The 41,448-nt window shown below is 65.4% G+C and carries 41 protein-coding genes; 23 read left to right on the plus strand and 18 right to left on the minus strand.

Annotated features, from left to right (window positions below; genetic code table 11):
* Positions 1-91 precede the first annotated feature (91 nt).
* The 3 genes from AC5Y21_RS23595 to AC5Y21_RS23605 all read left to right on the plus strand — a co-directional run bounded on the left by AC5Y21_RS23595 (position 92) and on the right by AC5Y21_RS23605 (position 2,013).
* On the plus strand, positions 92-925 hold the full coding sequence (locus AC5Y21_RS23595; RefSeq protein ID WP_499916101.1) for an IclR family transcriptional regulator: 834 nt from the start codon (positions 92-94) through the stop codon (positions 923-925).
* A 121-nt stretch (positions 926-1,046) separates the two neighbouring features.
* Positions 1,047-1,394, plus strand: a complete 348-nt coding sequence (locus AC5Y21_RS23600; RefSeq protein ID WP_499916103.1) for a hypothetical protein — start codon at positions 1,047-1,049, stop codon at positions 1,392-1,394.
* Positions 1,387-2,013: a Dabb family protein gene (locus AC5Y21_RS23605; RefSeq protein ID WP_499916105.1), complete on the plus strand. Its 627-nt coding sequence runs from the start codon at positions 1,387-1,389 to the stop codon at positions 2,011-2,013. Before AC5Y21_RS23600 ends, AC5Y21_RS23605 begins: the two co-directional genes overlap by 8 nt.
* A gap of 38 nt (positions 2,014-2,051) precedes the next feature.
* On the opposite strand, the gene AC5Y21_RS23610 is transcribed toward AC5Y21_RS23605, so the two are convergent.
* Entirely contained in the window at positions 2,052-2,933 is an 882-nt protein-coding gene (locus AC5Y21_RS23610; RefSeq protein WP_499916107.1) for an SDR family NAD(P)-dependent oxidoreductase, read from the minus strand.
* The gene (locus AC5Y21_RS23615) at positions 2,930-4,825 is read right to left on the minus strand and encodes a flavin-containing monooxygenase (protein WP_499916109.1); all 1,896 of its coding nucleotides are present in this window, start codon (positions 4,823-4,825) and stop codon (positions 2,930-2,932) included. Before AC5Y21_RS23615 ends, AC5Y21_RS23610 begins: the two co-directional genes overlap by 4 nt.
* A 104-nt stretch (positions 4,826-4,929) precedes the next feature.
* Between AC5Y21_RS23615 and AC5Y21_RS23620 the strand changes: the two genes are divergently transcribed.
* The 6 genes from AC5Y21_RS23620 (at position 4,930) to AC5Y21_RS23645 (ending at position 10,529) form a co-directional block, all read left to right on the plus strand.
* Positions 4,930-5,727: a crotonase/enoyl-CoA hydratase family protein gene (locus AC5Y21_RS23620; RefSeq protein WP_499916111.1), complete on the plus strand. Its 798-nt coding sequence runs from the start codon at positions 4,930-4,932 to the stop codon at positions 5,725-5,727.
* A complete protein-coding gene (locus tag AC5Y21_RS23625) occupies positions 5,727-6,863 on the plus strand; it encodes an acyl-CoA dehydrogenase family protein (RefSeq protein ID WP_499916113.1) in 1,137 nt (378 codons plus the stop codon). Before AC5Y21_RS23620 ends, AC5Y21_RS23625 begins: the two co-directional genes overlap by 1 nt.
* Before the next feature lie 26 nt (positions 6,864-6,889).
* Positions 6,890-7,891, plus strand: coding sequence for an acyl-CoA dehydrogenase family protein (locus tag AC5Y21_RS23630; protein WP_499916177.1), 1,002 nt, complete (start codon positions 6,890-6,892; stop codon positions 7,889-7,891).
* A gap of 72 nt (positions 7,892-7,963) precedes the next feature.
* The gene (locus AC5Y21_RS23635; protein ID WP_499916115.1) at positions 7,964-8,473 is read left to right on the plus strand and encodes a nuclear transport factor 2 family protein; all 510 of its coding nucleotides are present in this window, start codon (positions 7,964-7,966) and stop codon (positions 8,471-8,473) included.
* Positions 8,470-9,453 (plus strand): alpha/beta hydrolase, encoded by a 984-nt coding sequence (locus AC5Y21_RS23640; RefSeq protein WP_499916117.1) that lies wholly within the window; start codon positions 8,470-8,472, stop codon positions 9,451-9,453. The genes AC5Y21_RS23635 and AC5Y21_RS23640 overlap by 4 nt, the downstream gene beginning before the upstream one ends.
* The gene (locus AC5Y21_RS23645) at positions 9,453-10,529 is read left to right on the plus strand and encodes a hypothetical protein (protein ID WP_499916119.1); all 1,077 of its coding nucleotides are present in this window, start codon (positions 9,453-9,455) and stop codon (positions 10,527-10,529) included. Before AC5Y21_RS23640 ends, AC5Y21_RS23645 begins: the two co-directional genes overlap by 1 nt.
* A 69-nt stretch (positions 10,530-10,598) precedes the next feature.
* Here AC5Y21_RS23645 and AC5Y21_RS23650 read toward each other — a convergent pair whose 3' ends face one another.
* From AC5Y21_RS23650 to AC5Y21_RS23660, 3 genes are all read right to left on the minus strand, one after another.
* Positions 10,599-10,895 carry a ferredoxin gene (locus tag AC5Y21_RS23650; protein WP_499916123.1) on the minus strand — a complete coding sequence of 99 codons (297 nt, stop codon included), beginning with the start codon at positions 10,893-10,895 and terminating at the stop codon, positions 10,599-10,601.
* Entirely contained in the window at positions 10,895-12,028 is a 1,134-nt protein-coding gene (locus AC5Y21_RS23655) for a 3-ketosteroid-9-alpha-monooxygenase, oxygenase component (RefSeq protein WP_499916125.1), read from the minus strand. Before AC5Y21_RS23655 ends, AC5Y21_RS23650 begins: the two co-directional genes overlap by 1 nt.
* 99 nt (positions 12,029-12,127) lie before the next feature.
* Positions 12,128-12,706: a TetR/AcrR family transcriptional regulator gene (locus AC5Y21_RS23660; protein ID WP_499916127.1), complete on the minus strand. Its 579-nt coding sequence runs from the start codon at positions 12,704-12,706 to the stop codon at positions 12,128-12,130.
* Between the two features lie 197 nt (positions 12,707-12,903).
* On the opposite strand from AC5Y21_RS23660, the gene AC5Y21_RS23665 reads away from it, so the two are divergent.
* The gene (locus tag AC5Y21_RS23665; RefSeq protein ID WP_499916129.1) at positions 12,904-13,932 is read left to right on the plus strand and encodes an alpha/beta fold hydrolase; all 1,029 of its coding nucleotides are present in this window, start codon (positions 12,904-12,906) and stop codon (positions 13,930-13,932) included.
* A 68-nt stretch (positions 13,933-14,000) separates the two neighbouring features.
* On the opposite strand, the gene AC5Y21_RS23670 is transcribed toward AC5Y21_RS23665, so the two are convergent.
* Positions 14,001-14,690 carry a PadR family transcriptional regulator gene (locus AC5Y21_RS23670; protein ID WP_499916131.1) on the minus strand — a complete coding sequence of 230 codons (690 nt, stop codon included), beginning with the start codon at positions 14,688-14,690 and terminating at the stop codon, positions 14,001-14,003.
* Positions 14,691-14,753: 63 nt separating this feature from the next.
* Here AC5Y21_RS23670 and AC5Y21_RS23675 point away from each other — a divergent pair, with 63 nt between their 5' ends.
* Positions 14,754-15,353, plus strand: a complete 600-nt coding sequence (locus AC5Y21_RS23675; protein ID WP_499916133.1) for a PaaI family thioesterase — start codon at positions 14,754-14,756, stop codon at positions 15,351-15,353.
* Here the strand turns inward: AC5Y21_RS23675 and AC5Y21_RS23680 are convergent.
* The gene (locus AC5Y21_RS23680) at positions 15,338-15,796 is read right to left on the minus strand and encodes a cupin domain-containing protein (RefSeq protein ID WP_499916135.1); all 459 of its coding nucleotides are present in this window, start codon (positions 15,794-15,796) and stop codon (positions 15,338-15,340) included. The genes AC5Y21_RS23675 and AC5Y21_RS23680 overlap by 16 nt on opposite strands.
* 315 nt (positions 15,797-16,111) lie before the next feature.
* Here AC5Y21_RS23680 and AC5Y21_RS23685 point away from each other — a divergent pair, with 315 nt between their 5' ends.
* Together AC5Y21_RS23685 and AC5Y21_RS23690 are read left to right on the plus strand one after the other, a co-directional pair.
* Positions 16,112-16,294 carry a hypothetical protein gene (locus AC5Y21_RS23685; RefSeq protein ID WP_499916137.1) on the plus strand — a complete coding sequence of 61 codons (183 nt, stop codon included), beginning with the start codon at positions 16,112-16,114 and terminating at the stop codon, positions 16,292-16,294.
* A gap of 251 nt (positions 16,295-16,545) precedes the next feature.
* Positions 16,546-16,992 carry a nuclear transport factor 2 family protein gene (locus AC5Y21_RS23690; protein WP_499916179.1) on the plus strand — a complete coding sequence of 149 codons (447 nt, stop codon included), beginning with the start codon at positions 16,546-16,548 and terminating at the stop codon, positions 16,990-16,992.
* Between the two features lie 3 nt (positions 16,993-16,995).
* Here AC5Y21_RS23690 and AC5Y21_RS23695 read toward each other — a convergent pair whose 3' ends face one another.
* On the minus strand, positions 16,996-17,877 hold the full coding sequence (locus AC5Y21_RS23695; protein WP_499916139.1) for a hypothetical protein: 882 nt from the start codon (positions 17,875-17,877) through the stop codon (positions 16,996-16,998).
* A gap of 97 nt (positions 17,878-17,974) precedes the next feature.
* Between AC5Y21_RS23695 and AC5Y21_RS23700 the strand changes: the two genes are divergently transcribed.
* Positions 17,975-19,099, plus strand: a complete 1,125-nt coding sequence (locus AC5Y21_RS23700; RefSeq protein WP_499916141.1) for an FAD-dependent oxidoreductase — start codon at positions 17,975-17,977, stop codon at positions 19,097-19,099.
* A 22-nt stretch (positions 19,100-19,121) separates the two neighbouring features.
* Here AC5Y21_RS23700 and AC5Y21_RS23705 read toward each other — a convergent pair whose 3' ends face one another.
* Both AC5Y21_RS23705 and AC5Y21_RS23710 read right to left on the minus strand, forming a co-directional pair.
* The gene (locus tag AC5Y21_RS23705; RefSeq protein ID WP_499916143.1) at positions 19,122-19,601 is read right to left on the minus strand and encodes a hemerythrin domain-containing protein; all 480 of its coding nucleotides are present in this window, start codon (positions 19,599-19,601) and stop codon (positions 19,122-19,124) included.
* Complete coding sequence (locus AC5Y21_RS23710; protein WP_499916182.1) at positions 19,598-20,458, minus strand: Rieske (2Fe-2S) protein; 861 nt, start codon at positions 20,456-20,458, stop codon at positions 19,598-19,600. Before AC5Y21_RS23710 ends, AC5Y21_RS23705 begins: the two co-directional genes overlap by 4 nt.
* Positions 20,459-20,768: 310 nt before the next feature.
* On the opposite strand from AC5Y21_RS23710, the gene AC5Y21_RS23715 reads away from it, so the two are divergent.
* A complete protein-coding gene (locus tag AC5Y21_RS23715) occupies positions 20,769-21,587 on the plus strand; it encodes a hypothetical protein (protein ID WP_499916145.1) in 819 nt (272 codons plus the stop codon).
* Positions 21,588-21,763: 176 nt separating this feature from the next.
* On the plus strand, positions 21,764-22,249 hold the full coding sequence (locus tag AC5Y21_RS23720) for an SRPBCC family protein (protein WP_499916147.1): 486 nt from the start codon (positions 21,764-21,766) through the stop codon (positions 22,247-22,249).
* 13 nt (positions 22,250-22,262) lie between these two features.
* Here AC5Y21_RS23720 and AC5Y21_RS23725 read toward each other — a convergent pair whose 3' ends face one another.
* The 4 genes from AC5Y21_RS23725 to AC5Y21_RS23740 all read right to left on the minus strand — a co-directional run bounded on the left by AC5Y21_RS23725 (position 22,263) and on the right by AC5Y21_RS23740 (position 26,403).
* Positions 22,263-22,853: a TetR-like C-terminal domain-containing protein gene (locus tag AC5Y21_RS23725; protein ID WP_499916149.1), complete on the minus strand. Its 591-nt coding sequence runs from the start codon at positions 22,851-22,853 to the stop codon at positions 22,263-22,265.
* Between the two features lie 107 nt (positions 22,854-22,960).
* A complete protein-coding gene (locus tag AC5Y21_RS23730; RefSeq protein WP_499916151.1) occupies positions 22,961-24,520 on the minus strand; it encodes an AMP-binding protein in 1,560 nt (519 codons plus the stop codon).
* Positions 24,517-25,365 (minus strand): thioesterase family protein, encoded by an 849-nt coding sequence (locus AC5Y21_RS23735; protein WP_499916184.1) that lies wholly within the window; start codon positions 25,363-25,365, stop codon positions 24,517-24,519. Before AC5Y21_RS23735 ends, AC5Y21_RS23730 begins: the two co-directional genes overlap by 4 nt.
* Positions 25,366-25,470: 105 nt before the next feature.
* Positions 25,471-26,403: a TIGR03619 family F420-dependent LLM class oxidoreductase gene (locus AC5Y21_RS23740; protein WP_499916153.1), complete on the minus strand. Its 933-nt coding sequence runs from the start codon at positions 26,401-26,403 to the stop codon at positions 25,471-25,473.
* A gap of 589 nt (positions 26,404-26,992) precedes the next feature.
* Here AC5Y21_RS23740 and AC5Y21_RS23745 point away from each other — a divergent pair.
* Entirely contained in the window at positions 26,993-27,940 is a 948-nt protein-coding gene (locus AC5Y21_RS23745) for a phosphatidate cytidylyltransferase (protein WP_499916154.1), read from the plus strand.
* A 7-nt stretch (positions 27,941-27,947) separates the two neighbouring features.
* Positions 27,948-28,550: a hypothetical protein gene (locus AC5Y21_RS23750; protein ID WP_499916158.1), complete on the plus strand. Its 603-nt coding sequence runs from the start codon at positions 27,948-27,950 to the stop codon at positions 28,548-28,550.
* A gap of 6 nt (positions 28,551-28,556) precedes the next feature.
* Here the strand turns inward: AC5Y21_RS23750 and AC5Y21_RS23755 are convergent, their stop codons facing one another.
* The 4 genes from AC5Y21_RS23755 to AC5Y21_RS23770 all read right to left on the minus strand — a co-directional run bounded on the left by AC5Y21_RS23755 (position 28,557) and on the right by AC5Y21_RS23770 (position 32,344).
* Entirely contained in the window at positions 28,557-29,195 is a 639-nt protein-coding gene (locus AC5Y21_RS23755; RefSeq protein WP_499916160.1) for a lysophospholipid acyltransferase family protein, read from the minus strand.
* Positions 29,192-29,758 (minus strand): CDP-alcohol phosphatidyltransferase family protein, encoded by a 567-nt coding sequence (locus AC5Y21_RS23760; protein WP_499916162.1) that lies wholly within the window; start codon positions 29,756-29,758, stop codon positions 29,192-29,194. Before AC5Y21_RS23760 ends, AC5Y21_RS23755 begins: the two co-directional genes overlap by 4 nt.
* A gap of 613 nt (positions 29,759-30,371) precedes the next feature.
* Positions 30,372-31,346 (minus strand): DMT family transporter, encoded by a 975-nt coding sequence (locus AC5Y21_RS23765; RefSeq protein ID WP_499916163.1) that lies wholly within the window; start codon positions 31,344-31,346, stop codon positions 30,372-30,374.
* Positions 31,347-31,474: 128 nt separating this feature from the next.
* Complete coding sequence (locus AC5Y21_RS23770; RefSeq protein ID WP_499916165.1) at positions 31,475-32,344, minus strand: oxidoreductase; 870 nt, start codon at positions 32,342-32,344, stop codon at positions 31,475-31,477.
* Between the two features lie 273 nt (positions 32,345-32,617).
* Here AC5Y21_RS23770 and AC5Y21_RS23775 point away from each other — a divergent pair, with 273 nt between their 5' ends.
* From AC5Y21_RS23775 to AC5Y21_RS23795, 5 genes are all read left to right on the plus strand, one after another.
* Positions 32,618-33,631: a diacylglycerol/lipid kinase family protein gene (locus AC5Y21_RS23775; RefSeq protein ID WP_499916167.1), complete on the plus strand. Its 1,014-nt coding sequence runs from the start codon at positions 32,618-32,620 to the stop codon at positions 33,629-33,631.
* Between the two features lie 702 nt (positions 33,632-34,333).
* The gene (locus AC5Y21_RS23780) at positions 34,334-37,579 is read left to right on the plus strand and encodes a thioester reductase domain-containing protein (RefSeq protein ID WP_499916169.1); all 3,246 of its coding nucleotides are present in this window, start codon (positions 34,334-34,336) and stop codon (positions 37,577-37,579) included.
* 45 nt (positions 37,580-37,624) lie between these two features.
* Positions 37,625-38,533, plus strand: a complete 909-nt coding sequence (locus AC5Y21_RS23785; RefSeq protein WP_499916171.1) for a metal-dependent hydrolase — start codon at positions 37,625-37,627, stop codon at positions 38,531-38,533.
* 17 nt (positions 38,534-38,550) lie between these two features.
* Positions 38,551-40,329, plus strand: coding sequence for an SDR family oxidoreductase (locus AC5Y21_RS23790; protein WP_499916173.1), 1,779 nt, complete (start codon positions 38,551-38,553; stop codon positions 40,327-40,329).
* An 11-nt stretch (positions 40,330-40,340) separates the two neighbouring features.
* Positions 40,341-41,417: a PDR/VanB family oxidoreductase gene (locus AC5Y21_RS23795; protein ID WP_499916175.1), complete on the plus strand. Its 1,077-nt coding sequence runs from the start codon at positions 40,341-40,343 to the stop codon at positions 41,415-41,417.
* Positions 41,418-41,448: the final 31 nt, after the last annotated feature.

Here is a 41,448-nt window from a genome sequence, read left to right on the forward strand (position 1 = left end):
TGCGTGACAAGGGGCGGGCCAGTGTGATACAAACTGCTATATTCCTGTTAGGAATATAGCAGCCAGATACACCCCAGCCCTTGGAGGACCCATGTCAGTGAACGCCGCCGCGGCCGTCGAACCAGCCACCCCCAGCGCCGTCATCGACCGCATCTCGCTCGTCCTCGACGCGTTCGACGGACCCGGACGGCTGACGCTGGCCCAGATCGTCCGCCGCACGGGCCTGCCGCGTTCGTCGGCGCACCGGATGCTCGAACGTCTGGTCCAGCTGCGCTGGCTGCGTCGCAGCGGCCGCGACTATGAGCTCGGCATGCGCTTGGTGGAACTGGGCTCGCTGGCTGTACACCAGGACCGCCTGGTGCGGGCGGCCCGACCGCTGCTGGGCGAATTGCACCGTGCCACTGGACTTGTCGTACATCTCGCGGTTCTGGACGGACCCGACGTCGTCTACCTCGACAAGATCGGCGACCGGCTGATTGGCGCGCTCCCCACCCGCGTCGGCGGTCGTCAGCCGGCGCACTGCACAGCCGTCGGCAAAGCGATTTTGGCCTACAGCGACGAGGAAGTCGACGTGGACCTGCGGGCGCGCAAGACCAAGTACTCGATCTCTACCGGCTCCCAGCTGGCGGTCGAATTGGCCAAGGTGCGGGCCCACGGAGTGGCGTTCGAGCGCGAGGAGTCGCTTCCTGGATTCGGCTGCGTTGCAGCCCCTATCGGCAGCCCGGGCGAGGCAGTCGCCGCTGTCTCGGTGTGTGGTCCGATGAATCGGATGAAGTTCGATCAGCGTCTGACCGCTCCGGTTCGCATGACCGCGATGGCCATCTGGCGCCATGTCGAGGACGGCCCGCAGCGGGTTGCGCCGACCCTGCAGCCGCTGCGGCCACTGCTCCCCCACCGCCCTCGCCCAGCCCTGCAATACGCGTGAATCTTGCCCGACCGGCACGTTTGGTGATCCGCGAACGTAACCCTGCTGTGAACTCGGCGCTTTTCCCGGTGACCGGGAGCGCAGCGCGTCGCCAGCCGTAGCCGGCCATACGGTCGACCGCATGGCTGACGGCGAGGTGTTCGTGATCGACCGGGTGGTGACCCGCCCCGGCTGCGCCCGGCGCTTCGTCGACGCCTACCTCGCCGAGTACGCGCCGGGGGCTCAGCACCGAGGCATGACGCTGCGCGACGTCCTGGTCAGTCCGCCGATCTGGTTCGACGACCGGGTCAACACCGTGACCATCACCTGGACGCTGCCCAACCCCCAGGCATGGTGGGCGATGACCCACATAGGCCGACCGGATCCGACGCTGGGCGAATGGTGGTCGCAGGTTGGCGAATTGGTGCAGGAACGGTCCCGGTCCTTCGCCGCGGCCGCCAAGGACGTGGACGGTCTCTGCGATGTATAGCGTCACCAGGTTGCTCGACGTCGTCGAGGCAGATCGTTGCCGGGTTCTCACTGAGTTACGTTCCGCCGCCGTAGAAACCGGTGCGCTGCGCTGGGTCGTGCAGCCGACGCTGCCCGGCACGCGGAATGGCGGCGACATCCTGCTGCACCTGCGCTTCAGCGACGAGGGCGGTTGGCGTTGCGCGGCAGAAAAATTCGACGCGCTGCTGGCAGGCCCCACCGTGACTCGCATCAACGGCGCGGCCTATTCGGGTGAACCCCGACACTGTGGCGAGACCCCGGGCACGGTGTACCGGACGTTGCTGCTGCGCGTACAGCCTGACACCGACGAAGACACCGTCGCCCGCTTCGAACGAGAGCTGTCGTCAATGCCGCAGTACGTGCGGACGATCCGGGCCTGGCAATTGAGCCGGGTATCCGCGGCCATTGGTGCGGCGGCCTGGACTCATGTGTTCGAGCAGGAGTTCTCCGACGTCGAGGGATTGATGGGGCCCTACCTGATGCATCCCATCCATTGGGCCGTCGTCGATCGGTGGTTCGACCCCGAGACCACCGACGTGATCATCCGAGACCGCGTCTGTCACAGCTTCTGCACGATCACCGACCAAGTTCTGAGTTAACCCGCCGAGCAGACGCAAAAGCCCCAAAACCACTGGTTTTAGGGGGATTTTGCGTCTGCTCGCGCATCGAACGGCGGTTCAAGCGGAGGCAACAATCGGGTGCCGTCCAGACTGCGCACCGGCAACTGCTGCGACCATGGATAGTGCAGGCTGAACGCGACCAGCCCGGTACGGTCGGCGGCAGGCAAGTGACACATCGCCAGCACGGTCTCGGCCAGGTACTCCACCGGCTCGGTCGGAAAGCCTGCTGGAATCAGTTCTGCCGCACCGGGTGTGCGAACCGCCGTCGACGGTCCCACGCAATTGACGGCGATGTTGGCGTCCAGCAGTTCGGCGGCCACACCTTGCGTGAACCGGTGTAGCGCGGCCTTCATCGACGCATAGATCACGTCGCCCGAGATCTTGTTGTACTCCCGGTACGGCCGCACCGGCGGCAGTCCGGTGATCGAGCCGATATTCACGATCCAGCCTGCTCCCTGCTTGCGCATGTGTGGCACAACGGCTTTCGTCAGGACGAACGGCGTACGAAGATAGTGCTGCACCGTACGGTCGAACGTTTCCAGGCTCATGGTCTCGATCACCGCGTAGTCGGCGAAACCCGCGTTGTTGACCAGGATGTCGATGCGGCCCGTACGGTCCAGCACCGCATCGACCAGTCCGTCGCGCTGGTCAGGAACCTCGAGGTCGGCCGTGATGCCGAACGCCCGGCCACCCGCGGCTTCGATCAACTCGATCGTTTCGCCGATGGTGCCCGGCAGGGTGGAAGTGGCACCGCGACGTGCCGAGGCGGACGGTACCTGCGACCGAGCAGTGACCACCACCGTAGCGCCCTCGGCGGCCAACCGCTGCGCGATGGCGCGGCCTATGCCCCGGCTGCTCCCCGTGACCAAAGCCGTTTTCCCACAAAGTATCCGGGTCATTGCAACTCAAAATCTGCTTCAACAGGAGCACGATGGCCGTGCCATACGTCGACCAACCGGTACGGGAACGCGATCACGATCCGTCCCCCAGATCGGTAGTAGGTATGCGCCGACGGCGTATGGCACCAGACGGTGCCGGCCATCGTCGCGTCGATGTCGGCGACGTAATCGTCGCAGGCACGCCGTGTCACCTCCATTACGGATGCCTTGCGCAGCGCCATCAACTGCAGGCATTCCATCACGTAGTGGATCATCACCTCGACGCCGAAGTTGTGGCCCGCGCCGTGTCCAGGGCTGTAGTTGGGCGCCGACGAGATGAACAGGTTCGGGAAGCCGGGCACGGTTCCGCCGCGGTAGGCCCGCGGACTGTCGCCCCATTCATCGGCCAACTTCCTGCCGCCACGACCCCGAATATCGATGGTGGATAGGAAATCCAGGTGGTAACCGGTTGCGTAGATGATGACGTCGAGGTCGAGCTGGCGGCCGTCGCCGGTCACGATGCCCGCTTCGTTGACCCGGGCGGGCTCGCTGGCCTCGACGTCCACGTGGTCGCGTGCCAGCGCTGCGTAATACCCGCCGGGGTCGCGGATGATCCGCTTGCCGTAGGGCGCGAAATCCGGCGTGACCTTGCGGGCCAGCTCACTTTCCGCCCCGAAGACCCGGTCGATGTAGGCCAGGCAAATCCGCAACAGCACGTCGTTGGCCGGCGATATCGACAGGTGGTCGCCCGCCCAGTCGGCGTCACGCAGGATTACCGGGTAGTTGTTGTCGGCAGTGCCCCAAAACGACTTGAGCCGAAGCCAATTGGCATAGTACGGCAGCCGGGTGCCCAGCCAGCGCTGATAGTCGGGAACGTCATCGGAGAGGCGTCGCCGCGGGGCCACCCAGTGCGGCTGACGCTGGAAGACCGTCATGTGCGCCACCCGGTCCACGCTTGCGTCGACGATCTGAACCGCGGTGCAACCCGCGCCGATAATGCCAACTTGCTTACCACTCAGGTCCAGCCCGGGATCCCATTGCGCCGAATGGATCTCGACTCCCGAGAATGTTCCCCGCCCGGGCAGTTCCGGCCACCGCGGCCGGTTCAGGTACCCGGCGGCCGGAATGACCACGTTGGCCTGGGTGACGTCACGGGTGCCGTCGGGGCCCACCGCGTGGATCTGCCACTGGCGGAGCACGTCGTCCCACCACAGGGCTTCGACCTCGGTACCGAAGCGGGTGTGGGCCCGCAGGTTGTTCTTATCGGCCACCGACATCAGGTACGCCTGATATTCCGCGCCCTGCGGATAGTAGCTCGACCAATCGCCGTTGATGTCGCGGGACAGCGAGTAGTACGCCGACGGGGTGTCCACGCCGATGCCGGGATAGGTGGTGGTGTACCAGGTACCGCCGACTTCGTCGTTGCGGTCGAAGATCTGGTAGTCGATACCCGCGTTCGCCAACTCCAGCGCGGCGGTCAGCCCGGCGATGCCCGCGCCGATGATCGCGACCCGGAAACCGTCTGGAAGCTTCGCGGTGCGCGGCAGCACCGGCTGTGGCGGCTGGAACCCACCCTGCTCCAACAGCAGCGGGAGGTACTCGGCGCCGACGGTTCCGCCGAGCGCTATCGGTGCGATGCGGGCGAACAGCTCGGGGTCGTCGGCCGAGGTCGCGCCGGACCGACATGACTGTGCCGCGACGACCACCGCCTCGACCAGCGCTTCAGCTGTTTCAGGATCGGTGACACCGGCCTGTTCGGGCGGATCGGGCACGTGAGCGATCTTCGGCGCGAACCGGTCGACGACGGCATGGTCGCCGGTCAGCTGCGCCAGAACGGCTACCAGTACCCCGGGGTCGGCTCGACGCAGATTGGCCCGGAGTTCGTCGGCATTCAATGTCGCGCCGGTGCTCATGACTGCGAGTATCGAGCCCGTTGGCCACCGGCGGCATGGGTCTTGTCTACTCAGTGGGACACCGGCGACAGGCTACCGCGTCGCGCCGCCTACCGTGGAAAGGAATGAAGCCCGTGCACTCAAGTCCCCAGGATTCCCTACTCATCACCACGAACGGGCCGACCCAGGTCTGGACGATCAACATGCCGCACGTCGGCAATGCGATCACCGGGAAAGACTTCATCGCTGCCTTTGAAGCCGCGGTCGACGCCGGCAACGGCGACAACGCGGTCCGCGCCGTGATCCTCACCGGGGAGGGCAAGATCTTCTCGGCTGGCGGCAACGTCAAGGAGATGGCCGACCAGGACGGGATATTCGCGCTGGACGCGATCGAACAGCGCCACGCGTACATCGATGGAATTCAACGGATTCCGCGGGCCCTCGCCCGCCTTGAAGTGCCGCTGATCGCGGCGGTCAATGGCCCGGCCATCGGCGCGGGCTGCGACCTGGCGATGATGTGTGACATCCGGATCGCCTCCGAGCGCGCATCGTTCGCGGAGAGCTTCGTGCAGCTCGGCCTGATTCCAGGAGACGGCGGCACCTGGTTTCTGCCCCGGGCGATCGGGTACGAACGTGCCGCCGAGATGACCTTCACCGGTGATCGCATCGACGCGCCGACCGCGCTGCAATGGGGCTTGGTCAGCCGCGTAGTGCCGCACGACGAATTGCTGCCGCAGGCCCAAGCGTTGGCCGACCGCATCGTCAAGAATCCAGCGCACGGGCTGCGGATGGCCAAGCGTCTGCTGCAGGAGTCGCGTGCCGGATCGCTCGAGTCGACGCTGGGCATGGCCGCGGCCATGCAACCGCTCGCCCACCACGACCCCGAACATCAGCAGCGCATCGCCAAATGGCGCCGTAAATAATGCCCGTGCCCAGGTTGGTGCCGCCCGCCCACGTTGACGCCGCGACCGCCGGCCTGCGAACCGAGGTCCGTCAGTTCCTTGCCGAGCATTTGGACGCGGGCTCGTTCACCCCGTCCGTTGATGCCTGGCTCTCGGGATGGGACGAGGACTTCACCGCCGCGCTGGCGGCCCGCGGCTGGCTGGGCATGACGATTCCGGTCGAGTACGGAGGGCATGGCCGCTCGTTTTTGGAACGGTTCGTCGTCACCGAGGAACTGCTGGCGGCCGGTGCACCCGTCGCCGCGCATTGGATCGCCGACCGGCAGATCGTGCCGTCGCTGCTCAAATACGGCACGGAGCTGCAGAAGTCGGAGTTCTTGCCGCGGATCGTGCGCGGGACATGCTTTTTCGCCATCGGTATGAGCGAGCCGGACTCCGGTTCCGACCTGGCCAGCGTGCGCACCCGGGCCGTGCGTGTCGACGGCGGCTGGTCGCTGTCCGGCACGAAAGTCTGGACGTCGGGGGCCCATCTGGCCGAGGCGTTCATCGTGCTGGCGCGCACCGCACCGGTAGACCCGGAGCATCGGCATGCCGGCCTGAGCCAGTTCATCGTCAACCTGCGCGGGCCGGGCGTCGAGATCCGGCCCATCGTGTCGATGAACGGCGCGCACCACTTCAACGAGGTGATGCTCGAGCAGGCATTCGTGCCCGACGACATGGTGTTCGGTGCAATCGGCGAAGGCTGGCGTCAGGTGACGTCGGAGCTGAGCTTCGAACGCAGTGGCCCGGAACGGTTTCTGTCCACCTTCGCACTACTGGCCGCCTGCGCCGAGCGGATGGCGTCGGATCGCCTGCCCCACAACCCCGAATTGGGCCGCCTGGTGGCGCGAGTGGCGGGCCTGCACCAGATGTCGTTCGCGGTGGCCGGTGCGCTGGAGCGCGGCGACGCGGCCGACCTGCCCGCCGCGGTGGTCAAGGTGCTCGGCACCACCACCGAAGGCGACATCGCCGACTTCGCCGATGCGCATGGTCATGTCGATTCCGCGTTCGACGGCCTGGTGACGGCTGGGATAGACCAGCGCCCCGGTTTCACGCTGCGGGGCGGGACCAACGAGGTGCTGCGAGGTGTCATCGCGCGCGGCTTGGGGCTGCGGTGACGGCGATTGACCAGGCCTTGGCCGACATGATGGACGCCGTCTTCGCGGAGTATCGCGCGACACATCAGCCTGCCGCGCCGCCGACCGAAAAGCCAGTTCGCCGGGACACCGGATTGTGGGGACGTCTAGCCGATCTCGGGCTGGTGCGGCTGACCGGCGCGGAGCAATCCGGCGGCAGCGGGGCCGGTTGGTATGAGGCGGCCGAACTGCTCGGCTCCGCCGTCCGGCACGGTGTGCGAATTCCGTTGGCCGAGCACGATCTGTTGGCGTGCTGGCTGCTGGATGCGGCCGGGATACGTTGCGACGACGCGGTGCGGACGGTGTGTCTACTCGACCGCCAAGGCGTCGCGCGGGGGGTGCCGTGGGCGGCCGGCGCCGATCGGCTCGTGGTCGTATGGCCAATGGCCGGCGAATACCACGCGGCTGACGTCGATGCCGACCGGGCCGAGATCACCAAGGGCTCCAACGTGATCGGCGAACCGCGCGACACCGTCGCCGTCGATCTTGCGGCCCTAACAGGCGCTTTGATCCCCGCGACGCTGGTCGATCAGCTACGCCTCAAGTCGGCGCTGGTGCGGTCGATCCAGGTGTGCGCCGCGCTGGATCGAATACTGCAGCTTTCGATCGGGCATGTGACCTCACGAATCCAGTTCGGCCGGCCGCTGTCCCGGTTCCAGGCGGTGCAGCATCAGATTTCGGACATCGCCGCGGAAGCGGCGCTCGCCAGGGCGGCGACTGAAGCCGCGATTAGTGCCGCCGTCGCCAGTCAGTGGTCGGCGCCGAACCTCGATTTCGTTGTCGCCGCGGCACGTTCGTGCACGGCCCACGCCGCGTCGGTCGTGGTGCGAAACGCCCACCAGGTGCACGGTGCCATCGGTACCACGCGCGAGCACCGGTTGCACGAGTTCACGCGGGCCGCCCTCGCGTGGCGCTCGGAGTTCGGTTCGGTTCAGTATTGGGACGACCAGGTCACCGCCGCGGCGCTGGCAGCACGAGCGGATGGGCTCTGGGGCCTGATAACCGGCTGACGGCAACACAGTGTCCCACTGACCGGGCACTCCCCGGTGTCACCCGCGCCATAGCGAGGTTGACTCGTCGCCATGAGCAACGACATCACGCTGTCGGAACTTCAGGAGTTCATCGCAGGCTACTGGTACCACTACGACGAGGCGCACTACGACGACCTGGCGGCTCGCTACGCGGAGGACGTCCGCTATGTGACCCGAAGCGACACCGGTGCAAGCCCTTTCGAAAGCCTGATGTCGCCGGAACTTCGTGGCCGTGACGCCGTTATGGAGTGGCTGTGCGGTCACCGCAAGCAGAGTCCGTACCCGCTGCGCCATCACGCCACCAACGTGCACCGAACGGGCACCGAGGGTGACGTCACCCACGCCAGGTTCTATATCCTGGTCAACCAGATCGCCAACTATGTGCCGTTCGCCGTGTCCAGCGGGGTTGTCGACGTCGCTGTGCGGCGCGGTACACGCGGGCTCGAATTCACCAAAATGGACGTCGTTCTCGACACTGCTGACTCCGTACCGCTGTCGCAGCTGCTGCGCACCGACGCCGCCACTGTCCCGGGCGCGCAGCAGCCTCCGACGCTGCGATGACGGTGGCGATGCTGGATCCCGACGCTGCCCTGCGGGTCGCCTCCTTCGGCGACATGCCACCGATGCGGCGACGCGGCTTGGCCGCGGTGCGTGCCGCGCTCGAGTCCGCGCCGCTGCCCGACGAGATGCCCGACATGGCCAGCGTCACCGACGCCGCGATCCCGGGAACGGCCGGATCGATTACCGCGCGAATTTACCGTCCAACAGACGATTCCGTGTCGCCCGCGCTGGTGTACTTCCACGGCGGCGGACTTGTGATGGGCTCCAATCATTCCTTTGAACCGCTGGCGCGCGAACTGGCGGCGGCGTCGGGTGCCACTGTAGTTGCGGTCGACTACCGGCTGGCACCCGAAGCTCCCCCGCCCGCGCAATTCGACGACGCCTATACCGCGACGGAGTGGGTGTCGCGCAACGCGGAGGGGCTGCGGGTCGACCCGAGCCGCGTCGCGGTGGTGGGCGACAGTGCGGGCGGCTCCCTGGCGGCATCGGTCGCGCTGGCCGCGCGTGACCGTGCCGGTCCGGCGATCTGCGCCCAGGTGCTGCTGTACCCCGGCCTGGACCGCGACATGGCCGCTCCGTCAATCACTTCGTTGTCCGCTGCGCCGATGCTCACCCGCGATGACATCGAGTATTTGCATGCCCTCGCCGACGGCGAAGCGGAAGTGCCCCGCGACTCGTACGTCGTTCCGGCCTACGCCCGCGATCTGTCCGGCCTACCGGCAGCGATCGTGGTGACCGCAGACTGCGACCCGATCCGGGACTGGGGTGAGCGGTACGCGACCCGGCTGCGCGACGCCGGCGTCCAGACGACCACCACCCGCTACCCGGGGACGTATCACGGATTTCTCATGCGCTCTGACGCGACCGCCCGGGGCCGCTTGGCCATCGCCGAGATCGGGGCGTTGCTGCGGGCAAAGTTCGCATGCCCCTTACCATTTTATACGCAATTGCGCCGAGAGACTGCAGGAGGAGACACCTGATGCTCACCGACGAGCGGCGAATGGAACTGTCCGACGTGTTGCGGCCGGCCGCGCCGCCACGCGAGGTCGACTACGTCTACACCGAAGATCAGCGCGAGCGTCTGCTTGATGTCGTGCGCACCCAGGGGCCCTGGAAGCTGATCATCGCACAGCACTTCGCCTCCGCCGACGAACTGATCGCGACCATGAGCGGCGCCTTCCCCGAAGGGTTTACCCCTTCATTGGACCTGTTCATGACCCCCACCTTCCGCGGATACCTCGCCAACTACGGCGCTGTGCTCTACCCGCAACTGCACGACTGCTTCTACAACGCGCGGTTCCTTGACATGGCAAAAAGCTACTGGAACGCCGAATACGCCAAACCGGAACTCATGTTGTTCAACATCAACGGGCCGTGCGCCAATCGTGACCCGGGACATCTGGATTCGCCGAGTTTCCGCGGTGTGCGACACGAGAATGCGCCGACGTGGCTCACCAGCGTGATGGGAAAGTCCGGCCTGTTCGGCGACTACCTGATCAAGATGGCGCAGGTGATCACCTGGTTCTCGCTCGACTCCGGCAGCGGATTCACCTACTGGCCCGACGGGCCGCTGCGGACACCGAAACGTCTCCTGCCGCCGATCAACAACCGGGGCGTGATAGTGCAGAACGAGATGATGGTTCACCGCGGCGAAGCGAACGGGCCAATGGACCAACAGATTCCGGCCGAACTGGCCTTCGAAACCGTGTTCACCGGCGACCCGCGCGATCGAGATCACTGGCTGCTGAAGAACAAAGACAAGGTGATCGCACGCCACCACACCGACCAACTGCGGTTCCTGGTGCACTGGTCGGCGGAGGTGTTCTCCGACTTCGACGAGCTGAAAAAGAACATGGAGGGATCTGACGACCTCACCGTCGAGCGGGCCATCGACATGATGGTCGACGACGTCAATGCCCGGGGCGTCAAACTCGAGGTGCCCAGCGAACCACTGCACGATCCGGCGTTCATCGCTGCGCTCAACGCCGCCTACGACCTGGGCGGACCCTCGATCTATCCGGAGGAAGCCCCGATCAGCAGTTTCCAGCTGGCCTAATCGAAAGACGATTGCACGTCAAGCGACTGCGACAGCCGTGGCTGGTGGGACGGATATTATCAAAGCCAATTAGCTTGATACGCTTGCTATCTCGTCGACTACCGACAGTTCGCCATGTCGCACCGCGTCGAGGATCGACTCACTGAGCGCGGAGCACACCAGGAAAACCCCGCGGCTGCCGGGCACCGATAATGACTGCGCCTCCCGGCGCTCCGCACAACGTCCCGTCGCATCGGCGTTCCACTGCACACTGGTCTGGCTCCAGCTGCTCTTGCGGGCCAATACCTGCGCACCACAGTTCTGGCACACCACCGGCGCCATCGGCATCTCGTCGAGCCGATTGTCAGCCCTGACCGGCGATTCCATTACACCGAGCCCGCCCGAGCCGCCATGTTCGCCTCGATCTCTTTCATCCACGCCTCGCACGGTCGCGTCGTGTCCAGCTCAAACTCGAAGCGGTCCACCATGTCCGGCTCCACATCGGCGGCGTCGACGTAGAACTGCTGATACCAGCGGCGCAGCTGGTAGACCGGGCCGTCCTCCTCGACCAGCAGCGGGTTGTCGATCCGCGCTTTGTGCCGCCAGATCTCCACGTCTTGTTCGAAACCCAGCTTGACGAAATCGCCGAGACTGATCGCGGTCCGCATGGCCTGGTCGTCGGGCACGGCATCTGACTTCTTGACGATGATGCCGTACTGCAGCACAAAGGAATTCGAGTCGATCGGGTAGTGGCAATTGATCAGTATCGTCTTGGCATCGCCTTGCTCGTAGTGATAGGTCAGGTCGTCGATCATGAAGGACGGACCGTAGTACGACGCCACCGATGTGGTACCGAGCATTTGTGAGCCGACCGGAGCTGCGAGGTCAGGACGGCCCGCACCGTTCATGTACTGCGTCGCGACGTGCCCCTCGAAGATGTTCTTGAAATATGTTGGCAGCGAGCCGTGGATGTAGAAGAAGTGCGCCATGTCCACGACGTTGTCGATGATTTCGCGACAGTTCGTGTGTACGACGGTGGTGTACCAGTGCCAGTCGGTCCATTCCTCGCTGGTGGCGCCTTCGATCCGCGGGATCGTGACCTCTGGTGGCGGCGGCTTGCGCTCAGGATCGTTCCACACGAACAACATGCCGTCCTGCTCCAGAGTGATCCACGTTGCCGTGCGGGCCAGCCGGGGCGTCCGTCGCGCATAGGGGACCTGCTTGCATCGCCCGTCGCCGCCCCAGCGCCAATCGTGGAACGGGCAGGCTATCTCGTTGCCCTTGACCTCGCCCTGCGAGAGATCGCCGCCCATGTGCCGGCAGTAGCTGTCGAGCACGTTGACTTTGCCGTCTTCGCTATTGAATACCACCAGCTTCTGACCGAAGGCATTGACCGCGTGCGGCTTACCGTCCGCGAAATCCCGGACCAGACCAAGGCAGTGCCAGCCGCGGGCGAACCGCGTCGGTGCGCCCTGCGCTTCGATGAGCCGAACTTCATCGGCCTCCGACTGCGACCTCATAGCCATTCATTCAACCCCCGCGGGCCGCCCAGCGCACCCGACTTGTTCCGCTCATCAGGACGACTCTTTCGGCTACAGCCCGGCCCCCCACGCGGCGAGCTAGCGCAGCCCGTCGAGGATGACATCCGCGAGTTGCTCGGGTAGGTCGTCGGTCAGCGGCTCGCCGGTGAGCAGCACTCGAACGTGCAGGGGCGCAACCAGCATTTCGAGTGCCAGCCGTGCGTCTGTTCCGGCAGGTAGTTCACCTCGCTCGATTGCCCGGTCAATCAATACCCGCATCGCGCTCAGCCGCCCGGCCAGAAAGGTGCCGCGCGCCTGCGCCAGCGCTGAGTCTTCCACGTCGATCACGATCGTTCGAACCAATGCATGGCCGATCGGCGAAGTGAGATACGCGATCACGAGGCGCCCCAGCTCAATGAGGTCACCCCGGATGGAGCCGGTATCGGGTGCTGGGATCACCACGGCACTGCGCTCCAGCAGCGCATCGACGATCAGGTCGTTGCGGGTGCGCCAGCGTCGGTAGATCGAGGTTTCATGGACGCCGGCCCGCGCGGCGACGACGGCGATAGTGACCGCGTCTACCCCGTGCTCGACCACCTCGGCGATGGTCGCGTCGAACACTGCCGAACGCACCGCAGCGCCGCGTCGGTGGGACCGCACCTTCGAGGGTTGACTCACGCGGCCACCCTATCGCAAGGATGCTTGCGTTAGGAGCGTGATCGGGTTACCGTATCGCAAGATGACTTGCGATAGGAGAGAACACGCGCACCTCAGCTTACGTCATCGATCTGTACGGCCCAGGGTCGGGCTATCACGATTTTCATCCCGACCGGAGCCTGAACTTCCAGTGCAACCGCTGGCTGGAATGGATTGGGTTGGAGGCCTATCCGGCGATTGCCGAGACCGCACGCGGTGTCCACAGCTACGCGGAGTGGATCGACGGCTTCCTCGCGCTTGCCGACAAGTCCCGGCAAGCCGGTAGCCGCCTGGCGGGCGCGTACTACGACCGCGCGGCCGAGTTCTTCATGTCCCCCGACGATCCCCGTAAAGCGGCTGCCCGCACCAGGTTCGTCGGAACAATGCGTGATCTGTACGAGGTCTCGCCGGATCGGATTCCCTATCGAGACGGTTGGCTTCCGGCATACGACCTGGCGCCTGCACAGCCGCCAACAGGTCCGCCGGTCCTGCTGTTCGGCGGGTTCGACAGCTATATCGAGGAGTTCTTCCCGATGCTCGCGGCACTGGTAGAGGCCGGACACCGGGTGGTCGCATTCGACGGGCCCGGACAGGGAGGCGCCCTCGAAGAGGCCGGTCTGCCCCTGACCCATCAATGGGAGCGTCCCGTGTCAACGGTCCTCGACCACTACGGCCTCGACGACGTCACCGCGGTCGGCGTCTCGCTGGGCGGCGGACTGGTGATCCGGGCCGCCGCATTCGAAGCCCGCATCAAGCGGGTAGTCGCGTTCGACATCCTCGATGACTTTCTCGAGGTACTCGGGGGTCAAATCGCGCCAACAATCACACCCCTGTTGCGGGCACTTCTTGCGGTCGGCGCACGCTCGATCGTCAACGCGGCCGCGAAGATCGCCTCTGCCCGACGGCCGGTCAGTCGGTGGGGACTGTGGCAGGGCATGCACACCACCGGAACATCCTCGGCCTTCGACTTTTTCACGGTTGCGCGAGCAATGACGACCCGGTCTATCTCCGGCAAGGTCACCGCGGACACGCTGCTGCTCGCCGGGGACGACGATCACTATGTGCCACTGCACCAGCTTTATCGGCAGGCCGGCAACCTCACCGCAGCGCGTTCGGTGACCACCAGAGTGTTTACCGCTGCCGAGGACGCGAGTAACCACTGTCAGGTCGGTAATTTCGGAGCCTGTGCGCGCGAGATCCTCGCTTAGGCCGATGGCCACGCCAGCCACGACGACATGAAATACCAAGCTAACGAAGCAATTTCAGTACCCGGCGATTAGTCGGCGGCCCGCTTGGCCTCGACCTGCTTCTCGACCTCGCGCCAGTAGCCCGGTTTGGGCCGTGGTTGCCCGAAACCACCCTTCGCGGCCTTCTGCAAGATGGCATCGGCCTCGTCGATGTCCTTCATCATTTCCAGCGCGAACTCCCGTTCGGCGGCATAGTACTTGGCCGCCCAGCGCAGCGCGATCACCGAGTACGCCCACGCGGGTTCGGCCTCGGCCCCGTCGGCGTCCTCAACAGCTTTGCGATGCCGCGCTTCGGCGTACGCCACGTATTCCTGCAGCAATTCCTTGAGCCGAGCCGGGTTATTGAGGTTACCGAAGGTAATCCGCAGCAGCACGGTGTGCTTGAGCACCGGCGGGTCCACTGGGGCCTCGGTAGCCCATCGCGTGACGGCGTCCATCCCGGCCGGGGTGATCTTGTAGAGCCGCCGGCTGCGGGTGCCCTCGTCGCGCTCGACGCGAGACCTCACCAGACCCAGGCTCTCCAATTTCTTCAGCTCGGTGTAGATCTGGCTGTACGACGGGCTCCAGTAGTAGAGGTCGACGCTCCAGTCGATCCATTTCTTCAGGTCGTAGCCGGAGACTTCCTCTTCGTAGGACATCATCCCCAGCAGCGCCCAACTGGTGGCGGCAAGGGCCGACTTCACCGACTTTTCGCTGGCTGAGTCCGCTCCGGGGGCCATCTCGCCAGATTACCCTGCGCCCCTGCCAAAGCCGATCGCTACAGCTGATCTATGGTGTCGGACATGGTGGATCCGATTGCCGCAATGGCTGATTCGTCGCCGAGTTACGAGGCGCTGGCCACCTCCGTGCGGCGCTTGATCGACGCGACGATCCGCACCGAGGTGGATCCCGACACCGTCGCCTCTGCGGCGGCCAGGATCGACGGCATCACAAGCCAACTCAGCGCGGCGCTGATGCCCGGATCGTTCGGTCAGCGTGCGGTCGACGACGGGCAGGGCCCAGCCGCGGGCAACGTCGTTATCGGCGTGCGCAACCCGTCGGCTCCCCCGCTCGTCGTCCACCATGAAAGCGACGGGTCGGCGTGGACGGAGTTCATCCTCGGCGCCGCCTACGAAGGGGCCCCCGGCCACGTGCACGGCGGCGTCTCCGCCATGATTCTCGACCACGTCCTCGGCGCCACCGCGCACAAACCGGGGCAACCGGCTTACACCGGAACACTCACGCTGCGTTACCACCGGCCCACTCCCCTGCAACGGCCTTTGCGAGCCGAAGCCTGGATCGAGAGTGTAGACGGGGTAAAGACTTTCGCCGCAGGAAAGGTCAGCGACACCGACGGCACGACGGTCTCAGCCGAAGGGGTTTTCATTCACCCGCGGATTTGAGGGGCGTCGACGCCAATGGAAGCCCCGATCGCCACGACACTGAGCCGGCATCCGTCCTCGCCGGCGCGCCAGGAGTGATCGACGCCGGTGATCACCACAGCGTCGCCCACTGAAAGTGGATAAACGCCGTCATCGAGGATCAATTCGACCGAACCCGAAAGCACGATGTCGAAATCGACAGTGTCCGTGTGGTGCATGGAGAACACTTTGCCCGCTGCATATTCGACCATCATCCAGCGAATTGTTCCGGTGGCGACACCCAAGTCGAGGGCGTCGGCGACACGCCCGCCGCTGGAGAGCCAGGGAACAGACGGGGTCGCATACAGCACCGAATAGAAAACGTCTTGCACGCTGGCGTCGCCGTGCCACGTGATCCGATCGTCCTGCACGGCACACGACCGTCCGGCGGCGTCGGCACCGGTGATCAGCAGGCGTCCGCTCATCGCGGCTGCCCGACGGTGGCGGGTCGGAATCGGGCGGTCGTCACCCGCCCACTTTATTCCGCTACTGGTGGTATCGGAAGTGCCGGACTCGCACTGCAGCCGAACCCCGGCAGCGAATCCGTCAAATGCGCTCGAGAAAACCTCTCGACAGCGTGCTGAAATCCGCTCTGAAAGACATTTGAATTCGACCAGTTCGCTGTACAACCACAATGCGTCGACCCTAGCGTCGATTGCAGGCCACAATTACGGACAGCGGGCCCCCGGAGGAGAGGCACGCCAACCAGTCAGCTAGTCGCCTAGAGGAGCACCGGCTCGATGATCGATGATCAGCAGCCTGCGGGCATCGGGTACCTCCGCTGTGAACTGCTCGATCGTGTGGAGGCGCAACCATTCGAGGACTGGTCACCCGCTCTGCTGCGGGCCCTCATCGCCGTCTTCGACCTGCACGGGGTCACGCCACCGGCCCCACGCAATTTCCGGCCCTACATCGTCAAGTGACCGTTCGCCTAACAATGGCGGGAGCAGTTACCGAGCCCTCGATAGTGCCGTGCATGACGGTCCCGCTGGCGTCGGGCTGGTGAACTGCCAGCTCCGCCACCGCTTTTCGCTTGTCAACCTGCACTTGCGGGATCGCGACCTCCGCCGCGATTTGCAGCCCCGCGTCCTTGCACGCCGCGCGGGTATGTCCTCAGCACGACTATCGTGCTACGCGGCACCCAGGAGACCGCAGTCGAGTGAGGAGTCACGACGTGGAGATGTGGGAACTGATCGCCCGAGAGCAGATCCGCGACACGCTGGCGCGGTACAACTGGTCGGGCGATGCCGGCCGGCTCGACGGCCTGGCATCGACGTTCTGCGCCGACGGTGTCCTTGAGATACGCGGTCAGGAGCCACTGCGCGGCCGATCCGAAATCGCGACGTTCCTCGGGGGTATCACCGGCGACATCGCGGCCGGCGCTGGCGTCAAGCCCGTCGTCCGCCACAACGTCGCCAACGTGCTGTTCAGCGGCCTGACGCCCGACCAAGCCCACGTCTCGTCCTACTTCACCGTCGTCACGCATATCGGCCTCGACCATTTCGGTCGGTATCGAGACATCTTCGTCCCCGACGGCGAAACATGGCTCATCAAAGAGCGCAAGGTGTCGACCGACTGGACCGCCCCCAACTCGGTCGTGGCCCGCCAACCACCGGGCTGAGCGTTACCGTATCTGCAGCCCACGCTTGCGCACCCACACCTCGGCCACGACTGTGCCGGACACCCAGACCACCAGGGCGATGCCCAGATGCACAAAGCTTTTCGTATCGCGGCCGAGCACCGGCCCGATCGCCGCGGGTAGCTGCGTCCACAAGATGCGGTGCTCCACCCCACCCATCGGATCGGCGACGTAGTACAGCGCGTAGGGCAGTCCCAGTGCCACCAGCCAGCCGACGATGCGGCGCCAATCGCGACGTTGCCGCCACCGCCGAATCAGCGGCTCGGCGCTCACCGGGTGAATCACCGAGATAACGTTGCCCACCCCCAGCCACGACACGATCGGCACCGCAACGTTGGGGATCGTGATGCCCAGGCGCGCCGGCGTTTCCAGCCACAGCGTCAACGCCACCGCCACCGCCAAGGTGGGCAACCCGACCAAGACGAGCAGGGCCAAATTCTTGATCAGTAGCATCCGCCACACTGGTGTCCCGTCCGAAAAACCCTTTGCCACGCGATAGTGATCGCCACCCAGGGTGTTGGTGGTCGTCACGTCCGCGAGGATGAACGACGAGAAATAGCTACCCACCAGAATCACCCAATCCACGTGGTGATGGTGAAAGTGGCGCGTGGGATGCCCATGGGCGGAGGTCAACGGCTGCACAGCCAGCCAGGCTGCGGCGAGGAACAGGTTGGCCACTACTCCCGACAGCCAGGTGCGCGGCGGGTGAAACGCCCAGCGGATCTCTGAGCCCACCGCCGGCCACAACGGTTTTTTGAAGTCCTTGGCGGCCCGCTCGGCTGAGGCCCGACGAGGGGCCGATGCGCGCACCGCGGCGCTCAGCGCCGCGCGCAACTGCGGCCGCATTGGCGACCCGGGCTCCGACATGTGCTCCCCAGCGAGGTGATGGTGCGTGCGACCATACCTTGGTGCTGCACGTGATTTCTGCGCCGCGCGTGGCGCCCGGTACGCGCGGGACGGTGGCATGAACCGCAAGCGGGTCGTCATCGCGGGGCTGGGAGACGTGGGGATCTTGACCGCGATCCGCTTGGCCAAGCACGCCGACGTGGTCGGCATCTCGGTCAAACCCGGGCTGGTGAGTGGCCAGGAACTCGGCGTCCGGCTCTCGCGCCCCCACGACTGGGCCCGTGACTACTGGATTCCGTTCGACAGGTTCCGCCGTTTGGATGGTGTGCGGATTGTCCAGGCCACGCTGACGGGCCTGGATCTGGCGGGGCGAACCGTCTTCGGCCGGCGCGACGACGGCACGCCGGTCGCCGAGGAGTATGACGCGCTGGTCATCTCGACAGGGGTGGCCAACGGGTTCTGGCGGCAGCCGACGGTGCAGTCGGCCGCTGAGATCGACGCCGACCTACGCGCCGCACACGACCGGCTGGTCGCCGCCGACTCGGTGATCATCGTGGGCGGCGGCGCGGCCGCGGTCAGCAGCGCCGCCAACATGGCAACCACCTGGCCGGACAAGCGGGTCGACCTGTACTTTCCCGGAGAGCGCGCTTTGGTCGAGTATCACCCGGGGATTTGGCGGCGCATCGAAGGCAGGCTGACCGATCTCGGTGTGGGCCTGCATCCGGGTCACCGCGCCGTGGTGTCGAACGGTTTCGCGGGCGATGAGATCACCAGCGAACCGGTCAACTGGACCACCGGGCAGCGGCAGGCTTCGGCCGACGCCGTGCTCTGGGCGATAGGCCGGGTGCGACCCAATACCGGTTGGCTGCCGCCGGAACTGCTCGACGAGCGCGGGTTCGTTCGCGTGACCCCAGACCTGCGAGTGCCCGATCATCGAGGCGTCTTTGCGGTCGGAGACATCGCTGCGACTGACCCGTTGCGCAGCTCCGCCCGCAATCGTGGGGATGCGCTGGTGGCCGCCAACGTCCGCGCTGAATTCGCCGGCCGGAAATTGCGTACCTTCCGGACGCCGGGGCGGCGGTGGGGCTCGCTGCTCGGCATACAGCCCTCCGGGCTGGAGGTGTTCTTTCCCACCGGCCACACCTTTCGCTTCCCATCCTGGTCGGTCGAACGGGTGGTGATCCCGTGGATCGTCCGATGGGGCATGTACCGCGGCGTGCGGGAAAACCATCCGGTTCGATAACGCGCTGCAATCTCCACGAGAATCACCAGGCACGAAGGACCGCGGTGCGGCCCTTGACGTGCAGCTTCTCGAATGTGGAGTGGCGCAACTGTTCCATCCGCCCGAGCATCCTGTCACCCAACTCGTCGAGCACCCGTACGCCCAAATCCACTGGCGCGGGGCATAAGTCGCGCTCTTCTTCGTCGGCATGGGCGTCCAAAACGGTGACAAACGAATGCCACTCCCGTTCGTAGTGCTGCGCCGTCGGCGGCGTGCGCAGCAACACCGCGAGCTGGTCCCACACTTGGCGATGCTCGGCGTGCGCGATCGCGACCAATTCGCTTGCGGCCGAGACAGCTGGATAGAACAGGTCGTCTTCGATGCGCATGTGAATGTCCAATTCCATCAACAGCTCATCCAGCGTCCGCCGGCGTTCGGGTGAAGCGGGCGGCATCGCGGTAATCCGCTTACACAAACCACGTAGCACCTTGTGATGCTCGAACAGCACATCATAGGCATTCATTCGGAGACTCCCTGTCGCGCGGGCACTGATGCACCGCCACGTACTTCGACCACTCCCTCTCGGATGCGGGTCGGGTAGGACGGCAGCGCCGCGGTCGCCGGCCCGCGCAGCACCTCGCCCGTCGTACACGCGAAATGCGAACCGTGCCATGGGCATACGATTCGGCCTCGGTCGATCCAGCCGTCGCGCATCGGAGCCCCCAGGTGCGGGCACCGTTCGCCGACTGCCCTGACCTGTCCGTCGTCGCGGTAGAGGACCAACCCGACGCCGTCCACCTTCACCCGTTGCGGCCGCCCGTCCAGCGCCGTTACCGGCAGCACCGGCGTCCAGGCTTCGCTCGTCAGCCGTGCACCCGAGCGATCCACACCCGCGCCCGACCCGTACACCAGCGCGCCGCCCAAATAGCCACTGGCAAGGGTTATCCCATAACCGACCGTGCTTGCGGCCACCCCACGGACACGTCGGCCTCGACGGCGGTCTCGCCACGACTTCGCGTACAGGGCTGTGGCAATCAGATTCGACATACCGTGTACCAAGCCGATTCGACGGGATCGCTCGTGGGTGTGCTGCCAATCGGTGAGACCGGTTGCCATCGCGCCCAGGCTCGCGACGATGCCCACGCCCAACGCGTATTGTGACGCGTCCTGCAATTCCTTTGCGGTGCCGGGCAACACACTGACGGCGTCCAACGCCAGACAGGTCGCCGCCGCTCCGGTCGGCAACGACGTCAACGCGGGATGCAGCGGATGACCGAGCCAGGTGCCGTGTAAAAGGTTGGCGACGCGCTCACGATGGCGCCCAAGCGATGCGAAACCAAACGTCAAGACGTGCTCCAGGCGGTAGCTCGGCCGATCCAGCCACGTCTGGCGCCCCAGCGCGTTCAGTGCCCGCGACCCGGTCTGCCGGGGCGAATTTTCGGCATCGATCGATAGCTCAGCCACAGTTCACTCCCGTTTTGGAGTCACCGGCTGCACGGCGGCGCCTCAGATCAGCGCGACGCCGCCGCCGTCCAGCAGGCAGGTAACCGGCACGTGTGGTGCGTGACAGGCTCCCTGTCTCGCGGGGTGCCATATGAGTTTCACGAGTTGGCGGCGCACTCAGTTCATCGCCAATCGGCGTAGTGGCGAATAGCTGCCTCGCCGGCCTACACCGTGCGACCATCTGGGGGTGACCGAAGACGACCCTGAGAAGCGCATAGCCGAGCTGGAACGTCAGCTGGCCGAGCTGAAGGCGGCGCTTCGCGCGGAACCGGTTGCGGAGCAGCCGGCTCAATTCTCCGACGCACAGGCAGGTGCCGAACAGGACAGTGCCGACGCGCGGGCACGCCGGCATGCCCAAGACTTGTGGGAAGGGATACGAAGGGGTGAGCCTGCAGGGCCCGGCGGGCCGTCACGTCCCGAAATAGCGCAGCTTCGACAAGCGTTCATGCGCGCAGCGGCCGACGCGGGTATGTCGCAGACACAAATCGACGGCGTGCTGCAAAACGGCCGCATCACGATCAAATCCGGTCACTCGGTGGTCTATTCGGGCCAGGACGGCGCACAACGATTCGACACCGCAACCGGTCACGGTTCCCAATCCGTGCACCCGCAGACGTTCGGTCAGCCGACCAGGATCGGCTACCAGCGACCAAGGAGCAAGCTCACCGGGGCCGATCGGTTCGGGGCGGTCGCCGCAATCATCGGCGGGGCGATCGGCCTCTGCGTCGGCGGCACAGCGGCGCTCATCGCAGTGTTTCCGTCGAGCGCACTGTGGATGAGCGGGATCGTGTGCCGCAGCCCGTATCACCTGGTGAGCAGCTCCTCCGGCTACAGCTATAAACCGGGCCAGTCGGGGACCAGCGTTCGCTATCAGTGTGTCAGCGATGCCGGTTGGTATGACGTCAACGCGTTCGTGGTCGTCGGGTTGCAGTCCTTGCTCGCCGCGGTCATTCTGTGCGGCGGGGCGGCCGTCATTTGGCTGATCAGGCGACGGACGCACCACTAAACACGCTGCAATTGAGGCGATTTGGCCTGGCAGTCGCTGCCGACTGCGAATCGTGCGACGCGACACGCCGACAGGCCGTCGTGTGCTTCACACTCGAGCGCGCTACACGCCGGCAAACACCCGCGCGGCGGTCGTAGAGTAAGCGGCGACCCTGTCGTCGGCGGTTGTGAGGATTGATGACCGAACGTATCGAGACCCAGCGCACCATCGCGGCGCCCCCGCCCGAGATCTTCGCGGTGCTGTGCGACCCGCAGGGCCATGTCGCGATCGACTCGTCGGGGATGCTGCAGGACGCCGAAGGCGATCCAGTGGGTGCCGTCGGTCAAAGCTTCGTCGTCCACATGGATCGCGAGTCACTCAACGACTTTCCGCAACTGGGCAAGTACGACGTCACCGTGCAGATCACCGAGTTCGAACCGGATCGGGTGATCGCGTGGACGATTCTCGGCCAGATCCGTCCGCAGATCGGTCATGTCTACGGCTACCGGCTGCAGCCCACTGACGACGGCGCGGCCACGGTGGTCACCTCGTTCTACGACTGGTCGAATATCGACGCGAAGTGGCGCGATGCTGGAATCTTTCCAGTGATCTCGGAAGGTGCGTTACGGGCGACGCTGGGCATCCTCGACCGCACCGTACGACGGGGTTATCCACGGGGATAAGCGCCGGGCCGGCCTATTCGCGGGCCAGCGCATGCCAGGCCAGGTCGGCGATGGCCGCGCAATAGTCGTCATCGATAGCATCCTCGGAGTAAAGCGCGCGAACATACATGGGCGCCACGACGATTTGAACGGCAGCGACCGGATGCACTCCCTCGCGTAGTTCGCCACGCTCGCGCGCCCGATCCACTATTTCGCGCAAGACCGCGAAACGCTCCCGCCAGTACAGCATTCGAGTGCCTTCGTCGTGACGCGCGCGACGGTTCATCACCAGCGCCCGCACAAACGTGCGGCCGACCTCGCTGTTGACGTGATCGGTCACGCTGCGCGCCAACGCCAGGAGGTCGCCGCGCAATGAACCCGTGTCGGTTACCGAACGCAAGGTTTCGTTGTCGCCCAGAGCAGCATCGACGATCAGGCGTTGACGATCGCCCCAGTAGCGGTAGACCATCGCCGTATCGAGGTGGTGGCGCTCTGCCATCGCCTCGACGCTGAACCGCTCGACACCCCAGCGGGCCAGTTCATCGAGTACCGCGGGCATCACGCGAGCCCGGATGTCCGGGGGTATAGCCTCCACGGAATCCTCGGGCCCGTGCGACGGCTGCATATGCGTTTCTCTACCCGAACCCATTCCGAATCAACCGTATGCCAGGTTGAGGCGATGCATCATCGCACCCCTGGCCGACGCAGCGGAACGAGCAGCCCGCAACTGTTTCAGCCGTATGTCTCGCGCAGGTCCTTTTTGATTACTTTTCCGAATTGGTTGCGCGGTAGCGCATTGACTACCACGAGACGCTCGGGGAATTTGTAGCGGCTCAGCCCACGCAAACGGCAGTGCTGCACGAGGGATTCGAGCGACACCGTGTCGCCTGCACGAGGTACCACCACAGCGCATACGCGCTCGCCAGTGTCGCGGTCGGGCACGCCGATGACCGCAACATCGGCAATCTCGGGATGGCTGACGAGCACGTTTTCGACCTCGAGCGCTGAGACATTCTCCGCGTTTCGGATGATCGCATCTTTTATCCGGCCTGTGACACGGACATTGCCATTCGTGTCGATGAGCCCGAGATCGCCTGTGCGCAGCCAGCCGTCGTTATCGAACGCGTCGGCGTCAAGTGCGGCGTCCGCATAACCGAGGAAGCATTGCGGACCTTTGAGCCGCAACTCCCCCTCATGCCCGACCGGCGGTTCGGTTTCTCGATCGTCGACCATGCGGACGCTGACCCCCGGTACCGGCGCACCAACGGTGTAGTCGAGCACGTCCGGCGGGGCGGTAAGAGACGGTGAGGTCGCGACCGGAAACTCGGTGAGCCCCCAGGCGTTGGCGATACCTGGCACCGAGAAGGCCTCGCGCACCCGACCCCCTAGATCGGCGGTTATCGGTGCGCCGCCGGCGAGGCAACCGCGCAGGGACGGGAAAAGCGGCTGATCGCCGTTCGTGCGCTGAGCCTCCAAGTACGCCACGAAGAAAGGGGTCGCGGTGCCCAGAAATGTCGGCTTGTGCGCCGCGATCCGGAATGGTGTCGTGGCTGGATCGAATGTCTCGAACAGCACTAGTCGCATGCCGGTGAGCAACGCGGCGGCCAGCATCGCTGCCCCGCCGATGTGTGCGATCGGAAAAGCAATCGGATTCACATCGCGGCTGGTCGCACCGACCATGCCCACGACGCCCGTCGAACCGGCCATCACCGACGCGTCGCTATGACGAATCCCCTTGGGAGATGCGGTAGTCCCCGACGAGTAGTAAATCCATCGGGCGTCGGTGGCGTGAGCCGGTGGCGCGGCGAGCCCATCAGCACTTGCCCTGGGCAGCCGAAGCCTTCCGGCGATCGGGGGTGTCGTCAGGTCGACGGTAATGACGCCGAAACCCTTGTCCGAGGACAACTCCCGGGCGAGCCCTCCGTGGTCGAAACCACGCCAAAGTTCTGGCACTACAAGGAATTCAGTTTCGAGCTGGCCGGTGATGAAGCTGACCTCGTGTTCCCGCAGTATCGAGATTATCGGGTTCTGCACCGCACCGAGCCGGGCGAGCGCCGTCATGACGACCACGGTCTCCAGCGTGGTGGGCAGTTGCCAGGACACCACTGTCTCCGTGCCGATCCCGCGCTCGGCGAACGCGGCAGCCGTTTCGCACGCGGCATCGTGCAGATGGCGCGCGGTGAGGGAGCGTCCATGGTCATCGGCCAGCAGCGGCCGGTCAGGATGGTGCTGCGCCGCGTCGGCGACCAGTGCCCAAAAGGTCTTGCCGCCGGCATCGCCCTCGCTGTTCATCCAGCTCGCGGCTTTTCCGATACTGGACGGAATCCCGACTGTGCTATCGCCACTGAAACGCCAGTCCCTACCGGACCCTTGTGGTCGACGAGGACGGCCGAGCCGCTGGCCACCCCGTCGTGGCTGGAGTGAGTCAGTGAGGCGAGCCCGAGATGGGGCCCTTCGGGCAGCCGGCTCAGCGTCAGGGTGTAGTCGACATTGATGAACTGCAACCCCTGGGTGCCCCAGTTGGCAATTGACGCCGTGATGTCACCGGCCATCGCCGCACGGGTGAAGGGGGTGAGCGGCTCGTCATCGATCAACGGGCGCGTCTCGTGCAACCACGTGTACTTCGGCCCAGGCGTCTCGGTCCACTCCGGATCGGGATTCTGGATGCCGCTGCCCCAGCCGTAGGTCCGGATGAAAAGTGACGGGTTGGCACCGTCTTGGTCGAGCGGAAGCTGCGGCATCTGCACTGGCTGCGACCAAGCCTGTCCGTCGGGCTGCGGGCCGCGCCGCAGGAACAGTGCGCTTGCGTGTGCCACCGGCGTCCCATGCTGGGTGACAACGGCCTCGACGAGCCGGAGTCGCCGTCGGTCCTGCTGCACGCGGGTATGTACCTCGAGCGGTTCCAGCCTGGTCGGTCGGGGAAGATCGACGGTAAGCCGAGCAGGCTGCAGTTGCGGGTCGTCTACCGCGCGCTCGACCGCCCAGCCCAGCAGGCCGCCGACAACGTGGCCGCTGATCGACGGTCCCCAGCCGCCGCGCGCGATTTCGTTTGGCACATAGTGGTTTTCGTTGCGCACGAGGTACGGCCGCGAAATCACCGGATCGACATCGTACGGTGCCGTATTCGGCTCGGTCACTGTGTAGCCATCATCGAATGTCTCCTCCTGCGTGATCAACAGTAGACATTACAGTTTGTGTTCTAGTCGCACGATACGACCCATTCCGCCAGCCTTGCAGGCTGGTCAACCGCAGGTAGCATCGTGTATTGCTGCGGCCAGCGCGGCGATGTCGCGCTCCCGGTTGTCGGCCGGCAGCGGCCAATGCGTCATTCTGAGGTCGGTCACCCCCGCTTTCACGAGCGGTACCGCAGCGGCGGTCGCCGCCGCCAGATCGGGCCGGCCATCCGCATCGGCCTTGACCCGCAGTGTGCCCGCGACGCCGAACCCGTGCGGGTCGCCGCCGGCGCGCTCTACCGCGGCGCGCATCCTCTCGATTCCGGCGGCGACGTCTTTCGCGTCCGATCCCCAAGGGATCCAACCCTTTCCGAAGCGGGCCAGGCGGCGAGCAACCGCACGGTTGACCGTTCCGCTCACCCAGATCGGCACTCCGCTCGATTGGATGGGTTTGGGCATCTGGTGTATCCGGTCGAAGCTCAGCCCCGGCCCTTGGTAGCTGACCTCGTTCTCCCGCCAGAACCGCTGGCATACCTCGAGTGTCTGATCCAGCAGACTCCCGCGGTTGTCGAAGCCGACCCCGACCGCCTCGTATTCCTCACGTTGCCAGCCGACGCCCACTCCGAGGTCGATGCGACCACCCGACAAAACATCCATGGTGGCGAGGGTTTTCGCAAGTACCGCGGCCGGACGCAGCGCGGCTAGCAGGATATTCGTTCCCATCCGGATGCGTTGCGTCCTGGCGGCGAGATAGGTCAGCGTCGTCAGCGGTTCCAACCAGTGCCCGTCGGGGCCGGTGGGCTGGCGGCCGCCGCTGGTTCCGCCAATCTTCGGGTCCGCGTAAGCGTCCATGTTCATCCCGAATGCGATGTGCTCCGACACCAGTAACCGGTCGAACCCGCAGCGCTCCAGCAGCTGTGCCCACTCGGTCAGGTGCTCCCAGTTGGTGGGCTGGTCGGCGGAGAACGACGGGATTCCCATCGAGAGCTGTATTGAGGCCATTCGGTACGTTAACCGATCTTCTCGCGCCGGATCGAGATTGTGCTCGGGGTTACCCGTTGACGGGCAGGCGCGATGCAGGTCGACGAATCCTCCTTGCGCTCAACGCCCCAGCAGGCCGCAATACTGTCCCACGGGACACCCCGCAGGCCTGTACACAGTGGACGTTCGGCCGCTGCCGGCCCCAAATCCAGCGGCTGCGACGGCACCTGCCAGCAACGCCCCCGCGATCAGCTGCTTGAGGGTATGGGCGGTGTTCACGGTGTCGTTCCTTCGTGTTGCAAGGTGAGTCCCTCGCGGGCTCGGTCGCTCTGACCGACAACACATACGGTGCCGCACGCCGCTTGCCACATCGTCGCGGAATTCATGCGAAATTCTTGCGTCTCGCCCAGCAACACGACCTTGACGGCGGATTCGTCGAAAGCGGTAGTCCGCAGGGCACAGTGACCTTAGCGTTAGCGGCCATGGAGCCCGGGGTGCTGCTGTGCGTGGGGTTCGATGGCCATATGGACCTAACGAACCGTCCGCCGGATGATTGGCGCGACGGTGTCGCATTGACGATGGACGCGATATGCGTTGAGGAACAGCGCTTTTGTCGGAAGGCCGATGTGGACCCACTGACCTGGATGCGTTGATGCTGGTCGACTGCTACCTGCGAATCCTGCATTTCGATCGCCGATTGCCACTTAACTTCGACCTGGGTCCGCTGCACATCCATCTGCATTCGCGGTCTGTGTTCTTCATGTGGGTTACGGTGGCGGTCCTGGCGATCGCCGGCATCGCGGTGCTTTCGTCACGCAAGCGGGAGTTGATCCAGCGCTGGACGAGCTGGATGATGATCGCACCCGCGGTGGGGATCCCGATCTGGTTGGGCCACGGCACAACTGCGGTATTGGCCGCGACGCTGGCCGTGGTCGCGGTCGCCGAGTACGAGCGCCTGGTGAATCTGGGCAAGGTCGACCTTGGGTTGCTACTGGGGCTGGCTGTGTTGTATCCGGTCGCGGCGTGGCTGCGTCCATCGCTGCTGAGCCTTGCGCCGATCGTCGTGCTGGCTTGTGCGCTGCCGTCGGTGCTCAGCGGCGATGTCGAACATGGTGGCAGGCGTACCACGTTCACCGCGTTCGGTTCGGTGTGGATTTGCTGGTCGTTGGCGCACCTGGTGGTGTTGTGGTCGCAGGCGTATCTGGTGTGCTTCGCGGCGGCCGCCGCCGACGTCGCTGCCTGGTGCGGCGGAAAAGGGTTGCGCCACTTCGGCTGGGCCCGTCGGCCGTTGTCTCCGTTGAGCCCCAACAAGACGGTCGGCGGGTTGGTGGGCGCGGTCATCGGGGCGTTTCTTGTGCTTACGCTGCTCGGCACGATTTCGGTCGGTCTGCTCATCGCGGTCGCGTTCGGCGGTGTGCTCGGCGATCTCGTCGAGTCGATGGTGAAGCGACAGGCCCAGGTCAAGGACGCCGGCTCGTGGCTGCCGGGCTTCGGAGGTCTGCTCGACCGGATCGACTCACTGTTGCTGGTTCTCCCGCTGGCGTATCTTCTCGGATGAGGTGCCGATGAGCGCCATGCGTGACGAATCCAGCCCGCAGGACCGCCCATCACGGGTCTGGTCGGCGATCGCCCGTTTCGTCGCCGGCCCGTATGGCCTGCCCTTGGCGTTTCTGTGGGGGTATGCCGAGGCGCTGAGCTGGTTCATCGTCGCCGAGATGGCATTGGTGCTGTTCGCCGCTGCGGTGCCGCGCCGCGTGATGCCGTTGGCCGCTGCGGTGATCGGCGGCTCCGTGCTCGGTGTGCTGACCAACGCGTGGCTGACGTCTCGCGGTGTCGTGCTGCCGGCACCCCTGACGACCCCGCGGATGGCGGCGATGGCCGTTGGCCAGTTCGCCGAAGGGCCCAGCGCGATAATGCATCAGGCGTTGTCGGGCATCCCGGTCAAGGTGTACGCCCGGGCCGCCGGTGAACACGGCGTAGAGCTGTGGAGGCTGGCCGGCTGGACACTGCTTGAGCGTGGATTGCGAATCTCGACGGTGGGGCTGGTGCTGTGGCTGCTGTCCAGCCTGTTCCATCGCTGGCTGCGACGTTTTTACGGCGTTTACTTGATCGTCGCGACCATTGTTTTCACCGCCGCGCTCTCCGCGGTGATCGCGGCCTGGTCTTAGCGGATCTCACGCAGCCAGCGCGTACCGGTGGGATGGCTTCGGCAGGCGGTCTCCGCGCAGTGTCGTCACCTGCTCCCGCAACTGCGATCCCGAGACGGTGTGTGGGTCGACGGGTTGGCCGATGCGGACCTGCATCGGGGCCGGTGAGATGAAGTTGGTGCCCTTGGGCAGCACGTCGGCGGTGCCCAGCACCGCGACCGGAACGATCGGCACACCGCAGTCACGCGCCAATCGCAGTGCACCGGAACGGAATTCCCCTATACTCCCGTCCTTTGAGCGGGTGCCCTCCGGGTAGATGACGACTGTGCGTCCGGCCATCAGCGCCGGACGAGCCGCGGCCAGCAACTCCGCATAGGTGCCCCGACCGGACCGCCGCACCGGGAGCACGCCGGCCACCGTGGACGCTATGAAACGGCGCAGCGGCACGTCGAACCAGTAGTCGGCCGCCGCCGCGAAGACGGGCTGGGCTGTGGAGGGTAATGCGGCCAGCAGCACCGCGGTGTCGGCGTGCGAAGAGTGATTGGCCACCACCACACAGCCCCCGGCCACGGTCCACCGCCCGGTCACGGTCAGCCCGCCCGAAACGGCGGCCGCCGCCCGCCACAGCCGACGCCGCAGCGCACTCGAGATTCTGGTTGCGGTCATGATGCCAGCACCCCCACCAACGGTTCGGCGGCCACCGCGATCTCGGCAGCCTCCCGGTGTGGCTCCTGCACGGCCAACTCGCGGCGCGCGGCCCGCAGTCGGAGCACCGTGGTGATCAGCGAACCGTTCACCAGTTGCGTGCAGACCACCGGCAGGATCACCGGAAATGCGGTGGCCACCAGCACGAATAGGCAGCGCTCGGTTTTGCCCAACGGGCCGCCGTTGCGCCGCTCTGCACCGGCACCAGCCGCAGCCAGCGACGCGAACGTAGGTAGCGTCGCGGCCAGGGCCGCCCCCAGGACCATGAGCACCGGCCAGGACAGGAAATGCAGGCCCGGCCCGTGCTGCCGTGCAGCCCAGACCGCCAGCCCCGCGAAGGTCAGCAGGTCGGAGGCGCGGTCACCGATTTCGTTGACGACAAACCCCCACGGCCGGCTCACTCCGCGGGCGCGAGCGACTGCGCCGTCGAGATTGGCCCCGGCCAGGCGCAGCGCGAGAAACAGCGCGGCGACTGGCCACCAGCCCAGTGCGACGGCCACGCCGGCCGCACCCGCTGCCACCACCCCGGCCGCCGTAAAGACGTCTGGTGAGATTCTCTGTGCTACAGCAGCATTGACGATTGGTGTGAGCCGACGGGTGTACCAGGGCTTGAGCGCGTAAAGGCCCAGCTGCCGCCATTTCCGTGGAGCGGGTGAAGTGCTAGGCAGCGGCGCTACAGCGGTGACGGCCCTGACCCGGGGAGTCGTGTCGGTCGTGGCGAGCGTGCGCGATCTGTGAAGCGTCAGGACGCTGTCGCGGGTGGCGCTCACTGTGTCATCCTTTCGGCGGATCGTGGTCCCGGGTGGGCCCATGTCTGTGGGCAAGTGGACACCGTCGGTGGCGCTACCGGTCCCAACTTCGGGACGGCGGAGACGGAAGCGAGTCGGCCGTTGTGGCCCAGCGCACATAGATTGCGGCACTCGGCTTGCCACATCTTCGCGAAACTCTTGCGGAATTCTTGCGGCCGCCTGGTGTCGGACGTGCGACCTCGCGGTCAGGTGCCGTGTGTCGGTGTCGACCTTGCGGAGCTTGGTGGGCGGCATGCGATCAGCATGCTGGGCCGCGGGCCGCTGCGGATGAGTAGGACTACGCGTCTTGCCCGATTTTCGGTCAATCGCCGCCCCGCGAGAGCGCGCGTCAGTCGCTCAGGGGTTCCGACGTCACCTTCTTCGGTTGGTCCGACGGAACTGCGTGCGGTTCGCCGCTGATCGCCTCGTGATGCGCGGCTTCCTCCGCATCCTCCGATATGGTTGCGGCCTCACCTCGCGCCAGCATCACCGTCGAGACGATCACCAGCACCGTTATCGCTATCAACAAAGCCCATTCCGGGCCACTTTTTAGTTGCAACGTCTCCTTGAGCACGGCGATCCCCAGTATCACGGCCACTATGGGCTTCAAGACGGTGATCGTCGGCAGCGATGCGGTCAGCGAACCGGCGCGGAACGCTGACTGCTGGAAGATCATCCCGGAAACCCCGGCGAGGATCCATACGTAGAACTCCCAGGTGTGCAGCAAGTGGTGGCCGCCATGATGAATCACTTGGACAATGCCCTTGGTCAGCACGGCGAACAACGCCATCGACGATCCGGACACCGCCCCCAGCAGCACTGCCGAGGCCGGACGGCCTTTCAAAATCCGGGCCCCCAGTACGCACAACACCAACGCCGGACCCATCACGATTGCCACGATGAGCCAGTCGCTGATCGCGCCCCGATCTTTGCCGACCGTCGGATCTCCGACCTTGATGAGCAACGCCAACGCGGCGGCCAGCGCTATCGCCCACACCCACTCCGAGCGTGTGATGGGATGGCCGGTCACCCGTGCATAGATGGGCATGGCGAACAGCAACACCGTCACCTGCAGGCAGGTGACGAGCATGACCGAACCGTGGTCCAGCGCAATAGCAATGAGTATGTAGCAGGCGACATCTCCGAGACCGCCCAGCCACCAGCGGCGATTGCGCACCAGCATGCTGAACAGCGCCAGGTGGCCGACTTCTTCCTCGGTGACCGAATGAGCGGACCGTTGACGGACCACACTTCCGATTGCGGCCGAGAGCGCGGCGAGCAGGGCCAAGATCGCCGGGATGATCTGCAGTTTCCATTCCAACATGGTTGCCCTCCTCGCCGAGATCCCGCCCCTGAAGCCACTCAGCACACCCGCTGCGTACCAGCAGTTTCTTCGCAATGACTCTAGTGCGAAAGCGAGTGCCCAGCGGCAAATGTCCGATACCGGTGCCCTTAGAGCGGAAATTTGGTCTCGGTGAGCTGCTCGGACAGCTCCCAGAGCGCGGCGGCGGTGGTCTTTCGCTTGGCCAGCCAGGTGCGCCAGATCGGCTGGGTGCGGCCCCAGAGGCCGAATCGCGGGCCGACGAACGTGTCTCCCGGGAGATCCTCCGACACCGCGTACAGCGTTTGCCGGGCGCCGAAGTCGGCGTCCGAGGACACGACGCGGTCGGCGGCCAATACCAGGCCGTCCCTCAACCTGTTGCCGGAGCGACCTTGCAGGTTCGTGTGCGACCAGCCGGGGTGGGCGGCCAGCGCGCGCAGCGGAGAGCCTACGGCATCCAGACGCCGCTGCAACTCGCTGGTGAACAGCAGGTTGGCCAGCTTCGACTGGCCGTACGCCAGGAAGCCCGAGTAGGGGCGCGACTGCCAGTGCAGGTCCTTGAAGCTGATGTAGCCGATGATGTGCTGCAGCGAGGACACCGTGACCACCCGATCGGTCAGCTTGGGCAGCAGCAGGTTGGTCAACGCGAAATGACCGAGATGGTTGGTGCCGATGTGGCGCTCGAAGCCGTCGACCGTCAACGCGTGCGGGACCGCCATGATGCCGGCGTTGTTCACCAGGACATCGACCTCGTCCATACCGTCGGCGAACGTGCGCACTGAAGAGAGATCCTGCAAGTCCAACTGACGCACCTCAACGTCACCGGTCATGCGCCCAGCGGCGGACTCACCTTTTTGCGTGTCGCGCACGGCAAGGACGACATGGGCGCCGACCCGGGCCAGTTCGCGCGCAGTCACCTCACCCAGTCCAGCGTTCGCACCGGTGACGACAACCGTGCGTCCGGCGAAAGAGGGCAGGTCTGCCGCGGTCCAATCAGACATGGCAGCAACACTAAACCGAAGGCGTGAAGGGCGTCTGCCGGGCGTTGGCCACCGAGCCGGCCGGCTCAAACGGCGATGGCTGGAAAAGGATTAAAACCGCCTCCGTCACAGGTATCGTGCTTGGTGCCGCGCGGAATCCCGCCTGGACGCAGTCTTTTCCCAAGGAGAACTCAATTGGGACGCGATGTACCCCGCTCGTCAGCCATCCTTGTCGACGCCGCCGGCTGTCGCGGCGAGGAATCACATCGGCCAGGCACGGGTGGGTGACCCCGGATGTATATAGGCGTCATCTTCAATCCGCACGCCCGCAGGAATATTGCTGCGCCTGGGCGCAGCCGCGAACTCCAAAACATTCTCGGCAAGTGGGGCGAAGTGCACGAAACCCACTCCGCCGAGGACGTCCGCAAGGTCCTGGGGGAGCTGTTACCGCGGATCACCCACTTGGTCAGCGATGGCGGCGATGGATCGCTGAACTGGCTGGTCAACGACACCGAGCACTGCATCGCCGATCCGCACGACTGGCCGACGTTCGTACCCAGCATGGGCGGCAGTGTCAACGCCATCGGGCGTAAGGCGGGCGTAAAGGGGCGGCCCAAGGAGATCCTGCGCGAACTGGCGCTGGCCGCGCAGGCGGACCGACCCCCACCGGAAATGCGCCTCGACACTCTGACACTCGACGGTGAAACCAAGGACGGCGAGGCATTCCACCGCCTCTGCTTCGGGCTGGCGGCTGGAGGCGTCGGCAACCGGTTCTACGACAGGTACTACGACAACCACACCCACGGCCGGGCAGACGTAGTGAAAGTGATCGTCCGGTCAGCCCGTGACTACATGCAGAACAAGATTCAACCTGGCCACGCGATCACGCCGAACTACGCGACAAAACTGTTCATTCCGACGCAGGCCCGGGTGGTAATCGACGGCGACGAGGTCCCCACCCGTGAACACAGGTTTCTGCATGCCGGTGCGATCGACCTGGTTATCGGTGGCGGGTTCCGGCTCTTCCCCAAAGCGTCCGAGCCTGGGCTGCTGCACTTCCAGGCGGGAAACCTCAGGCCGTCGAGGATCATCGCGCAGATGCCGCGGGCACTGCGCACCGGCAAGATCCGCGGTGGTTTCGAGCTACGCGACGTCAACGGCCGGGAGATGATCATCGAGGCCGAGGACGAACCGCTGGCGCCGATCGTCGACGGCGAGCGCTTTTTCGACATCGTCAAGCTGGTGGCGCGCGCCGGGCCACTCATCCGCGTCGCGCGGGTAGAACCCTCGGTCGCTGCGCTCGCGTAGGTCTGCGACCGCGCTGTCGGCGTCAAGTGGCGTGAATCACACGCCCCGATTCTGACCCGTTGTCCGTTGCCGGCCGGTCATCCCGGGCGCTCAGGACGGTGCGATGAAGCGGCTTCAGTACGTCAGTATGTCCGAACCGCTGTCATAGCTGATGGGCACTGCGATGATGGGACGGTGGCCTGGTGATCGCGCGACCCGAGGCCGCTGCAGAGCCCCCGCGACCCGTTGCTACGACGCTGACCGCTGGCGGGTTATCGGGTACCTATGCTTAGCAGTTCTTGTTTGCCAATCAGTCCTCGATATTAGCGGCGAAAATGCTGAACGTCGTTTACGAGCCACGCCCCGCGCACGAATCATTAAATACTGAGATACGGAGATTCGCATCTCAGTATCTCCGTATTAATCGGATTTACCAGGTAAAATAGGGCTCCAACCGACTACTGAGATACTGACAATCGCGACTACTGAAAACTTGAATCCGTACCTACGGACACAATCACATCCGGATCAAGCAAGCGAAATGCATGCCGTTGGATCTGGTTAGCTGTGAAATTCATATGTAGCACAAAAAAAGCTTGCAAACATCTTTGCTTGAGCCGCATCGGCGGCTAGTATCGGTCTTCATCAGCACTTGCGACGGGGGAAGTGCTCAGTTGATCGCGGTTACAGAACCGAACACCGACTTGAAACGGAGCGACTCCCATGGAGACTCTTATTGACTACCTGCGGATGTGGGAAGAGCAGCAACCGGACCAGATCCTCTACAGATTCGTCGACGTCGACGGCCGAGAGCTCGAGCAGTACACCTACCAGAGCTTCGCCGAGAGGACACGTGAGCTTGCCGCTTACCTGTCCACCGAGGTCGGTCTGAAGCAGGGAGAGCGGGCGCTGCTCGTCTACCCGCCAGGCCTGGAAATGGTGGCAGCGCTCATCGCCTGTGCACGCATCGGGGTCGTCGCGGTACCGGTCAGCCCTCCCCTGCCCATGGCGTTCGAGGCCGGCCTGGCCAAGCTCAGTTTCATCGCACGGGACAGCCAGGCCAAGGCGGTGCTGTCGACCAAGGAGCTCGAGTACAACTACCGGCTGATGGTCGGCCACCTCGATGGTGTGCTGCCCTGGTCAGACGCCCAGCGCCTGCCGGAGCTGCCCTGGTTCGCGACGGACGCCACCCGAGAGTTCGGCGGAGCGCTCGTGGCGGACACGCCCGGCCCCGTGCTTTTCCTGCAGTACACGTCCGGCTCCACGAGCGACCCCAAGGGCGTCATGGTGACGCACGAGAACGTCATCGCCAACGGCCGCGCCTTCAGCGGCGGCGAGGTGAACGTCAGCTGGCTCCCCCAGCACCACGACATGGGCCTGATCTCCGCTTACTTCTTCATCCTGGTGAACGGCGGAACCAATCACGGCATGTCACCGGAGGACTTCCTCAAGAAGCCGGCGACCTGGCTGCGGCTCATCAGCGACTTGCGCGCAACCCACACGCCGTGCCCGAACTTCGCACTCGAGTACTGCCTGCGCGAGGACAAGCTTCCGACATCGGAGCTGGTCGGCCTCGACCTGAGCAGCCTCGACTCGATAGTCACTGGCGCAGAGCCGTTGCGCGCCAAGACATTCATCCGCTTCCGTGAGCGCTTCGCTCCCTACGGCCTGAAGCCCGAGGCGGTCACCGGTGCCTACGGCTTGGCGGAAAACACGCTGATCGTGACGCTGCGCGGACGCCAGATCCTGGCCGTCAACAAGCGAGCGCTGCAACACAACGTCGCGCGGGTCGAGAAGACGCTGCCCGAGAACAACAACCAGGCCCTGCTGGTGAGCTCCGGAAAGCCGCTCGCCGAGAATGTGGTCCGCATTGTCGACCCCGAGTCGCAGCAGCCCCTGAGCGAGGGCCAGGTCGGCGAGGTTTGGGTAGACGGACCTTCCAAGGCGGACGGCTACTGGCACCGCCCTGACGCCACCGCGGATTTGTTCGAAGCCCGTATCGCCGGAGAGGACGACCGCAGCTACCTGCGGACGGGCGACCTCGGCTTCATGTACGAGGGCGAGCTGTTCGTCTGCGGCCGGACCAAGGACCTGATCATCGTCCGTGGCGTCAACTGCTACCCCGCCGACATCGAGGCCATCGTGGAACGGGCGGCACCGGAAATCCGCCACGGCTGCGTCGCCGCCTTCTCTGTTGAAGGCGACGGACAGGAAGAGCTGGTCGTGGTCGCCGAGACGCGCAATGAGAACGCGCTCCCGGACACCAAAGCCCTGGCCCGTGCGATCCGCAAGCACTGCCACATCGAACCGCACACCATTGCGGTGGTGCCGGCGCGCAGCATCCCCAAGACCACGTCGGGGAAGATCAGGCGTCGGGAAAGTCGTCAGCACTGGCTGGACGGCAAGATGACCGCGCTGGCGACCTACGTCCAGCGCGTTCACGAACCGCTGGACGCCGACGCCGGTCCGATGCAGCGCTTCCACCATCTCATCGAGAGCTACGACCTCACCGGTCAGGAGGACTGCTCCTTCGCCGACCTCGGCATCGACTCGGTGAGCCTGGCCGAGCTGCGCAACGACCTGCAGGCCCTGCTGGAAGAGCACGGCGCCGGCGAGCTCGCCGAGGAGGTCAACACGCGGCTGCTGCAGCGCCTGACGGTCGCCGAGTTCTTCCGGCTGGTCGGCCAGTTCGGTGATCGGGACGGGCAACCGCTCGACGCCGTGCGGCAGGCACTGGCTCAGATCTCCGCTGAATACGAGGCATACGAGACCAGGCAGATGCGCGCCGACGCGCAGCTGCCCCTGCCGGCGCTGCCTGACGCCCGTCCGGGCGCAGTCACCGACGTGCTGGTCACCGGCGTTACCGGGTTCCTGGGGCCGTTCCTGCTGAGCAGCCTGCTCGCGCACACGTCCTACACCCTGCACACGTTGATGCGCGCCACGGACCCGGACCACGGTCTGGACCGGATCGTCGCCTCGCTGCGCCGGGCTCAGCTCTGGTCCCCGGAGCTGGAAGCCGAGGTCCGGGACCGCGTGCGGGTGATCTGCGGCGACCTGGCCGAGCCACACCTGGGCATCGGTGAGGCGGCGTTCCAGCGCCTGGCCGAGAGCATGGATGCCATCGTCCACAACGGCGCCCTGGTCAACTACGTCCGGACGTACGACGCCCTGCGGGCCCCCAATGTGGGCGGCACATGGGAGCTGTTGCGCCTGGCTATGACCTCGCACCGGAAGGCCTTCCACCTGGTGTCCAGCACGTTCATATACGGCTGGAGCACCCTGCCGGTGGTCGGCGAGTGGGATGCGAACGAAGCGATGAGCGGCCTGGACTTCGGCTACTCGCAAACCAAGTGGGTCGCCGAGCAGCTGGTGCTGGAAGCCCAGCGCCAAGGACTCGACGTGCGTATCTACCGGCCCTCGCTCATCTCTCCCACCAGCGCCGGCTTCGGGAGCAGTGAGGACATCCTGGTGCGCCTCACGGCGTTCATGATTCAGCATGGCGTGGCCGTCGAAGCGCTCAACCAGATCAGCCTGCTACCGGCGGACCTGGTCGCGGATCACATCGTCGAGTTGATGGAAACGGACCTCCCGGACGAGGTGGGCACCGTCTTCAACATCACCGCGGATGAGTACTACGGCCTGATGGCGGTCACCCGGCTGTTGTCCGAGCGGCATGGCTACCACTTCGAGTACCACGACATCCCGTCGTTCACCGAGCAGGTGAACAAGCTGGCCGGACCTGGCGATCCGCTGTATCCGCTGGTCGATTTCCTCACTCGTTCGGCCGGCAAGATCACTGCGATGCGGGACAAGCGGTACGACAACACCCAGTACCGTCGCGCGCGTTCGCTGGCCAAGGTTCGGCTGCACGAGCCGGCACTGGCCCAAACGGTCGACGACCTGCTCCGCTTCGTGCGCAGCGAGGGCCTCATCGCGGAGGCCGAGGCCGAGACCCGATGCAGTGCGTAAGCACACTCCGGTGTCGTAAAGCGATATTCTGCGAAGGGGTTCACCATGTTCACTGTCGATGACCAGGCAACTGGTCGGCACGACGAGTCGCTCGATCACGAGCGACTCGTCCTGCAGGCGCGCGACGTCGAATTCGACTGGGCGAAACTGCCGTTTCACTACGTGCCCAACGAGATCATGGCCACGCACTTCTGCAATGTGCTGCACCTGCTACTGCCCGCTGGCGAGGAGTTCATCGCCAAGGTATTCAAGGATGCGTTACCGCTGATCAAGGACGATCAGCTGCGGCTCGACGTCCAGGGCTTCATCGCCCAGGAGGCGATGCATTCCCAAGCACACTCGGGGGTGCTCGACCACTTCGCCGCCAATGACGTTGACCTGACACCGTTCATCGATCAGGTCACCTGGATGTTCCAGAAGCTGCTCGGAGACCGGCCCCGCTGGAGCCGGCGTCGGCGGGAAAGCTGGCTGCTCGAGCGCGTCTCGATGGTGGCGGCCCTCGAGCACTACACGGCCATTCTGGGTGAGTGGATTCTCGACACCCCGCAGCTCGACGCCGCCGGCGCCGACCCGGTGATGCTGGACTTGCTGCGCTGGCACGGTGCCGAAGAGGTCGAGCACAAGGCGGTCGCGTTCGACACGATGAAGCATCTGCGTGCCGGCTACTGGCGGCAGGTGCGCACCCAGTTGTTGATAACGCCGGCCCTGGCGTTGCTGTGGATCCGCGGCGTGCGCTTCATGCACTCGGTCGACCCGCACTTGCCGCCGCGGACCAAAGCGCGCTGGCGGGACTACTTGTCCGCGGCACGACGGGGTTTGCTGCCCGGGCCGACCCAATTCCTGCCTGTCATCAGCGCCTACTACAAGCCTGGTTTTCACCCGTCCCAGCTGGGCGGGGTGGGACGCGCGGTCGACTACCTGGCTCGATCGCCCGCAGCGCGCGCGTCGCACTAACGTTCCGCGGAGAATCCATGACCACCATCCACGCGGCCTCTACCGGCGTGTCAGCGTCGGACGGCGTAAACCTGGCGGTTCACGCCTACACCGACATCGACAAGCGGCGCCCGACCATCCTGGCCGTCCACGGCTACCCCGACAACCACCATGTGTGGGACGGGGTTGCCAACGAGCTCAGCCAGCGCCACAACGGCAAATACAACTTCGTCGCCTACGACGTGCGCGGCGCGGGCGAATCAGCAACGCCGGCAGACCGATCCGGATATCGGCTCACCCAGTTGGTCGCCGATATCGGCACAGTGATCGACAGCCTGGGCGTAGACAAGGTGCATCTGTTGGCGCATGACTGGGGCGCGATTCAGGCCTGGGCGGCGGTCACCGACGACTCGGTGATGGCCAAGGTGGCATCGTTCACGTCGGTCGCCGGGACGCACCTGACCTACGCTGGCAGGTTTCTGCGCTCGGCGCGCACCCCCCGCGCCGCGATCGACGTGGTCAAACAGTTCTTCGCCTCCGGCTACATCTGGTTCCTGCTGACCCCGCGCGCCCCAGAGGCGGCGGCCCGGTCCGGGCTGGGTGCGAAAATCTTTGAGACAGTTGAACTTATCGGCCGGTCGAGCACCCGCACCCAGTACCGTGCAGACTACCGCTCGGTCGACGATTACCTCAACGGGCTCAACCTGTACCGCGCCAACATGCCGCGGCCGCTGCTGTCGCCCGGACCGCAGTTGCCGCAGACCAGCGTCCCGGTGCAGGTGTTGACCGCGCGCCAAGACTACTTCGTGTCGCCTGCCCTGCAGCGGTTCACCGGCTCGATACCGGCCCGCAGCAGGGTCGTCCCGATCGAAGGCGGGCACTGGGTGGTCGCGTCGCGTCCCGACGTCATCGCCCGGCTCACCGGCGAGTGGGTCGACCTGGTCATAGAAGGCGGGGCTACGGCGGCCGAGTCCGTCATCGGCACCGGCCGCCGTGCCGTCCGAGGCAAGCTCGCCTTGGTCACCGGGGCAGGCGCCGGGATCGGCCGGGCCACCGCCGTGGAGTTGGCGCGCCAAGGTGCCGCCACCGTCCTGGTGGTCGACCGCGATCTCGCCGGCGGCGAGGAAACCGCCGACGCCGTCCGGGCCGCCGGCGCCGAAGCCGCGGTCTACCAGGTCGACGTCAGCGACGAAGCGGCGATCAATAACCTTGCGGCACAAGTGCACAACAAGCATGGCGTGGTCGACATCCTGGTGAACAACGCCGGCATCGGGTTGGCGGGCCGTTTCCTGGAGACGACGCCGGAGCAGTGGGACGCCATCATGGAGGTCAATGTGCGCGGCGTCATCTGCGCCAGCCGGGCGTTCGGCGCGCAGATGGTCGAGCGAGGCCAGGGCGGGACGATCATCAACGTGTCGTCGGCCGCGGCGTATGTGCCGTTCAAATCCGCCGTCGCCTATGTCACGACCAAGGCGACGGTGCTCGCGTTCAGCGAATCGTTGCGTGCCGATCTCGCCGACGACGGCATCACGGTCACGGCGGTGTGTCCCGGATTCGTCAACACGAATTTCGCCAAGAGCATGGTCTATGCGGGTATGACCGCCGACGAGCAGGAACACGCCCGCGACAAGGCCGACGCCGCGTACCGGCGTCGTAACTACACGCCCGAAGCCACCGCCAAGGCGATTGTCAAAGCAGTCCGGACCGGCCCGGCAGTGTTGCCGATCGCGGCTGAGTCCCGGGTCGGCTATGCGGCGCGCCGCATCAGCCCCTCGTCCCTTCGCCTGTTCGCGCGATTAGACATCAGACAGAGATAGCGAGACTTCCCGTGTCACAGACCCTTTGGAGCAGTAGACCTGCCGACTTGTATGGCCGCCGCTCGCGCGACCGCTTTTTCACCGCATTGACCGGCGCGGGTGCCCTCTTCGGCGGCTTTGCGTCGCTGTCGCGGTGGAACCCGTCGCGCATCGCGCCGGTGCAGCGCACCTGCACCGCGGTCGTCACAAGCCGTGACCTGGTCGCACCCGACGTTGTCGTCTTGACGTTGGCCGACCCCGATGGCGCGTTGCTGCCGTCCTGGACCCCCGGCGCGCACATCGACGTACGGCTGCCCTCGGGCCGCCGTCGGCAGTACTCGCTCTGCGGCTCGCCCGGGCGGCGCACCGACTACCGCATCGCCGTGCGTCGGATCGCCGATGGCGGCGGCGGCTCGATCGAGATGCACGACGCCTTCGACGTGGGCGACACGCTGGAGTTCGAGGGTCCCCGCAACGCGTTCTATCTTGTCACCGATGAGCAGGAGCTGTTGTTCGTGATCGGCGGCATCGGCGTGACGCCGATCCTGCCCATGATTCAGCTGGCTCAGCAGCGCGGAATGAACTGGCGCGCAGTGTATGCCGGTCGGAGCCGTGAGTACATGCCGCTGCTGGACGAGGTGGTGGCGGTGGCGCCGGAGCGGGTCACCGTGTGGGCCGACGACGAGCGCGGCCGCATCCCTGTTGCGGAGGATCTGCTTGCCGACGTCGGCCCGACGACCGCGGTGTATGTTTGCGGCCCCACCGGCCTGCTGGAGTCGGTGCGCACGGCGCGCAACGAGCACGCCAACGCGCCACTGCACTACGAACGGTTCAGTCCCCCGCCGGTCGTCGACGGTGTGCCGTTCGAGCTGGAACTCGCGCGCTCGCGGCGGGTGCTCAGCGTGCCGGCGAACCGGTCGGCGCTGGGTGTCATGCTCGACGGCGACCCGACGACCGCGTATTCGTGCCAGCAAGGGTTCTGCGGAACCTGCAAGGTGAAGGTGCTGGGCGGCGAGGTCGATCGCCGCGGGCGCGCCGTGGAGGGCGAGGATGAAATGCTGGTCTGTGTGTCGCGGGCGAAAAGCGGTCGCGTCGTGATCGACGCCTGACCGGCCCTCGGTAAGCTGCGGACATCGTCAG

The sequence above is a fragment of the Mycobacterium sp. NGS41 genome, assembly GCF_059812725.1.

Bases quoted from the DNA above. Each gene is read 5' to 3' on its own strand.
- AC5Y21_RS23785 (WP_499916171.1), top strand. From the start codon at position 37,625: ATGTTCACTGTCGATGACCAGGCAACTGGTCGGCACGACGAGTCGCTC.
- AC5Y21_RS23750 (WP_499916158.1), top strand. From the start codon at position 27,948: ATGAGCGCCATGCGTGACGAATCCAGCCCGCAGGACCGCCCATCACGG.
- AC5Y21_RS23740 (WP_499916153.1), bottom strand. From the start codon at position 26,403: ATGGCCTCAATACAGCTCTCGATGGGAATCCCGTCGTTCTCCGCCGAC.
- AC5Y21_RS23755 (WP_499916160.1), bottom strand. From the start codon at position 29,195: ATGACCGCAACCAGAATCTCGAGTGCGCTGCGGCGTCGGCTGTGGCGG.
- AC5Y21_RS23775 (WP_499916167.1), top strand. From the start codon at position 32,618: ATGTATATAGGCGTCATCTTCAATCCGCACGCCCGCAGGAATATTGCT.
- AC5Y21_RS23705 (WP_499916143.1), bottom strand. From the start codon at position 19,601: ATGAATGCCTATGATGTGCTGTTCGAGCATCACAAGGTGCTACGTGGT.
- AC5Y21_RS23725 (WP_499916149.1), bottom strand. From the start codon at position 22,853: ATGCAGCCGTCGCACGGGCCCGAGGATTCCGTGGAGGCTATACCCCCG.
- AC5Y21_RS23685 (WP_499916137.1), top strand. From the start codon at position 16,112: ATGATCGATGATCAGCAGCCTGCGGGCATCGGGTACCTCCGCTGTGAA.
- AC5Y21_RS23615 (WP_499916109.1), bottom strand. From the start codon at position 4,825: ATGAGCACCGGCGCGACATTGAATGCCGACGAACTCCGGGCCAATCTG.
- AC5Y21_RS23640 (WP_499916117.1), top strand. From the start codon at position 8,470: ATGACGGTGGCGATGCTGGATCCCGACGCTGCCCTGCGGGTCGCCTCC.
- AC5Y21_RS23620 (WP_499916111.1), top strand. From the start codon at position 4,930: ATGAAGCCCGTGCACTCAAGTCCCCAGGATTCCCTACTCATCACCACG.
- AC5Y21_RS23680 (WP_499916135.1), bottom strand. From the start codon at position 15,796: ATGAGCGGACGCCTGCTGATCACCGGTGCCGACGCCGCCGGACGGTCG.
- AC5Y21_RS23600 (WP_499916103.1), top strand. From the start codon at position 1,047: ATGGCTGACGGCGAGGTGTTCGTGATCGACCGGGTGGTGACCCGCCCC.
- AC5Y21_RS23625 (WP_499916113.1), top strand. From the start codon at position 5,727: ATGCCCGTGCCCAGGTTGGTGCCGCCCGCCCACGTTGACGCCGCGACC.
- AC5Y21_RS23605 (WP_499916105.1), top strand. From the start codon at position 1,387: ATGTATAGCGTCACCAGGTTGCTCGACGTCGTCGAGGCAGATCGTTGC.
- AC5Y21_RS23730 (WP_499916151.1), bottom strand. From the start codon at position 24,520: ATGAACAGCGAGGGCGATGCCGGCGGCAAGACCTTTTGGGCACTGGTC.
- AC5Y21_RS23765 (WP_499916163.1), bottom strand. From the start codon at position 31,346: ATGTTGGAATGGAAACTGCAGATCATCCCGGCGATCTTGGCCCTGCTC.
- AC5Y21_RS23780 (WP_499916169.1), top strand. From the start codon at position 34,334: ATGGAGACTCTTATTGACTACCTGCGGATGTGGGAAGAGCAGCAACCG.
- AC5Y21_RS23770 (WP_499916165.1), bottom strand. From the start codon at position 32,344: ATGTCTGATTGGACCGCGGCAGACCTGCCCTCTTTCGCCGGACGCACG.
- AC5Y21_RS23645 (WP_499916119.1), top strand. From the start codon at position 9,453: ATGCTCACCGACGAGCGGCGAATGGAACTGTCCGACGTGTTGCGGCCG.
- AC5Y21_RS23635 (WP_499916115.1), top strand. From the start codon at position 7,964: ATGAGCAACGACATCACGCTGTCGGAACTTCAGGAGTTCATCGCAGGC.
- AC5Y21_RS23695 (WP_499916139.1), bottom strand. From the start codon at position 17,877: ATGTCGGAGCCCGGGTCGCCAATGCGGCCGCAGTTGCGCGCGGCGCTG.
- AC5Y21_RS23700 (WP_499916141.1), top strand. From the start codon at position 17,975: ATGAACCGCAAGCGGGTCGTCATCGCGGGGCTGGGAGACGTGGGGATC.
- AC5Y21_RS23650 (WP_499916123.1), bottom strand. From the start codon at position 10,895: ATGGAATCGCCGGTCAGGGCTGACAATCGGCTCGACGAGATGCCGATG.
- AC5Y21_RS23655 (WP_499916125.1), bottom strand. From the start codon at position 12,028: ATGAGGTCGCAGTCGGAGGCCGATGAAGTTCGGCTCATCGAAGCGCAG.
- AC5Y21_RS23675 (WP_499916133.1), top strand. From the start codon at position 14,754: ATGGTGGATCCGATTGCCGCAATGGCTGATTCGTCGCCGAGTTACGAG.
- AC5Y21_RS23610 (WP_499916107.1), bottom strand. From the start codon at position 2,933: ATGACCCGGATACTTTGTGGGAAAACGGCTTTGGTCACGGGGAGCAGC.
- AC5Y21_RS23720 (WP_499916147.1), top strand. From the start codon at position 21,764: ATGACCGAACGTATCGAGACCCAGCGCACCATCGCGGCGCCCCCGCCC.
- AC5Y21_RS23790 (WP_499916173.1), top strand. From the start codon at position 38,551: ATGACCACCATCCACGCGGCCTCTACCGGCGTGTCAGCGTCGGACGGC.
- AC5Y21_RS23670 (WP_499916131.1), bottom strand. From the start codon at position 14,690: ATGGCCCCCGGAGCGGACTCAGCCAGCGAAAAGTCGGTGAAGTCGGCC.
- AC5Y21_RS23595 (WP_499916101.1), top strand. From the start codon at position 92: ATGTCAGTGAACGCCGCCGCGGCCGTCGAACCAGCCACCCCCAGCGCC.
- AC5Y21_RS23630 (WP_499916177.1), top strand. From the start codon at position 6,890: ATGATGGACGCCGTCTTCGCGGAGTATCGCGCGACACATCAGCCTGCC.